This is a genomic window from Bacillus sp. AM 13(2015), assembly GCF_001518755.1.
GTDB classification, from domain to species: Bacteria; Bacillota; Bacilli; order Bacillales; family Bacillaceae; genus Bacillus; species Bacillus safensis.
Genome location: NZ_LKCP01000032.1, coordinates 1 through 57671, shown reverse-complemented (window position 1 = coordinate 57671; position 57671 = coordinate 1). Strand labels below are relative to the sequence as shown.

The 57671-nt window shown below is 41.9% G+C and carries 57 protein-coding genes, 2 pseudogenes and 1 riboswitch (1 of these 60 running past the window's edge); of the genes and pseudogenes, 19 read left to right on the top strand and 40 right to left on the bottom strand.

Features of this window, described 5'->3' with window-relative positions; genetic code table 11:
* Positions 1–176, bottom strand: the 5' end (the start) of a protein-coding gene (locus tag AOQ70_RS04025; protein WP_024425052.1) for a beta-ketoacyl-ACP synthase III. The gene continues 763 nt to the left of window position 1, outside the view; the window shows 176 of its 939 coding nt (coding positions 1–176); the start codon lies at positions 174–176; its stop codon lies beyond the left edge, outside the window.
* Between the two features lie 171 nt (positions 177–347).
* Between AOQ70_RS04025 and AOQ70_RS04020 the strand changes: the two genes are divergently transcribed.
* A complete protein-coding gene (locus AOQ70_RS04020) occupies positions 348–581 on the top strand; it encodes a hypothetical protein (protein WP_039177793.1) in 234 nt (77 codons plus the stop codon).
* A gap of 10 nt (positions 582–591) precedes the next feature.
* Here the strand turns inward: AOQ70_RS04020 and AOQ70_RS04015 are convergent, their stop codons facing one another.
* The 4 genes from AOQ70_RS04015 to AOQ70_RS04000 all read right to left on the bottom strand — a co-directional run bounded on the left by AOQ70_RS04015 (position 592) and on the right by AOQ70_RS04000 (position 3246).
* Entirely contained in the window at positions 592–789 is a 198-nt protein-coding gene (locus AOQ70_RS04015; protein ID WP_059374930.1) for a ComZ family protein, read from the bottom strand.
* A gap of 13 nt (positions 790–802) precedes the next feature.
* A complete protein-coding gene (locus AOQ70_RS04010) occupies positions 803–1765 on the bottom strand; it encodes a BMP family ABC transporter substrate-binding protein (RefSeq protein WP_058838840.1) in 963 nt (320 codons plus the stop codon).
* A 91-nt stretch (positions 1766–1856) separates the two neighbouring features.
* Positions 1857–2432 carry a hypothetical protein gene (locus AOQ70_RS04005; protein ID WP_059374928.1) on the bottom strand — a complete coding sequence of 192 codons (576 nt, stop codon included), beginning with the start codon at positions 2430–2432 and terminating at the stop codon, positions 1857–1859.
* Between the two features lie 73 nt (positions 2433–2505).
* Positions 2506–3246 (bottom strand): hypothetical protein, encoded by a 741-nt coding sequence (locus AOQ70_RS04000; protein ID WP_059374927.1) that lies wholly within the window; start codon positions 3244–3246, stop codon positions 2506–2508.
* Between the two features lie 212 nt (positions 3247–3458).
* Between AOQ70_RS04000 and AOQ70_RS03995 the strand changes: the two genes are divergently transcribed.
* Positions 3459–3653 (top strand): YjzD family protein, encoded by a 195-nt coding sequence (locus AOQ70_RS03995; RefSeq protein WP_003211779.1) that lies wholly within the window; start codon positions 3459–3461, stop codon positions 3651–3653.
* Between the two features lie 125 nt (positions 3654–3778).
* Here AOQ70_RS03995 and AOQ70_RS03990 read toward each other — a convergent pair whose 3' ends face one another.
* From AOQ70_RS03990 to AOQ70_RS03930, 13 genes are all read right to left on the bottom strand, one after another.
* Positions 3779–5044: an MFS transporter gene (locus tag AOQ70_RS03990; RefSeq protein ID WP_024426491.1), complete on the bottom strand. Its 1266-nt coding sequence runs from the start codon at positions 5042–5044 to the stop codon at positions 3779–3781.
* A gap of 160 nt (positions 5045–5204) precedes the next feature.
* Positions 5205–5384 carry a YjzC family protein gene (locus tag AOQ70_RS03985; protein WP_008348517.1) on the bottom strand — a complete coding sequence of 60 codons (180 nt, stop codon included), beginning with the start codon at positions 5382–5384 and terminating at the stop codon, positions 5205–5207.
* Positions 5385–5486: 102 nt separating this feature from the next.
* Entirely contained in the window at positions 5487–6437 is a 951-nt protein-coding gene (gene argF, locus AOQ70_RS03980; protein WP_059374926.1) for an ornithine carbamoyltransferase, read from the bottom strand.
* Positions 6434–9514: a carbamoyl phosphate synthase large subunit gene (locus AOQ70_RS03975; RefSeq protein ID WP_059374925.1), complete on the bottom strand. Its 3081-nt coding sequence runs from the start codon at positions 9512–9514 to the stop codon at positions 6434–6436. The genes argF and AOQ70_RS03975 overlap by 4 nt, the downstream gene beginning before the upstream one ends.
* Entirely contained in the window at positions 9507–10568 is a 1062-nt protein-coding gene (locus AOQ70_RS03970) for a carbamoyl phosphate synthase small subunit (RefSeq protein WP_039177774.1), read from the bottom strand. Before AOQ70_RS03970 ends, AOQ70_RS03975 begins: the two co-directional genes overlap by 8 nt.
* 70 nt (positions 10569–10638) lie before the next feature.
* Positions 10639–11790: an acetylornithine transaminase gene (locus tag AOQ70_RS03965; RefSeq protein ID WP_059374924.1), complete on the bottom strand. Its 1152-nt coding sequence runs from the start codon at positions 11788–11790 to the stop codon at positions 10639–10641.
* Positions 11787–12563, bottom strand: a complete 777-nt coding sequence (gene argB / locus AOQ70_RS03960; protein WP_041089795.1) for an acetylglutamate kinase — start codon at positions 12561–12563, stop codon at positions 11787–11789. Before argB ends, AOQ70_RS03965 begins: the two co-directional genes overlap by 4 nt.
* Before the next feature lie 14 nt (positions 12564–12577).
* Positions 12578–13798, bottom strand: a complete 1221-nt coding sequence (argJ, locus tag AOQ70_RS03955; protein WP_039177764.1) for a bifunctional ornithine acetyltransferase/N-acetylglutamate synthase — start codon at positions 13796–13798, stop codon at positions 12578–12580.
* Positions 13799–13820: 22 nt separating this feature from the next.
* Positions 13821–14858, bottom strand: a complete 1038-nt coding sequence (argC, locus tag AOQ70_RS03950) for an N-acetyl-gamma-glutamyl-phosphate reductase (protein ID WP_059374922.1) — start codon at positions 14856–14858, stop codon at positions 13821–13823.
* Between the two features lie 137 nt (positions 14859–14995).
* The gene (locus tag AOQ70_RS03945) at positions 14996–15544 is read right to left on the bottom strand and encodes an MFS transporter (protein ID WP_039177758.1); all 549 of its coding nucleotides are present in this window, start codon (positions 15542–15544) and stop codon (positions 14996–14998) included.
* Complete coding sequence (locus tag AOQ70_RS03940; RefSeq protein WP_059374921.1) at positions 15541–16986, bottom strand: FAD-binding oxidoreductase; 1446 nt, start codon at positions 16984–16986, stop codon at positions 15541–15543. The genes AOQ70_RS03945 and AOQ70_RS03940 overlap by 4 nt, the downstream gene beginning before the upstream one ends.
* Before the next feature lie 123 nt (positions 16987–17109).
* Positions 17110–17418 (bottom strand): metal-sulfur cluster assembly factor, encoded by a 309-nt coding sequence (locus tag AOQ70_RS03935; protein ID WP_024425066.1) that lies wholly within the window; start codon positions 17416–17418, stop codon positions 17110–17112.
* Positions 17419–17464: 46 nt separating this feature from the next.
* Positions 17465–18250 carry a prolyl oligopeptidase family serine peptidase gene (locus tag AOQ70_RS03930; protein ID WP_059374920.1) on the bottom strand — a complete coding sequence of 262 codons (786 nt, stop codon included), beginning with the start codon at positions 18248–18250 and terminating at the stop codon, positions 17465–17467.
* Positions 18251–18387: 137 nt separating this feature from the next.
* Here AOQ70_RS03930 and AOQ70_RS03925 point away from each other — a divergent pair, with 137 nt between their 5' ends.
* From AOQ70_RS03925 to AOQ70_RS03915, 3 genes are all read left to right on the top strand, one after another.
* Complete coding sequence (locus AOQ70_RS03925) at positions 18388–19200, top strand: Cof-type HAD-IIB family hydrolase (RefSeq protein ID WP_059374919.1); 813 nt, start codon at positions 18388–18390, stop codon at positions 19198–19200.
* Positions 19201–19288: 88 nt separating this feature from the next.
* Entirely contained in the window at positions 19289–19438 is a 150-nt protein-coding gene (locus tag AOQ70_RS03920) for a hypothetical protein (protein ID WP_024425069.1), read from the top strand.
* Positions 19435–19626 (top strand): DUF3813 domain-containing protein, encoded by a 192-nt coding sequence (locus AOQ70_RS03915; protein ID WP_024425070.1) that lies wholly within the window; start codon positions 19435–19437, stop codon positions 19624–19626. The genes AOQ70_RS03920 and AOQ70_RS03915 overlap by 4 nt, the downstream gene beginning before the upstream one ends.
* A 49-nt stretch (positions 19627–19675) precedes the next feature.
* Here the strand turns inward: AOQ70_RS03915 and AOQ70_RS03910 are convergent, their stop codons facing one another.
* Both AOQ70_RS03910 and AOQ70_RS03905 read right to left on the bottom strand, forming a co-directional pair.
* Positions 19676–20131, bottom strand: coding sequence for a BsuPI-related putative proteinase inhibitor (locus tag AOQ70_RS03910; RefSeq protein WP_059374917.1), 456 nt, complete (start codon positions 20129–20131; stop codon positions 19676–19678).
* A 14-nt stretch (positions 20132–20145) separates the two neighbouring features.
* The gene (locus AOQ70_RS03905; RefSeq protein ID WP_039177740.1) at positions 20146–20988 is read right to left on the bottom strand and encodes a YitT family protein; all 843 of its coding nucleotides are present in this window, start codon (positions 20986–20988) and stop codon (positions 20146–20148) included.
* 139 nt (positions 20989–21127) lie between these two features.
* On the opposite strand from AOQ70_RS03905, the gene AOQ70_RS03900 reads away from it, so the two are divergent.
* Entirely contained in the window at positions 21128–21979 is an 852-nt protein-coding gene (locus AOQ70_RS03900; protein ID WP_039177737.1) for a DegV family protein, read from the top strand.
* A 47-nt stretch (positions 21980–22026) separates the two neighbouring features.
* On the opposite strand, the gene AOQ70_RS03895 is transcribed toward AOQ70_RS03900, so the two are convergent.
* The 3 genes from AOQ70_RS03895 to AOQ70_RS03885 form a co-directional block, all read right to left on the bottom strand.
* Positions 22027–23676, bottom strand: a complete 1650-nt coding sequence (locus AOQ70_RS03895) for a methyl-accepting chemotaxis protein (RefSeq protein WP_058838835.1) — start codon at positions 23674–23676, stop codon at positions 22027–22029.
* The gene (locus tag AOQ70_RS03890) at positions 23673–24650 is read right to left on the bottom strand and encodes a BMP family lipoprotein (RefSeq protein ID WP_039177730.1); all 978 of its coding nucleotides are present in this window, start codon (positions 24648–24650) and stop codon (positions 23673–23675) included. Before AOQ70_RS03890 ends, AOQ70_RS03895 begins: the two co-directional genes overlap by 4 nt.
* A gap of 343 nt (positions 24651–24993) precedes the next feature.
* Positions 24994–25842, bottom strand: coding sequence for a CvfB family protein (locus AOQ70_RS03885; protein ID WP_041089776.1), 849 nt, complete (start codon positions 25840–25842; stop codon positions 24994–24996).
* A gap of 237 nt (positions 25843–26079) precedes the next feature.
* Here AOQ70_RS03885 and AOQ70_RS03880 point away from each other — a divergent pair, with 237 nt between their 5' ends.
* From AOQ70_RS03880 to AOQ70_RS03865, 4 genes are all read left to right on the top strand, one after another.
* Positions 26080–26571, top strand: a complete 492-nt coding sequence (locus AOQ70_RS03880; protein ID WP_012009527.1) for a YajQ family cyclic di-GMP-binding protein — start codon at positions 26080–26082, stop codon at positions 26569–26571.
* Between the two features lie 81 nt (positions 26572–26652).
* Positions 26653–26771, top strand: a riboswitch (SAM riboswitch).
* Between the two features lie 78 nt (positions 26772–26849).
* Positions 26850–28691, top strand: coding sequence for a bifunctional homocysteine S-methyltransferase/methylenetetrahydrofolate reductase (locus AOQ70_RS03875; protein ID WP_059374916.1), 1842 nt, complete (start codon positions 26850–26852; stop codon positions 28689–28691).
* Positions 28675–32103: a methionine synthase gene (gene metH, locus AOQ70_RS03870; protein WP_059374915.1), complete on the top strand. Its 3429-nt coding sequence runs from the start codon at positions 28675–28677 to the stop codon at positions 32101–32103. Before AOQ70_RS03875 ends, metH begins: the two co-directional genes overlap by 17 nt.
* 134 nt (positions 32104–32237) lie before the next feature.
* Positions 32238–33095, top strand: coding sequence for a GNAT family N-acetyltransferase (locus AOQ70_RS03865; protein ID WP_059374913.1), 858 nt, complete (start codon positions 32238–32240; stop codon positions 33093–33095).
* 43 nt (positions 33096–33138) lie between these two features.
* Here AOQ70_RS03865 and AOQ70_RS03860 read toward each other — a convergent pair whose 3' ends face one another.
* From AOQ70_RS03860 to AOQ70_RS03835, 6 genes are read right to left on the bottom strand one after another with little or no spacing between them, the layout of a single operon-like run.
* On the bottom strand, positions 33139–34953 hold the full coding sequence (locus tag AOQ70_RS03860) for an IucA/IucC family protein (RefSeq protein WP_059374911.1): 1815 nt from the start codon (positions 34951–34953) through the stop codon (positions 33139–33141).
* Between the two features lie 13 nt (positions 34954–34966).
* Complete coding sequence (locus AOQ70_RS03855) at positions 34967–36316, bottom strand: lysine N(6)-hydroxylase/L-ornithine N(5)-oxygenase family protein (protein WP_059374909.1); 1350 nt, start codon at positions 36314–36316, stop codon at positions 34967–34969.
* Positions 36291–36845, bottom strand: a complete 555-nt coding sequence (locus AOQ70_RS03850; RefSeq protein WP_059374906.1) for a GNAT family N-acetyltransferase — start codon at positions 36843–36845, stop codon at positions 36291–36293. Before AOQ70_RS03850 ends, AOQ70_RS03855 begins: the two co-directional genes overlap by 26 nt.
* Positions 36842–38623, bottom strand: coding sequence for an IucA/IucC family protein (locus AOQ70_RS03845; protein WP_059374904.1), 1782 nt, complete (start codon positions 38621–38623; stop codon positions 36842–36844). The genes AOQ70_RS03850 and AOQ70_RS03845 overlap by 4 nt, the downstream gene beginning before the upstream one ends.
* The gene (locus AOQ70_RS03840) at positions 38620–40107 is read right to left on the bottom strand and encodes a pyridoxal phosphate-dependent decarboxylase family protein (RefSeq protein WP_059374902.1); all 1488 of its coding nucleotides are present in this window, start codon (positions 40105–40107) and stop codon (positions 38620–38622) included. The genes AOQ70_RS03845 and AOQ70_RS03840 overlap by 4 nt, the downstream gene beginning before the upstream one ends.
* Positions 40094–41440 (bottom strand): aspartate aminotransferase family protein, encoded by a 1347-nt coding sequence (locus AOQ70_RS03835; RefSeq protein WP_059374899.1) that lies wholly within the window; start codon positions 41438–41440, stop codon positions 40094–40096. Before AOQ70_RS03835 ends, AOQ70_RS03840 begins: the two co-directional genes overlap by 14 nt.
* A gap of 386 nt (positions 41441–41826) precedes the next feature.
* On the opposite strand from AOQ70_RS03835, the gene AOQ70_RS03830 reads away from it, so the two are divergent.
* The gene (locus tag AOQ70_RS03830; RefSeq protein ID WP_041089754.1) at positions 41827–42363 is read left to right on the top strand and encodes a serine O-acetyltransferase; all 537 of its coding nucleotides are present in this window, start codon (positions 41827–41829) and stop codon (positions 42361–42363) included.
* On the opposite strand, the gene AOQ70_RS03825 is transcribed toward AOQ70_RS03830, so the two are convergent.
* From AOQ70_RS03825 to AOQ70_RS03810, 4 genes are all read right to left on the bottom strand, one after another.
* The gene (locus AOQ70_RS03825) at positions 42358–42615 is read right to left on the bottom strand and encodes a hypothetical protein (RefSeq protein ID WP_039177699.1); all 258 of its coding nucleotides are present in this window, start codon (positions 42613–42615) and stop codon (positions 42358–42360) included. The genes AOQ70_RS03830 and AOQ70_RS03825 overlap by 6 nt on opposite strands.
* Positions 42616–42649: 34 nt before the next feature.
* Entirely contained in the window at positions 42650–42925 is a 276-nt protein-coding gene (locus tag AOQ70_RS03820) for a hypothetical protein (protein ID WP_059374898.1), read from the bottom strand.
* Between the two features lie 63 nt (positions 42926–42988).
* The gene (locus AOQ70_RS03815; protein WP_059374896.1) at positions 42989–43546 is read right to left on the bottom strand and encodes a GNAT family N-acetyltransferase; all 558 of its coding nucleotides are present in this window, start codon (positions 43544–43546) and stop codon (positions 42989–42991) included.
* Between the two features lie 14 nt (positions 43547–43560).
* A complete protein-coding gene (locus tag AOQ70_RS03810) occupies positions 43561–44427 on the bottom strand; it encodes an AraC family transcriptional regulator (RefSeq protein ID WP_059374893.1) in 867 nt (288 codons plus the stop codon).
* Between the two features lie 113 nt (positions 44428–44540).
* Here AOQ70_RS03810 and AOQ70_RS03805 point away from each other — a divergent pair, with 113 nt between their 5' ends.
* Positions 44541–45917, top strand: a complete 1377-nt coding sequence (locus tag AOQ70_RS03805) for an MATE family efflux transporter (protein WP_059374891.1) — start codon at positions 44541–44543, stop codon at positions 45915–45917.
* Between the two features lie 26 nt (positions 45918–45943).
* On the opposite strand, the gene AOQ70_RS03800 is transcribed toward AOQ70_RS03805, so the two are convergent.
* The 4 genes and pseudogenes from AOQ70_RS03800 to asnB all read right to left on the bottom strand — a co-directional run bounded on the left by AOQ70_RS03800 (position 45944) and on the right by asnB (position 51754).
* Complete coding sequence (locus AOQ70_RS03800; RefSeq protein WP_039177688.1) at positions 45944–46783, bottom strand: phytoene/squalene synthase family protein; 840 nt, start codon at positions 46781–46783, stop codon at positions 45944–45946.
* Positions 46776–48251 carry a phytoene desaturase family protein gene (locus AOQ70_RS03795; RefSeq protein WP_059374889.1) on the bottom strand — a complete coding sequence of 492 codons (1476 nt, stop codon included), beginning with the start codon at positions 48249–48251 and terminating at the stop codon, positions 46776–46778. Before AOQ70_RS03795 ends, AOQ70_RS03800 begins: the two co-directional genes overlap by 8 nt.
* Positions 48248–49766 (bottom strand): annotated as a pseudogene (locus tag AOQ70_RS03790) (phytoene desaturase family protein). Before AOQ70_RS03790 ends, AOQ70_RS03795 begins: the two are co-directional and overlap by 4 nt.
* Before the next feature lie 147 nt (positions 49767–49913).
* Positions 49914–51754: pseudogene (asnB, locus tag AOQ70_RS03785) on the bottom strand (asparagine synthase (glutamine-hydrolyzing)).
* A 154-nt stretch (positions 51755–51908) separates the two neighbouring features.
* Here asnB and AOQ70_RS03780 point away from each other — a divergent pair.
* Complete coding sequence (locus AOQ70_RS03780) at positions 51909–52436, top strand: DUF2777 family protein (protein ID WP_058838819.1); 528 nt, start codon at positions 51909–51911, stop codon at positions 52434–52436.
* Between the two features lie 38 nt (positions 52437–52474).
* Here AOQ70_RS03780 and AOQ70_RS03775 read toward each other — a convergent pair whose 3' ends face one another.
* The 3 genes from AOQ70_RS03775 to cotG all read right to left on the bottom strand — a co-directional run bounded on the left by AOQ70_RS03775 (position 52475) and on the right by cotG (position 54629).
* A complete protein-coding gene (locus tag AOQ70_RS03775; RefSeq protein WP_034282135.1) occupies positions 52475–52843 on the bottom strand; it encodes a YisL family protein in 369 nt (122 codons plus the stop codon).
* Between the two features lie 92 nt (positions 52844–52935).
* The gene (locus AOQ70_RS03770) at positions 52936–53841 is read right to left on the bottom strand and encodes a fumarylacetoacetate hydrolase family protein (RefSeq protein WP_039177674.1); all 906 of its coding nucleotides are present in this window, start codon (positions 53839–53841) and stop codon (positions 52936–52938) included.
* A gap of 125 nt (positions 53842–53966) precedes the next feature.
* Positions 53967–54629 carry a spore coat protein CotG gene (gene cotG, locus AOQ70_RS20165; protein ID WP_082700810.1) on the bottom strand — a complete coding sequence of 221 codons (663 nt, stop codon included), beginning with the start codon at positions 54627–54629 and terminating at the stop codon, positions 53967–53969.
* Positions 54630–54835: 206 nt separating this feature from the next.
* On the opposite strand from cotG, the gene AOQ70_RS03765 reads away from it, so the two are divergent.
* From AOQ70_RS03765 to AOQ70_RS03740, 6 genes are all read left to right on the top strand, one after another.
* Complete coding sequence (locus AOQ70_RS03765) at positions 54836–55930, top strand: CotH kinase family protein (protein WP_059374888.1); 1095 nt, start codon at positions 54836–54838, stop codon at positions 55928–55930.
* A 122-nt stretch (positions 55931–56052) separates the two neighbouring features.
* Positions 56053–56214, top strand: a complete 162-nt coding sequence (locus AOQ70_RS03760; RefSeq protein WP_039177669.1) for an aspartyl-phosphate phosphatase Spo0E family protein — start codon at positions 56053–56055, stop codon at positions 56212–56214.
* Positions 56215–56341: 127 nt separating this feature from the next.
* Positions 56342–56563: a spore germination protein gene (locus tag AOQ70_RS03755; protein ID WP_024425506.1), complete on the top strand. Its 222-nt coding sequence runs from the start codon at positions 56342–56344 to the stop codon at positions 56561–56563.
* Between the two features lie 14 nt (positions 56564–56577).
* The gene (locus tag AOQ70_RS03750; RefSeq protein WP_003210877.1) at positions 56578–56811 is read left to right on the top strand and encodes a spore germination protein GerPB; all 234 of its coding nucleotides are present in this window, start codon (positions 56578–56580) and stop codon (positions 56809–56811) included.
* Between the two features lie 30 nt (positions 56812–56841).
* On the top strand, positions 56842–57456 hold the full coding sequence (locus tag AOQ70_RS03745; RefSeq protein WP_039177664.1) for a spore germination protein GerPC: 615 nt from the start codon (positions 56842–56844) through the stop codon (positions 57454–57456).
* Entirely contained in the window at positions 57453–57629 is a 177-nt protein-coding gene (locus tag AOQ70_RS03740; RefSeq protein ID WP_003210893.1) for a germination protein GerPD, read from the top strand. The genes AOQ70_RS03745 and AOQ70_RS03740 overlap by 4 nt, the downstream gene beginning before the upstream one ends.
* Positions 57630–57671 lie beyond the last annotated feature (42 nt).

Sequence of the window (57671 nt, the reverse complement as noted above, 5' to 3'; positions counted from 1 at the left end):
GCAGCAGCAAGCGCCATATGAGATGTATTGACATCATCAGATGCAATTCTTCTTTCTTCTATACCTGTTCTAGTACGAATCCACTCGTCAGAAGTTTCAACCATTTTTTCTAAATCATGATTTGTTAATACTTTTTCAGGTATATAGCGGCCAAGGCCAATAATTCCAGCATTCATTGAATAAGACTCCTTTTACTCATACGAGCATGTGATATTGTGATCTTATATTAGTATCTGGTACTAATTTTACCTTATTTTTTTCTTCTTGGCAATACAAACGTCTAACCTTTCCTCTCACTTTTTTCATAGATTAATGATATATACCAATAGTAGAAAGGAACATGTGATATGGCGCAAAAAGATATTTTCTCAGCAATGATGTTTGGACAGCCGATTGAAAAGGAAAAAAGTAAGTCAGAGGCAAAGGAGGAACGTGCGGAGACATCTTCAAGTGATGACTCAATTGACTACATGCATGTCATGAATCAAATTGGGAACATTATGAACTCCATCGATGAGCTGAAGCCCGTGTTTAAAGATGTTGGTCCTATGATTAGTGCCTTCAAGAAAAAATTATCATAAAAAAAAGCCACTATTCTGTGGCTTTTTCTGATTCTGCATCTGCTTTTCCAAGCTCATATGCTTCCTGCATGACAGATGTAAATAATGTTAGCAGCGGCTGAAGCGCTTCAGGCTCAAGCTGAATCCCTGCTTTATCTAACTCTTCCTTTGCCTGCGGAAAATACTTCATGGCAATTTGTAAAAATTGCATCGATTTTTCGTGCTGCATGATCGTCGTCTCCTCACTTTTCATTTGGCAGTTTGCCAGTTTTTTTGTAAGACGCAATATCACTTTCAATGTCTTTCACAAAAGCGTCGTCAATGGTGGTGCTAAATTTCCCCATCTCGATCACTCCTTCTTTAAAATCAAAGGAGTACTCACCTTGTTCATTTAGCTTGCCTTCATTAAATTTCTTTGCAATGATGCTGTACGCTTTATCAACATGCTGGACAGTGCTCGTTAAAACCGTATGACTTCCAAGGTTGGATTGATCGGTCACGTACCCGATCGCTGATAAATTATCGGCTTTGATTTGTTCAATGACAGGGATATTATAACCATCACCTGCGGGATACACAACATCTACGCCCTGCTTTTTTAATTTTTGATAGAGCTCCACAGCTTTGTCAGCATCATCCCAGTTTTCGACAAACTCTGCTAAAACTTGTACATGTTCATCTTGATATTTTGCCCCTTTGATAAAGCCGTCTACCTCACTTTGCCAATCATATGTAGCAAGAATACCAATCTTTTTTGTTTTAGACATATGTGCAGCTGTCATGCCTCCGAAAAAGCCCATCGCTTCACCTTTAAACGTCACGTTTGTGACATTGTCCGCCTGAGGCTTGTTTCCATTGACCGTAATAAATTGTATGTTTGGATAATCTTCACTGATCAAGTTGAAAATTTCACTGTATTCATTGCCATGGCCAATAATCAAATTGACTCCTTTTTTATGGAATTCTTCAATGGCATCAACGATTTTCTCCTTGTCGACCATTCCTTCCTTATAATAAACATCTACACCAAATGTTGATTGGATACTTAATAAGCCTTTATAACCTTTCGTTCCCCAAACTTGATCATTGATCGTATCGGGGACGAGTAAACCCACCTTCTCAATTTTTCCTTTTAAAGGCGCCTGCGAGCAGGCAGATAATAGAAGAAGGAACGAAAAGATCATGACAAGCCGCTGGTACTTCATGCCATGTTCAACTCCCTTTTGCAACATGCAGTGATGAACCTGTATGTTAAATATAGGTTTATTTTATACTGAAAAAAGATAAGATGGAAGATCATTCTTGCTTTTTGTCGAAAAATGTTGAGTTTTGTCTTTTCCATTCAGCTATCATATCTTCTGCTTTTTTGTCATCTGTTTCGCTTTCTACCTTCAATTCATACGTCATGTCCTGTCTTTGACCTGTGTCTGATGCCCATTGTAACAAGTTCTTCGCTACATCTTCTACAAAAAATGAATCTGCACGCTTTGTTTGATCTTCATTGAGTGTCCATGGTCCGAACATGTGAGGAAGAATAACTGCCGGTACATTCTGTTTTGCTGATTCGTTTTCAGGTTTATCAAAAAGAATCCGGTACATGCCATGCTTTGCTTTGATGTCTTCCTGCCTGTTATGCGGTTCCTCTGATTGAATAAAAATGAGGTCATACGTGTCTTTGCTATCCTGAAGGTCAATGACACGAACGAGATCATTTCTGCCCAGCCACATCATCCGCTCTTCTAACAATCCTTTTTGTTCTTCTTTAAGATCATGAGGACGCGTGATATCCACTTGAATGCCCTCTTTCATCATATATTCACAAAGTGTCAGGCCAAAAAACTCATCTGCCCCTATGATCAGTCCTGTTTCCATGTTCATGTCCCCTTTTTTAAGATCGAATAAAAAGAAGAGCCCTTTCTATGAAGGGCTGTTATCATCCTATTCATCACAATTCTCTTTCATGCGATTTATAAAACTTGTGAATGGATTGAAAGATTCTTCTCGGATGATCAAACATATGCAGTGTGAGATCGATCTGACAATGTTCTGGATTTTTCATATGCTGATCAATAAAAGGTTTTGCGTGAAGTTCATATGCATAAGGTGCACCGTTTAGTCTTTGCCATATATGAATCGGCACATGAGCAGAATGAACAGGGCAAGAAGGCAGTGGATACGTTTCAGCTTCCTTTTCAGAACAGCCATAGCTCTCTGCTAACTCTTTGATCAGCTGCTTGTAAAAGAATTTGTGTTCCTTTTCTCTTTCTCGTTGTGCATCCAGATTCAGACATGGATTCATCATCGCAATGGACCTTAACACTTCAGGCATCTCCTCAGCAAGGCTCATGGCAACAAGTGCGCCCATTCCCTCTGCGAGCACATGAATTTCCCGGTTTAATATTTCTTGTTTTAATGTGTGATGCACGAGCTGCTTGGCACTAAAAACAGCATCTTCGCATCCCCAGTGATTCCCATGAAGTTGACTATTAAACAATGTATATCCTTCATCCTTTAAGGCAGTTAAAAGCTGGTTTCTTCCATAATGCTGAATCCAGAATGATGTATTTTCCTGCACAAAGTGATTTCGGTCACCGAGGATTAGAATGCCAAAGCCATTTGGTTTTTGAGGAAGGTGAATGATGTTCCACTGGGAACCAAGCTGGAAAAAACGTTCGCTTACACCCATATGGCCAGCCTCCTTTCAGTGATTCTGCTTTCTATGATATGAACAACAACTCTTGTAGGAATAAGGAAATCCCCTAAAGACAGAAGAATTCTTTTTATTTTTATAGCAGAAGGTCTAAAAATGGTCACATAAAGGCGGAAAACAGTCTTTTCCCTTCACTTGCATCTATGGTATGATAATCAATAGATTGTTACATAAAGGACGGTGGGATTATGCATTATATTATCACCCTCATTTGGACTTTTCTGCTGACACATATGGCTGGTTACATCGTTGCCTCTATGAATGGAGCTGCTTATGATTTTACGCTCACTTCCATTCTTGCAGTTGTGTTTACGGTTATTTTATTCATCTTTGCTGAAGTAAGTCCAATGAAAGAAACGGAAAGTTCAACAAAACACTCTTAATATGCAAGAAAACGATTTGTGAAAAAGAGCTAAAATGATGTTTAGCTCTTTTTCTTTTTTTCTACGTGATTGAAAAGCGGCATGCTAAAACCCCCTGTCTATAACATACAGGGGGTTTTTATTGTTCACACCTCGACGGTTTCGGACTTTTGTTTGTCCGCTGTCAAATGGCTTTTCGCAAGCCCTGTAAACAGGAAGATCGCGATACCTGATAAAATTTCAAGGATTCCTCCGCCAGCAATGACAGGTCCCGCTCCAAATCTTTCTGCCAGAACGCCTGATACGACAGCTGCAAGCGGGAGAAAGACATTTGATGACGCATTGATCACAGCATATACTTGCGGCTGATCCTCTTGGTCAACAGACGTTTGAATAATGACCATTTCCGGTACATTGATCGCACTGACAGCAGCTCCAAAAATAAAGGAAGCAAGCAGAACGACCGGCAGCCATGTACTCATCCCTGTAATAAAGAACGCAGCCCCTTCAATCATGCCAGCGACAATAAAGAACAAACCAAATCTCTTAATTTTGACCTTCGCTAGAGCAAAGCCCATCATAAACGCGCCCACTGCAGCAACGCCTCTTAAAATGGAATACACCATGGAGTCGCTTTGCAGCGCTTCTGCTACGTATACCGCTGAGAGCGCCTGCCACGGAGCTGCTGCGACATTCATTAAGATACAATACAGTGTGAGTGCAAATAAAATGTGATGGTTTTTGACAACGAGAAACCCTCTTTTTAAGTTATACAAATATGTATTCTTCGCTTGTTTAATGCCTGCTGCTTTTTCTTCATCCGTTTTCTTCAGTTTAACCCCGATAATAAACAGACCAGAAATAACAAATAAAGCAGTGGTGATCAGCAGGGTATCAGCAGGTCCAATTAATTTAACCAAAAGACCAGCCACCATGACTGCTGCAAGTGCAACAATCTCAAAAGAAGATTGCAGGATCGCATTTGCTTTTTGAATGAGATGCTTTGGAACAATCTGCGGTAAGATGGCCACCGAAGCTGGATTATATGCTGCACCTGTTGCCGATTGAATAACCATTAATGAGATCAATAACCATAGAGGCAATAGATGCGAAAAGTGCAGAAGTGGAATAATGAGTACAATTGTTGCTCGAACAACATCTGAAGCGAACATCCATTTAGACAAATGATGCTTTTTCATAAGAGGTCCTAATATTGGGGCTAACAAAGATGAAGGGAGAACAGTTACTGCTAGAAGAAGTCCTGTACCGAGCGCTCCATCCCCTCTTAAAATCAATAGCCAAAGGACGGATGTAAAAGCAAAACTTTCCCCTGTGTTTTTAATGAGTCTTGATATGAATAATGAGGTGAAGCGTTTATTCCAAACACTTTCACTGAGATTCATCTTTTCCATCACACAAATCCTTTCAACAATATTTTCCAATTACACATTTTAGTTTAATTTCCACACTATTTATTTGAAAATTGGAACTTAATTGCTTTTTATTATAAAGAAAAAAGAGGCATGACACATGCCTCTAAAGACTTATTCCTTATGACTCTTAGTCAATTGCTTACGGCTTTCTTTGGTAAGTCCAAACACGATTATGGTTCGAGTTATCAGGAAAGACATCGCCTGCTTTAAGCTTAATCTTTAAAGGATCTTTCACCATACTGCCAGTTTCACCGATCTCGATATACACACCATTATTTGGTGCTTTATTCCCTGATTTAAATTGATGCTGCTGACCCATTTTCATCCTCCTTTCTCGATTGATGTTATTATGTCCCGTCCCTTGCCTCTCCAATCCACTATGCAAAAAGTCCCTGCTCATACGAGTCAGGGACACTTTGATTTATTTGGATGGTTGATACATAAGTTCTTTCATTAACGCTTTTTGCACATGCAGGCGGTTTTCTGCCTGCTGAAATACTTTTGAGTGCGGCCCGTCAATAATATCTGCCGTCACTTCTTCACCTCGATGTGCCGGGAGACAATGAAGGAAAATATAGTCCTTTGCCGCATGACTTATCAGTTCGTCATTGATTTGATATTCTTTAAATTCAGCAAGACGTTTCTCTGTTTCTGCTTCCTGGCCCATGCTTGTAAACACATCTGAATAAATAACATCTGCATCTTTTACAGCTACGACAGGATCTGTCGTCACGGTCACTTCTGCACCTGATTGTTTCGCAAACTCACGGGCAGTGTCTGTTACTTCTTGAAGTGGTTCATAGCCTTTTGGTGATGCAACCGCAATGTCACATCCTAGCTGCGCACAGCCGACCATCAAGGAGTGCGCCACGTTATTTCCGTCACCGATATAGGCGACTTTGATTCCTTTTAACGTGCCTTTTGTTTCTTTAATCGTTAATAAATCAGCAAGTGCCTGACATGGATGTGAGTAGTCCGTTAATCCATTAATGACTGGAATAGACGCGTATTGTGCAAGCTCTTCAACCTTCTCATGCTCAAAGGTTCGAATCATAATACCGTTGACATAGCCAGACAGCACCTGCGCTGTATCACTGATGGTTTCCCCTCTGCCAATTTGCAAATCATTTGAGCTGAGGAAGAGCGCATGTCCTCCTAGCTGCGTCATCCCCGCTTCAAACGAGACACGGGTTCTAGTCGAAGATTTTTCAAAAATCATTGCTAACGTTTTCCCTTTGAATAAATCTTGATATGGATTTTGTTTCATTTCTTCCGCTTTTTCAATTAAATAAGCAATCTCATGGATTGAGAAATCTTTTAACGATAAAAAGTCTTTTCCGTATAATGCCGGTTGCACGTCGATTTGACTCATGCCGTCACTTCCTTTTTATATAATTCATGGAGTGATACTGGTGATACATCTCCATTTTTCCCTTGCAGGAATGCTTGAACTGTTTCATATTCAGTTAGAACTTGAACGCCGTGTGTGAGTGCTTTTACACGCTGCTCTTTTGCCTCTTCATCTTCTCCTAAATGAATATGAAGGGATTTATCTTCATTCTGCAGCCAGGATTCAAAGCTGCCAGTCCAGACGTCAAAGCCTGCATGTTTCGCTTCATCGATCAATTGCTCACTGCCTTGTATAAAGAGGCTTCCTTTTTTCTTCCAGATCGGTGCAAACACTTTTTTCAAGGCACTTTCGGCGTTCTTGCCTACACACATTCCTTCTCCTGTCGCTTTCATTTCAGGTGTCAGCTTGAGGTCGATATCTTGAATGGCATGGGATGAGAACACTGGGAATTTGACCGCTGTCCCCCCTTTGTTTTTCGTTACAGGGTTTAGCTCTTCAAGCGCCGCACCAGCTAATAATTGAGTGGCCATTGGGATCATATCAATGCCCATTACCTTACTGACGACTGGAACGGTCCGGCTTGCCCGCGGATTCACCTCTAATACAAGCGCCTGATCACCTTTGATGACAAATTGGATATTCATAATGCCCTTGAACGCTAATTTCTTCGCTATTTGTTCAGACGCGGTATGCACCTGCTGTTTGATATCTTCACTGATCGAGATGCTTGGTAAAATGGCAAAGCTGTCACCTGAGTGCACGCCCGCTTTCTCAATATGTTCTACGATCGTTGGAATGAAGGCTGTTTTTCCGTCAGAAATAAGATCCACTTCAACTTCTTTTCCAGTGACATACTCATCAATTAAGATTGGGTATGGTAAATGATCTGGCTGATCCAGCAGTGACGCCAAATGTGCTTCTGACTGAACAACGATCATTCCCATTCCGCCAATGACATACGATGGGCGAATTAATACAGGGTAACCGATGCTTTTCGCATGTACGAGTGCTTCTTCTTTTGAATGAGCCGTATCTCCTTTTGCGTGAGGAAGGTTCAGTTCATCAAGAAGCTGATAGAATAAATCACGGTCTTCAAGTGCATCCAGCGTAGCAAAGGACGTACCTAACAACGTGACACCGGCTTTTTCTAAGCCTTCTGCGACGTTGATCGCAGTCTGTCCGCCAAATTGGACAATGACAAAATCAATTTGTTCTGCTTCCACAACGTTTAGGATGTGCTCTAATGTAATCGGCTCAAAATATAAACGATCTGCAATCTCATAATCAGTACTGACTGTTTCTGGATTGTTGTTCATCATGATGGTTTCAAATCCAAGCTTTTGCAAGGTAAGAACGCCATGAACGGCACTATAATCAAATTCGACCCCCTGCCCGATTCGAATCGGACCTGAGCCAATGATAAGAGCACGCTGCTTTGTTTTTTCTTGATGCTCACCATCACTTTTTCCAAAGTAGGTGGAATAGAAGTAATTCGTTTTTGCATCAAATTCCGCCGCACATGTGTCGACAATTTTAAATGAAGCAGCAATCCCGTACTCTTGACGGAGCTGCCTGATTGACTCTTCCGTTTGACCCGTAAGAAGAGCAATCGTTTCATCAAGGAAGCCTTTTTCTTTTACCTTTTTCAAGGTATCTTTTGATAGCGTCCCCTTATGATCTTTCAATTCTTGCTCGAGCGTAATCATATTCTGGAACACATGTAAGAAGAATCGATCGATTTTCGTCGTTTGATGAATCGTTTCAACCGTTTCTAGTCTTGAAAGAAGCTCCATAACAGCGAAAAACCGGCGATCGTCTGGTGTTTTGATGAGTTCAAATAATTGTTCTGTCGTTTGGTCTTTCAGTTCTGGCAGGTGGAAGCCCTTCGTTTTAATTTCAAGTGATGCAACTGCTTTTTGGATGGCTGATTCTAAATTTCGGTCAATCGCCATGACTTCGCCAGTGGCCTTCATTTTTGTGCCTAATTGACGGTCTGCCTGTTTAAATTTATCAAATGGCCAGCGCGGGAATTTCACGACAACATAATCGAGTGCCGGCTCAAAACTAGCATAGGTTGTGCCTGTAAGCGGGTTTTTCAATTCGTCTAGCGTATACCCCACCGCAAGCTTAGCTGCCATTTTCGCAATCGGGTAGCCTGTTGCTTTTGATGCAAGAGCGGATGAACGGCTGACCCGAGGATTCACCTCAATGACAAAGTATTCTTTACTGAGTGGATCAAGGGCAAATTGGATGTTGCAGCCGCCGACTACATCCAGCGCTGAAATGATTTTCAGGCTCGCTGAACGGAGCATTTGATAATCCTGATCCGTTAATGTCTGGGAAGGTGCAACGACAATTGAGTCTCCTGTATGCACACCAACTGGATCAATATTTTCCATGTTGCATACCGTGATACACGTATTTTGACGGTCTCTCATGACCTCATATTCGACTTCTTTAAAGCCAGCTATGCTTTTTTCAACTAAACACTGGTGAATCGGACTCGCTAAAAGAGCTCCTTCAATGAGCGGCTTAAATGCCTCTTCTGTTAGAGCGATTCCGCCGCCTTTACCGCCAAGTGTGTATGCTGGTCTTAGGATGACTGGGAAGCCGACTTCTTTTGCAAATTGAAGGGCATCTTCCGCATTATCCACAATTTCACTATCTGGCACAGGTTCGTTCAAATGCTTCATGAGAGCACGGAATTTCTCTCGATCTTCACCGTTTTCAATTGTTTCAACTGACGTTCCGAGCAGAGTTACCCCATGCTTTTTCAGCACACCGGCTTTTTCTAGCTCGACAGCAAGGTTTAAAGCCGTCTGTCCGCCAAGGTTGGCTAAAAGACCATCTGGTTTTTCCTTTTCAATGATTCTTGTCAATGAATCAACTGAAAGCGGTTCAAAATAGATTTCATCAGCAAATGACTCGTCTGTCATAATGGTTGCTGGGTTATTATTCACTAAGATGACTTTGTAGCCTTCTTCTTTTAAGGCCATACATCCTTGTGTTCCTGAGTAATCAAATTCTGCTGCCTGACCAATGATGATTGGACCAGACCCGATGACTAGAATGGTTTGTATGCTTTGATCTTTAGGCATGTGCGACTTCTCTCCTTGCTTGTTTCACTTTCTCAATAAAATCATCGAATACCCATTCACTTTCAGCAGGCCCTGGGTGTGCTTCTGGATGAAATTGAACTGACATAATCAGCTTTTCTTTATGAATGAACCCTTCTACAGATCCATCATTGACATGAAGGAATTTCACATCCACTTCTTTGTCATTCATGCTTTTTTCATTCACCACATAGCTGTGGTTCTGACTTGTCATAAAGACACGTTTGGATTCTGTATCCTGTACAGGATGATTCGCTCCCCTGTGGCCAAATGGCAGCTTATACGTATCTCCGCCAAGTGCAAGAGCGATTAATTGGTGACCTAAGCAGATTCCAAGTGTCGGAAATGTCATCATGATGTCATGAATCGTTTTTAAATACGGTGTCATGGTTTTCGGATCCCCAGGTCCGTTTGACAGCAGGATGGCATCAGGTTTGATCTCAAACACCTTTTCCATTTGTTTATATGGAATGACAGTTACTTTACAGCCGCGCGCTGCAAGCGAATCTGCAATTGATTTTTTAAAGCCAAAATCAATGAGCGCCACATGTTCCTCACCGCTGCCTTGTGTGTAGATCTCGCTATCTGTCACCTGTGCGACGACATTGTCTTGTTTCATTGCAGGCGGCGTTTCGTTTTCGTCTACACTAAGCACAGCGTTCATCGTTCCATTTGCCCGGATGTTTTGCACGACTGCGCGCGTATCTGTATGTGTCAGAAGCGGGATATTCCACTTTTGTAAATAATCTTTTAAGCTGACCGCTGCAAGATGATGTGAAAAATGCTCTGCTGCCTCGTAAACAACCACCGCTTTTACTTGAGGTTTTTTGCTCTCAAAGTCTTCATGATTAATGCCGTAATTTCCGATCAGCGGATATGTGAAAACAATGATCTGACCTTTATAGGAAGGATCTGTGAGCACCTCTTGATAACCTGTCATACCTGTAAAAAAGACCACTTCACCTGTGATGCCAGCTTCTCCTGTCAGATCTCCTTCAAAAGAGGCTCCATCTTCTAAATTTAAATAACCCTTCATGCTTATGTCACCCCAAAATTGAATAATTAATGATATAAATGTATTTTTATACGTTTCTTTGTAAAAAAATTTACACCGAAACTGTTTTATTGGCTAATACTTGAACAATTGCTTCGATCGCTTGATCCAGCTCTGCTTTCTTCACATTCAGCGGAGGTAATAAACGAATGACATTGGGACCAGCTGGAAGCACCAGCAACCCTTGTTCTCTAAGAGCTGAGATATAGTCACCGACTGGCTGATCACATTCAATACCTGCCATCAATCCTTTTCCCCGCACTTCTTTTACAATATTCAGCTGTTTGACATTTTGCAGCTTTTCTAACAAGTAATTACCCTTTTCTTTCACTTCTGAAAGAAACTCTTCTTGGAAAATTACATCGAGTGTCGCATTCACAGCGGCCATGGCAAGCATATTTCCACCAAATGTTGTACCATGTGAACCTGGGGAGAATGCATCTCCTAGAGCTTTTTTCCCTATAACTGCACCAACTGGAAAGCCGTTTCCTAACCCTTTTGCTGCAGAGATAATATCAGGATCAAGACACGTCTCTTCGTACGCAAATGCTGTTCCTGTACGACCAATGCCCGTTTGAATTTCATCTACAATCAGCAGTGCTTCATGCTTTTCACAAAATGCTTGAACTGCTTCTAGAAATTCTGGTGTCGCTGGATTCACTCCACCTTCACCTTGCACAACCTCCAGCATCACCGCTGCCACATCATCGACTGCACAGGCTGACATAGCGTCTGGATCATTAAACGGTACATAGTGAAAGCCTTCTAGCATAGGACCAAAGCCAGTTTTGATTTTATCTTGACCTGTGGCAGCCATACCAGCATACGTGCGCCCATGGAAAGAGTGCAAAAATGTGATGATATTTGTTTTCCCTGTCGCTTTACGTGCTAATTTAATGGCACCTTCATTTGCCTCAGCTCCGCTATTGCAGAAAAATACGAGATCCCCTGAACTGTTTGCTGCCAGCTTTTCTGCTGCTTTTTCTTGCAGTCCATTTTCAAATAGATTCGACACATGCCAGACGTGATCAAGCTGTTCCTTAATGGCTTGATTGACCTTTGGGTGATTGTGGCCTAAATTTGTTACTGCAATGCCTTGGATAAAGTCTAAATATTTTTTTCCATTTGTATCGACTGCCCAAGAACCTGCTGCCTCTTTAATCTCAACATTCCACCGTCCATAGTTTTGAAAAAGATGACTCACAGGACCGCCTCCTTTTGTTTTACGATTCTTGTGCCTTTAAAGGTTTCTCCTGTAAAGATACTGCCTTTGCCATTTACGATCATCACTTCATCCACATCACCTGATAAAGCACTCAAAGCTGATTGTACTTTTGGAATCATTCCCCCGGAAATAATGCCTTCATCAATGAGTGAAAGGGCTTCTTGTTCGGTGACGACATCTAATAGTTCACCATTTTTTAAAATGCCTTCAACATCTGTGACAAACATGAGCTTATCAGCTTTCATGGCTCCGGCGACAGCTGATGCTGCTAAATCAGCATTCACATTTAAGGTTTGGCATTCTTCCGTCATAGACAGCGGCGCAATTACAGGAATGAATTGTTTCTCCATGAGTGCTTCTGCCATTTCTGGATGAACTTCTTTGATTTCGCCAACGTACCCGTAAACATCTTGATCAAGGAAATCGGCGACAAGCATCTGCCCATCTTTACCGGATACGCCGACAGATGATATATCATGCTTTGCGAGCTCTGACACAAAGTATTTATTGACTGTTCCCGAGAGAACCATTTCGGCTACCTCTAACACAGGCTTCGTTGTTTTACGCTGACCGTCAACAAATTCTGTTTTCACTTCTAATTTTTGCAGCATGTCGGTGATTTCAGGTCCTCCGCCATGCACGATAGCCAGCTTAAATCCAGCAGCTTGAAGTGAGCGGACATTCTCATAAAAGGTATCTGAAAGTTCTCGAATGACACTGCCTCCACACTTGAACACGATCGTTTTATCCATGTCTATCTCCTTCTTTATGTGCGATAGCTCGCGTTAATTTTCACATAATCATAGGTGAGATCACAGCCCCAAGCTGCTGCTTCACCATTTCCCTCACTCATTTGAATGAAAATCGTAATCTCATCCTGCTCTAGATATGCTTTTGCTTCCTCTTCTGAGAATGGCTGCGGTTCATTGTGTTTGAATAAACATTGTCCGCCTAAATAAACTTCTACCTCTTCCGGAGTGACGGAAGCTGCGCTATGACCAATAGCTCCAACGATTCGACCCCAGTTAGCATCCGTACCATATACGGCGGTTTTGACAAGACTTGAACCAACGATTTTTTTCGCAATGATGCCGGCTTCCAAGTTATTTTTAGCACCAGCGACTTTCGCTTCAATTAATTTGGTTGCACCTTCTCCGTCTCTCGCAATCTCTTTGGCTAAATCCTCACAAGCTAGTTTTAATCCTTCTTTAAACAATGGCCATTCTGGATGCTCTTCATTGAGTACATCGTTTTCTGCCATGCCATTTGCCATCACGAGCACCATATCGTTTGTCGACGTTTCTCCATCGACGGTAATTTGATTAAAGGTCACATCCGTAATGTCACGAAGCGCTTGCTGTAAGGCTTCCTGTTCAACATTTGCATCTGTTGTGACAAAGCCAAGCATTGTCGCCATGTTCGGGTGAATCATGCCAGAGCCTTTTGCTGCGCCTGAAATGATGATCTCTTTTCCGTCTATCGTAAGGGTGTATGTTGTATTTTTAATGACAGTATCTGTCGTTAAGATCGCTTCTTCAAAATGGCCTTTTTCGGCTTTTGCTTCTTTTAACTCGGCGATGCCCTTTTTGATTTTATCCATCTCCAGACATTCCCCAATGACACCAGTAGAAGAAACAGCAATGTAATCAGGTGCTACACCTAACATATCTGCACAGGCTGCCTGCATGTCGTATGCATCTTTTAATCCCTGCTCACCAGTACATGCATTGGCGATGGCACTATTGACAATGACACCTTTTAATTGTCCTGTCTTTTTTAAGCTTTGTTGTGTGACTTTGAGAGGCGCAGCTTGAAAGTGACTTTGTGTGTAGACCGCTGCACTTGCTGCTGGTACTTCGCTGACGATGAGGCCAAGGTCTTTTTTTGAATAGCGCAAGCCAATGTGAATCCCCTTCGCTTCAAAGCCTTTTGGTGATGATACGTCACCGTCTATTTTGACAATGCTTTTTTCATTCAATTCGATCATGTTTGTTGTCTCCCCTGTTCTCTTATGGATAAAGAGGTGTCATTGTGAGGCCCGCCTCTTCATGTAAGCCTTTGATGATGTTGAAGTTTTGTACCGCTTGGCCGGCCGCGCCTTTCATGAGATTGTCTATGACCGACACGATTGTAAGTCTTCCTGTTCGCTCATCTAAATGAAAGCCAATGTCACAGAAGTTACTGCCGTATACTTCTTTCGTTTGTGGATAAACGCCGTGATCTCTCACTCTGACAAAATAGGAATCTTCATAAAAGCCTTTCATTCGCTTCATCAATTCTTCTTTTGTGACATCGGTTTTTAATTGTGTATACATCGTCGCCATAATCCCTCTTGTCATCGGGACAAGATGCGTAGAAAATGTGACGTTCGCCGTCTCTTGATTCCATTCTCTTAATATTTGCTCTATTTCTGGCGTATGCTGATGCTCATTCACCTTATAAATTTTAAAGTTATCGTTTAGTTCTGAAAAATGCGTTCCAAGTGAGGCAGATCGTCCGGCACCGGACACCCCTGTTTTTGCATCTATTATAATCATAGATTCATCGATGACATTCTGTTTGATGAGCGGTGCTAAACCGAGAAGAACTGCGGTAGGAAAGCAGCCCGGATTGGCAATCACTTCAGCCTGTTGAATTTTGTCACGATTCAGTTCGGATAAACCGTACACCGCTTGTTGAACAGATGCTTCATCCGCTGCCCTTCGTTTATACCAAGCTTCATAGGTGTCTCCATCTTGAATGCGCAAATCACCTGATAAATCAATGATCGGCACTCCTTGATTCATAAGCTTTGGCGTCAGTTCACTTGATACGCCTGCTGGTGTCGCTAAAAACACAGCATCTGTCTCTTGCACAATAGCAGCCGGATCAATGGCTTTTAATGTTTGGTCAGTAATCGTTGTTAGATGTGGATAAGATTGACTGTATGATTGCCCATCACCACTTGATGAATACAATATACATTCCTCCACATGCGGGTGATGCTTGAAGATACGAACCAATTCCGCACCACCGTACCCTGTAGCACCTATAATACCTATTTTCAACGTCAATACACCCTCTTGATCTTTGTGAAATTATTTAACATTATAACATGTATAAAAATTAATTCAATTGTATATTTAATATTTGTTTTCATTTTTTTTCAACAAAAAAACCGCATATCTTCATGAGACATGCGGATTTATCTTTCGTTTTTGATATAGATGACCATGAGCGCACTGCATAAATATAATATAGAGCTTGCATAAAAAATGAAGTAAACGGTAAAGAAATCAGCGAACAGGCCTCCAAGCATAATGGCGATGGATGAAAAAAGGGCTGTCCAAAAATGATAGTGACCGACTTCTTTCATTCTTTTGTTCTCTGTTGTCAGATCAGTGACGAGCAGTTTCTCTCCGTGCTTTTGAAAGCCGCCTAGCGCACCAAGTGCCAGCTGAATCATATACACTTGCTCCACTTCTGTTATATGCGGAAAAAGCAGCAAAAGAAACGCCATACCGAACGAATGAATGATTAAAAAGAGCCGCCTGTCGGTGGTTTCGGGCAGTTTCCCTAAGAGTAAATGAATAAATGCTCCGCTTAAACCAAACAGGCCGTAGGCAAGACCAAACTGTGAATAGCTTGACCCTACATTTTTAATAAAAAGAATGTAAAAAGGGAAAATCAAACTGCTGGCGAAAAACAGCAGACTTTGTGAATAGACGAACCATTTCATTGCTTTTGCATTCATTGTGTATTGTACCTCTCATAAAAGTAGTTGGTGAACGTGCCATCTGGATCTGCTTGTTTTTTCTTTTGGAAGAATACATCGGTTTTAGGATACGCCCGCTTCATTTGCGCTTTCGTTTGATAAGGCATATACGGTAAGTAATAGCTTCCATCGTGCTGCAGCGTGATATCTGTCATTTTTCGAATGATTCGCTCGGCTTCCGCCTTCTCTTCTTTTTCGAACCCGTAATTCACTAAAAGCACAAGTGCAAACATATCTTGTTTCGCATATGAAAGATCCGCTTTTTCATTTTTTTGAACATAGCGTATTGTGATATTCATTAGATTCAAATCTTCTTGTTGTAAAAAGGATCTCATGTCATCAATGTACGCACGAAAACGGTCAACTGGGACGAAATATTCCTGCAGCACATCTGTGTCGGATTCATTTTCATATTCTAAAAAGGCAGAGTCAGAACGCATCACATTGTTTCTTGTGATCAGCTGATCATTTTGACTTAAGAAATACTTTTTTTGCAAATTCCAGAGCAGATCTTTTCCCATATCAAATCTTCTTGAAAGGCCGAGCATAAATTTCAAAGGCATGACGAGTTGGTCTTCTTTCAGCTCTTGATATGATTCAATCCCTTGTTGTGAAGTGAGTGAATAATTCGTCACATACATCTCTTTCAAAAAGTTTGTTTTCGCTGTTGAGATTCTGGCAAGATGCATGCGTACTTCTTTATTGTGTTTGACATGCTTTTGAAAATAATCCGTATACTCATCGTAACCCAGAGAGGTTGTCTCCATTTTATATAGTTCATCTTTTGTTAAAGAAAGCTCCACATCTAAAATGACGCCGAATAAACCGTATCCCCCAATGACGGCAGTAAATAAATCATCGCCTGGCTTTACTGTGACGATCTCACCATCTGCTTTTAACAGCCTGAAGGAACGAACTGTGTCAATGAGTGACCCGTAACGAATGTCACGTCCATGTGCATTTGCACTTAAAGATCCGCCAATTGTAAAGATATTCTGCGATTGCATTACCTTCACAGCAAGACCATATGGATTCACATATTTTTGTATATCATCCCATGTAGCGCCGCTTTGAACCCGAATCGTTTTCTTTTTAGGATCAAACGCTAAAATCTGGCGGAATTCCGTCATATCGAGCACGATGCCGTTTTCATAATATGTGTGGCCGCCCATACTATGCTGTTTACCGGCAATAGAAATCGGCAGGTGTTTTGCTTTTGCTTCTTTCAATACTTCTTTTAACGTGTCTATTTCTTTCCCTTGAACAACTTTTTTGATTTTGACAGGCATGAGATGACTAACATCAGTAAAAGCCTCAAGATCCTGTTTTTTGTGTGTTTGGCCTTCTCGTATAGTGATTGATACAAAAAATGCAGTAGCATATACGATCAAAAGAACGACCCATAGCCATTTTCGTTTCATGATAGGTACTCCGTTCTATAAAATTACATCCATTATATCAAGCCATTCTCTTCCTCCACCTTAATTTTTCATAAAAAAACCTGGCATGAGTTTATCTCATACCAGGCATTTTTCATTTTGTGCTTATTGAATACCGAGCGCGATTTTTGCGTATCTTGACATTTTGTCTCGTGTCCAAGGCGGATTCCATACGATGTGAACTTCTGTTTCTTTTACTTCTGGAAGATCACTTAATGCTTTTTTGACTTCATCCACGATAATTGGTGCAAGAGGACAACCCATTGATGTTAAGGTCATGGTGATATCCGCTTTTCCATTCTCATCAAGATCGACATCATAGACAAGTCCAAGGTTGACGATGTCGACATTCAGCTCAGGGTCAATCACCTGTTCTAGGGCGCCTAAAATATTTTCTTTCAATGCTTCATCCATGATATCCACTCCTTTTTCCATTAGTATAACGTACTTTTTCTTATGACTAAACGTTTGTGCTTTTCAGATGAGTCACAAACCAGTCAATCGTTTCAAACATCGCTTGTCTTGAGACCTTATGGCCAGCTTGTCCATCAGTGATAAAGCGAATCAGGTGCGGATCCTGCTTATATTGTGTGGAAGCTAACTCATCGTATAGGGATTTTGCGTGCCTGTACGGGACTACAGGATCATTTTCTGCATGCCAGAATAACAGCGGTCTTTTGTTTAATCGATCCGTTTGCAGCGTTAAATCATATGGGCGCAGGGCGTCTAATTGCAGATGAACCTCTTCGTCTGTAATGTCTTTCATCAACCCTTTGTGACGCATGTCCATGATCTGTGCTTTTAGAAACGTCGTATAGTTCGGACTCCCCATCAGACTGACAGCGGCTTTGATCCAATCATGCTTGGCAAGTGCACCAAAGGTGGTGATGCCGCCCATGGAAGTACCTGCAACGCCTATCAAATCGGCTTCAATCAATTGTTTTTCTTGAAAGTATGTTTTGAGTATATCGATTTCACGAATTTCGTTCAGGACAATTTCCCAGAACTTTGATGCCAGTTCCTCTAAGCTGAGGTTTTCTGATCTTACACCATGATAAGCACAGTCAGGCAAAACGACTCTCATGCCTTTTTCCGCCAGATGGAAGGCGAAGTGTAAATTATGCTCTCGTGCACTTGTAAATCCGTGAATAAAAAATACAAGCGGCAGCGGTTTGTCTTTATTTTCAGCTTTTACGATATGTAAAAATGGAATATCGCGCGTAATTTGCTCATCAATGGTGATCACAGCCTATGAATCCTCCTTTATCATTCCCGTCTTTGTTTATTTTAACATGTAGACAACAAAGATGTGATAAAGATACACTATAGAAAGAGGCGCTAACATGAATTGCCTCCTATCACTTACAGATCAAAGGAGATTTTATGGAGACTAAACCTTATCTAATCGCACTTGACCTGGATGGCACATTATTAAAAGATGATAAAACCATTTCTGCGCACACACTTGACGTCATTCAAAAAGTGAGAGACAGCGGGCATCACGTCTGTATATCAACAGGCCGGCCATTTCGATCCAGCTCTCCTTATTATCAGCAATTACAGCTTGATTCACCAATTGTGAATTTTAACGGAGCGTTTGTCCATCATCCTCTTGATGAGAAATGGGGCAGATTTCATACGTCACTTGATCTTCAAGTGGTCAAACAGCTTGTAGACATTAGTGAAGAGTATAAAGTGCACAATGTGTTAGCTGAAGTGTTAGACGATTTGTATTTCCATTATCATGATGAAAAACTCATTGATGTCTTTAATATGAATGCAAACAAAGTCACTGTTGGGGACCTAAGGGACAACCTTGGAGAGAATGTGACGAGCGTGTTAATTCATGCAAAAGAAGAGGACGTCGGAGCTATTCGAAGCTATTTATCAGATGTTCATGCAGAAGTGATTGATCACAGACGCTGGGCTGCCCCGTGGCACGTGATTGAAATCATTAAAACAGGCATGAACAAAGCTGTTGGATTGCAAAAGATCAGTGATTATTACGATGTTCCTAAGGAGCGGATTGTGGCATTCGGAGATGAAGACAACGATTTAGAAATGCTTGAATTTGCTGGATGCGGTGTGGCAATGGGCAACGGAATTGATGCCGTGAAACGTGTTTCAAATGAAGTCACTGATACGAATGAACAAGACGGGATTGCAAAGTTTCTAACGAATTACTTCTCGCTTTAATTTTTCCATTCATACATAGCAGATGGAAACGGGCATACTACCGTTAGACAGGTTGTCCTGTCAGCTTGTGTAAAGGGGCGGATTCCGAATGGGTAAAAGAAGCAAATCGAAACGCTTTATACAACAAGGTAAAGATTCAGTCAGTCTTCATGATGCACGTTTTCCTTACCGTTCGACACTTGAAGAAGCGTCAGACAGAGGAAATATGAAGACTGATGCTTCTGGAGGTTCATTGTGAGAAACGAACTTTTTGATCAAGCCAAATCATTTACTGAAGAAGCTCTTACTTCTTCATTTTCATCTGGGTTAGAGCGTCAACAGGCAGTCAAACGAGCGAAAAATGCCGTATCCTCTGCATTTGCCAATTCGACAGATGCAGAAAGAAACCAGCTGCATACCTTCCAAGACTTGCTTGATGATCTCTGACATAAAAAAGCTGTCCCATTTAATGGACAGCTTTTTCTAATTCCCATGCTTATTTGACTTGGAATGTTTTCTTCTCCGTGATTTGTTTCAGCCCTTCTGCTTTTCCTTTAAACGTTACAACCGCTTCGTATGTTCCGGGCTTTACACCGTTTGACCACGTGTCTTGAAAATCATAGGCCTCGCCTTTTTTCAGCACAAAAGTTTGGATGGCCTGTGTGAACATACGGTCTTTCGAATAGCGATATTGTTCGTTCCCGTTTTCGTCATACACACTGAGCTCGAATTTTTGGCTTGTGTTAAAGGTAAATTCAATATCTCGATCTGATTCATTTTTCAGTGACATGTTAAATTGAACTGAAGAACCTTTCTGGACGGGGTCTACTGTGAGTAAAACCGTTTTTTCTCCCATTTGACCGGAAACCTCCTTGTCTGGTTCATCCTTTTTTTGTTGTCCACAAGCGGCTAAAAACAATAGAATGAGAAGAAGTACCAACCCTTTTTTCATCTGCTACCCACCTTTTAATCTCGTCTGAAAAATCCAAGAATATTGGTTGTCTGTACAATATTTGTAAAGGCTTTTGGATCGACTTCTTTAATAATTTGTTCAAGTTCATACAACTCATACCTTGTAATGACGATCACCATCATTTCCTTTTGCTCGTTGGTGAATGCGCCTTTTGCAGGTACAGTCGTAATACCTCTGACCATTTTTCCGTAAATGGCTTCTTTGATTTCATCTGCTTTTTTCGTCACAATCATCGCGGTCAGCTTCTCATGTCTTGTATGGATGGCATCAATGACCCTTGTGGTCACATATAATGTGACAAGCGTATATAATGCTTTCTCCCAACCTTGTAATAATCCTGCTGTAAAAATGATGATTCCATTTAAAATGAAGAAATACGTGCCAACGGGTTTGTCTTTCCATTTTGCTAATACCATAGCAACGATGTCGAGTCCGCCTGTCGATGCCCCGTATTTGAGCGTGATCCCAATCCCTACTGCGGATATGACACCGCCAAACACAGCATTTAATAAAATATCATGGGAAACACTCGTTTCTGGTAAAACGCCAAGGAAAATGGTTGTCAGTGCAACACTGATGATGCTGTACAAAGTAAAGGAACGGCCAACTTTCATCCAGCCTAAAATGCCGACTGGAATGTTTAAAATAAATAATAGAATCCCTGTTGATACATAAAATGGCGCATATTGATCGATTAAGCTGGATAGCAGCTGGGCTACCCCTGTAAAACCGCTCGCATATACGTCAGCTGGGATTAAGAATAAATTCAGTCCAATCGCATTGAGTAATGCACCAATAACGACGACAATGAGTTTTTTTGCTTCTCCAATGAACATGTTGTCATTCCTCCACTTACCATTCTCTCTATGGTTTTCCCTAAAATTTAGAATTTGAACACGAAAAGATGATTTCTATGATATAGTTAGGCTAAAAAGATGTAAAATATGGCTTATTTTTTAGAAAGAAGGGATTTATATGACTGTTCATATCATAGCAGACAGTGCTGCTGATCTGCCTCTTTCTTATTATGATGAACATAACATAACACTCATTCCGCTCCGCGTGTTGCTTGGCGAGCAGGAATTTGAGGATTTGATCACCATTGAACCAAAACAAGTATTTGATGCGATGAGACAAGGAGCCAGTCCAAAAACGTCACAGGCTTCACCAAACCGGATCAAGGAAGCCTTTGTTTCTGCCGCTCAAACCCATACATCTGCCATCTATGTCGCTTTTTCATCAGAGCTTTCAGGTACATATCAGACAGCTATGATGATGGCAAACGAAGTGAAGGAAGAATACCCTGATTTTGATTTACGAATCATTGATTCTAAATGCGCTTCACTCGGCTATGGGCTTGCTGTCAAACACGCTCAATCACTTGCCATTGACGGAAATACAATACAAGAAATTGAAACGTCTGTAAAGCATTTTTGTGAATCTTTACAACATATTTTTACTGTAGACGATTTAACGTATTTAGCAAGAGGCGGAAGAATCAGTAAAGCATCCGCATTTGTGGGCGGTTTGTTAAGCATTAAACCCATTTTACATGTCGAAGATGGAAAACTCATCCCGCTAGAAAAAATCCGCGGACGTAAAAAGCTGCTGAAACGCATTATTGAACTAATGAAAGAACGCGGAACGGATTGGCCTAATCAAACGGTTGGCATTAGTCATGGTGATGATCCTGCACTTGCCGAAGACATGAAACAACTGATTGAAGACGAATTTCATCCTAAAGAAATTGATATTCATATCATCGGCGCCGCTGTGGGGTCCCATTCAGGACCTAGCACGCTTGCGATCTTTTTTACAGGCAAATGATCATAAAAAGCACCCTTCCCTGACACAACACGGGAAGGGTGCTTTTCTTATGAAAGTTTAAATCGCTGGACGGTTTCATTTAACCTTGCCGTCATACTCATCAATTCTTCGACTTGTTTGTTCATTTGATGGAACGATTGCAGCTGTTCATTGGCTGAGGCAGAAATTTCTTCGCTGCCAGCTGCTGTTTCTTCTACTACTGCACTAATATTTTCAATCGAGTGCAGTACTTGTCCGCCAAGTTCTGTTGATTGGATAATTTGGTCATTTAAGACCGCCATTTCTTGTTTAATATGCTGCGCTTTTGTTTCTATATCTTCAAAGGAGTGTGAGGTTTTGTCCATCGCATCCTGCTGCTGAAGTGAAAGCTTGACCCCTTCTTGAACCGTTTGACTAATGGATTGAATCCCTCTTTCAATATGACTGACCATGTCAAAAATTTGTCTTGTTGCATTAGACGATTCATCGGCAAGCTTGCGAATTTCATCTGCTACAACGGCAAAGCCTTTTCCAGCTTCGCCTGCCCTTGCCGCTTCAATGGCTGCGTTTAAGGAAAGTAAGTTTGTTTGGTCCGCAATGTCAGAAACCGTTTTGGCCATGGCCGAGATTCCGCTGGCGTATTGCGTGAATTCTCCTGCTGATTCTTCGATTTGTCTCGTGGCATGTGTATTTTTTTCAATCGCTGATTTTGTTTCTGTTAACGTGTGCTTTCCGCTTTCTACGGCTTCGATGGCATCCTCTGTACTGCGGATGACCGTTTGTGATCGTTCGGAATTTTTACGTCCATGCTGATCCATTTTTTCAATCAAGCTGACGCCATGCTGGAGATCTTCTGAAATCGCTTGTGACCCATTGGCCATTTCGTCTGTTGAGACAGATACTTGATTGGCAGATTCCATCATCTTTTTATTTTCATCATTCAGGTGGATCGAGAATGTCTCTACTCGGCTTGAGACATGGCTAATTTCTTTAATCAAACTAATCAACTGATCTGTCATTTGATTAAAGGATTCATTCAAGCCGCCGATTTCATCCTTACGCTGAATATCTGTCCGCTCCACAGCAAGATTCCCTTCTGCGATCTGCTTTGCTCTGTAGGATAGTGATTTGATAGGTGTCACGATGGATCGCGTTAACCCCATATTCAAAAAGACGGCAATGACAATCAGTGTGAGGGCTGAGACGAGTGCACTTGTAATAATCCATTGTACATTGTCTGCTGCATCCTCTAGATTTTGTTTATACGCTTCTTCTGCTCTTTTATTCATCGTATGCACATCGTTTAAAACGCCATCAATTCTTGCTGCCACACGTCTTGCATCCGAGGCGTTTTTTTCGCCAATGGCATTGTTGGCTTCTTTGGTCCATGTGTCATATTTTGAATTTAACCTTGTTAATGCCTCTTTGTTCAAATTTCCTGCATGCTTGTTTAACGTTTGCAGCTGTTTTTTTGCTGTAGAAATATCGTTTTGAACGATCTCTAGCTGTTCATCTGAAAGTGTCATCGAATAATTGGTCATCGCTTGCTCGACACTTTCAAAGCTTGCCTTCGTTTTTTGTACGTTTAATAAGGTTTGGACATCTGCTTCATTTGATGATTGGATCTTTGTCATGCTGACAATGATAAACGCGATGACGCCAACTGCTAAAAGAAGTGAGATAAGTGAGTTGAGTAAAATTTTGACGCGTAAGCTCATGATGCGCCCCCCTCTTCTTTTAGAAGCGTCTGCTTCAGACCATTTAATTTTTTGGTCAGTGTCTCAGCATTTTTTAAGATCCGGATTTTTGCCATATCGATTCCATCATTGCTTAAGTCATAGACAACATGTCCGCTTTTAATTTGATTGTTCTTGACGACCTGTTCGCTGAATTGATAGACCACTTCATCTACTTTTTTCACCATAGATGAAATCACAGCTTTTTCTGCAGTATAGTACTGATCGCTGTCAACACCAATGGCATATTTGCCTTGCGATTGCGCTTCTTTTAATACACCAACACCTGAATAACCGGCTGCGGCATATAAAACGTCTGCTTTCTTTTTGATCATATCTTTGGCTATTTTACCGCCCTTGCCAGCATCACTAAATGTACCAGCATAGGTAGATAAAATTTTGATTTTTGGATTGACTGATTTGGCGCCTTTTTGAAACCCTTTTTCAAAACGATGAATGACGTCTGCATCAACACCGCCAACAAATCCAATGACATCGCTTTTCGTTGTCATCGCAGCAAGTGCACCTGCTAAATAGCTGCCTTCCTCTTCTTTAAACGTCACAGAGGTCACATTTTTCAGCTCAGATACGGCATCGATCAGAAGAAACTGCTTCTTCGGATATTTCTTTGCGACTTTTTCTAGGTCTTCTTGCATACTAAAACCTACACCGATAATGAGATCATTACCATCTTTTACGAGTTCTGTCAGCCCTTTTTCATATGTATCAGTTTCTGCAATTTCTCTATAATCAAATTCAATGCCAAGCTCATCACGTGCTTTTTCTAATCCTTTAAATGATGAATCGTTAAATGATTGATCGCCAAGACCATCATCTGTGAGCATAACGCCAATATGCTTCGCAGTTGATTTTGGCGACCCCTCCTGTTGATTACCGCATGCGGCGAGCACCATAAGCATGGCTGCCATCAGAAGCAATGAAATCTTCACTTTCATCCAAAAACACACTCCTTTTATCATCCTTACTCCTTTTTTATCGGATTTGAGGGGCGTTGTTTCAATGCTATAGTGAAGGTTTTCATGACTTTTTTCATAGAAAAAATCCATTATTTAAGACAAAAATAAAAAAGTGAGCAAATGCTCACTTTTAGATCATTGACAAAGGGCTAAAATGAACTTTATTTTAGAACTTTGTCTTCTTTTCAGCGTGACCTGAAAACCTTTGCAGCCCTAGGAAGGACGAGTACCGGAGCGGAGCGAATTTGACATTCGTGAGCACCGGCACGCAGGACTGACACCTAATGCGAGGGTTTGTCTGCACGCTGAAGTGAGCAAATGCTCACTTTTTCTCGTATGTCCAGCCTTCTTTTTGGTAAACGAGATCATTTTTCATCAGATGACCTAGTGCTCGTTTAAAGGCTGCTTTGCTCATTTGAAATCTTTCGCGGATATCCTCTGGATCACTTTTGTCTCCGTAAGGCATGGCGCCGTTTCTTGTTCTCATATAGGTTAAAATTTCTTCTGCATCGACAGATAATGCATCCTGTTTTCTAGGAAGCAGAGAAACGTTCACGGTTCCATCCTCTTTCACTGCAATAACGCGTCCTGTAACGGTCGATCCTAGTCTTGGCTCTTCCTTTCGTTCCGTGCGGTGAATAAACCCTCGCACGCCTGTATCTGTCAGCATAAAAGAACCTGTCGCAATTAAACGATAGATTGTTCCAGTAATTTCTTTGTTCATTAAGGTTTCTGGTGCCTCAGTAAACAATTCACTGATCACGTCTTCTGTGGCTGGTTTTGCGAACATTCTGCCGTAGCTTGTGACTTTCAGCATACAGTAGAGTTTGTCTCCTTTTTTCGGCCATGCTTCCTCAAATGGCGGAAGGTGTTCTGTTGCCACAAGTGCATCCTTTGACAGTCCAACATCGACAAATGCGCCCATGTCTTCTACCACGTCTACAACTTCTACCCAGCCATATGTATGTGCGTTAATTGTAGGAATTTTCATTGTGGCAGCGAGTCTTTCTTCATGATCTACATATAAATAGACCTCTACTTCATCTCGGTCATCAAGATCCTCTGTCATTTCACTGCGGTGTAAGAGGACCGAATCTTCACCATCTGTCAAAAAGTAGCCGTATTCCATTTCGTTCTCTATTTGCAAGGTCAGTTGCTCACCTGGTCTCATGTTCTCTTCCTTCCTATCTGCCCATAAAAGAGCGTTCGTTCAACTTTTGATTCACTTTATTCTACTATACTTCTTCCCGCATGAACATCTCTAGTTCTGTTAGCTAAAGTGGACAAACTGGACACGATTTATACCGCAGCCGGCTGAACTCTTTGCCTCATCTCTTCGATAAAGTTTCTTCTTCGGCTATTGACATGATAAAATAGACGCAATATCAATACTTGGAGGTCATGTGTGATGGCAAAAGAAAGCTCATTTGACATTGTATCAAAGGTCGAACTGCCTGAGGTGCAAAACGCTGTTCAAGCAGCGCTGAAAGAAATTAAAAACCGTTATGATTTTAAAGGAAGTAAAAGTGACATTTCTCTCGAGAAAGAAGAACTTGTTCTCATTTCTGATGATGACTTCAAGCTTGAGCAGCTAAAAGATGTACTTGTGACAAAGCTGATCAAACGAAATGTGCCAACTAAAAACATCGATTACGGAAAAACCGAGCATGCTCTTGGCGGTACAGTACGCCAGCGTGCGAAGCTGATCAGCGGGATTGATCAAGACAACGCCAAAAAGATTAACGCACTCATCAAGCAGTCTGGCATCAAAGTGAAATCACAATTTCAGGATGACCAAGTGCGTGTGACAGGGAAAAATAAAGATGATTTACAAGAGGTTATTTCTCTTATGCGCAAGGCTGATTTGCCGATTGATGTCCAATTTATAAATTTTCGATAAATTTCAAATTTTCCATTGATTAATTCTGTATTTTTCGTTACAGTTGATGGAAGTTCAATTCATTGACATGTTCATATTGCTTTCTTATCAAGAGAGGCAGAGGGACTGGCCCTGTGAAGCCTCAGCAACCGGTGTAGTAGAAATATATTTTCTATGACCAAGGTGCTAAATCCAGCAAGCAACTGCTTGGAAGATAAGGAGAAGAATTACGATACAGCCAAAAAGTCTTCTTCTTATCAGAAGGCTTTTTTTGTTACATAGAAATAAGGAGGAATACAATGGGCCTATTACAAGACTTACAAAATCGCGTACTGATAGCTGATGGAGCGATGGGAACACTTTTATACTCTTACGGCATTGACCGCTGTTTTGAAGAATTAAATTTATCGAAAGAGGATGAAGTGAAACGCGTACACGAAGCATATGTGCAGGCAGGCGCTGACATCATCCAAACGAACACATACGGTGCGAATTATATTAAACTATCCCGCTACGGCTTAGAGGAAGAAACGAAACGCATCAATACAAAAGCGGTACAAATTGCAAAAGCAGCCGCTGGCTCTGCTTATGTTCTCGGAACAATTGGCGGCATTCGAACGTTTAACAAAAATGCCTACTCTATAGAAGAAATCAAACGAAGCTTTAGAGAGCAGCTGTACATCCTATTAAATGAAGAGCCTGACGGATTATTGCTTGAAACGTATTATGACATAGAAGAAGCGAAGGCTGTTCTCCAAATTGCTCGCAAAGAAACGACTCTCCCGATTGTCATGAATGTCTCTATGCATGAACAAGGCGTTTTGCAGGATGGTACCCCGCTGAAGGATGGTTTATCTGAGTTATCATCTCTTGGTGCAGATGTCGTCGGCATCAACTGCAGGCTGGGCCCTTATCACATGATTCAGGCACTCGAAGGCGTTCCACTTTTAGAAAATTCGCATTTATCTGTCTATCCTAACAGCAGTCTCCCCTCTCTTGAAGAAGGCAGACTCGTCTATGATACAGATAACGATTATTTCCGAAAAAGTGCACTTGAATTTAGAAATCAGGGCGCACGCATTATCGGAGGCTGCTGTGGAACAACACCTCAGCATATTAGTGCCATGGCTGAAGCGGTCAAAGATTTAGCACCGATCACTGAAAAAGAAGTGAAGGTGTTAAAAGAAGAAATCATTTCCATCCAAGATCAGCGCACTGAGCCAGGTCTTGATGAGCTGGCTGTGAAAAAACGATCGATTATCGTAGAGCTCGATCCACCGAAGAAGCTGAACTTCGAAAGATTTCTCGTCGCTGCAAATGAATTAAAGAATGCTGGCATTGATGCGTTGACTTTAGCCGATAATTCTCTAGCGACTCCGCGCATTAGCAATGTCGCTTGCGGCGCATTATTAAAGCAGCAGCTTGATATGCGTTCTCTTGTTCATATCACATGCCGCGACCGTAATTTGATTGGGCTACAATCCCATTTAATGGGGCTCGACACCCTTGGATTAACCGATATTTTAGCGATCACAGGCGATCCATCTAAAATTGGAGACTTCCCAGGTGCAACATCTGTCTATGATTTAACCTCCTTTGATTTGATTCGTCTCATCAAACAATTTAATGAAGGCCTTTCTTTCTCAGGAAAGCCTCTTGGCAAAAAGACCAATTTTTCAGTGGCTGGCGCGTTTAACCCAAATGTGCGTCATATAGATAAAGCGGTCAAACGTCTTGAGAAAAAAATCGAATACGGCGCTGATTATTTTATTTCACAGCCTGTTTATTCTGAAGAACAGCTAGTGAAAATTCATGAGGAAAGCCGCCACTTGGATAAACCAATTTACATCGGCATTATGCCGTTAACAAGCAGCCGAAATGCAGAGTTTATTCATCACGAAATTCCCGGCATCAAATTATCTGATTCTATTCGTGACATTATGGCTAAGGCTGGCGAGGATAAAGAAAAGCAGCGAGCAGAAGGTTTAGCGATTGCCCGCTCTTTATTAGATACAGCCTGCGAATTGTTTAATGGCATTTATTTAATTACTCCTTTCCTTCGATCAGATTTAACAGCAGAACTGACCACCTACATCCATCAGAAAGAAAAGGAGTCTAACATCCATGTCAACTATCACTGAACAGCTCAAAAAACGCATCCTCGTCCTTGATGGTGCAATGGGCACAATGATTCAAAACGCCAACCTGACAGCAGAGGACTTTGGCGGAGAAGAGTATGAGGGCTGTAACGAGTATTTGAATGTGACGGCCCCTCACATCATCCGTGCGATCCATAGGGAGTACCTCGAAGCAAGTGCCGATCTCATTGAAACAAATACGTTCGGCGCGACAAAGCTCGTCCTTGATGAATATGGGCTTGGCCACCTTGCCTATGAACTCAATGTTCGAGCTGCACAGCTGGCAAAGGCTGAAGCAGACCGTTTCTCCACACCGGATAAGCCACGTTTTGTTGTAGGCGCAATGGGCCCAACAACGAAAACATTATCTGTAACAGGCGGCACAACCTTCAGTGAGCTCGTCAGAAACTATGAAGAACAGGCCCGCGCTCTAATTGACGGAAAGTGTGATGCCCTTCTTTTAGAAACAAGCCAAGACATGCTGAATGTAAAAGCTGGTTTCAAAGGAATTCAGGAAGCCTTTCAGCAGACGGGCATTCAATTACCACTCATGGTATCAGGTACGATTGAACCAATGGGCACCACCCTTGCAGGTCAGGATATCGAAGCCTTTTATATCTCTCTTGAGCATATGAAACCCATCAGTGTGGGCCTGAACTGTGCGACTGGTCCAGAATTTATGACAGACCACATCCGCACGCTCTCCTCCATCGCAAAGTCAGCGGTGAGCTGCTATCCGAATGCTGGTCTCCCAGATGAAGAAGGCCAATATCATGAATCCCCTGCTTCTCTTGCTAAAAAAATCGCCGCCTTTGCTAAGGAAGGCTGGTTAAATATTGTCGGCGGCTGTTGCGGAACGACACCTGCACATATTCAAGCATTGTCAGATGAAGTACGCACGATTCAGCCGCGTCATATCACTCGCGAATCACCGCAGCATACCGTATCAGGAATTGAGCCCCTTATTTATGAGGATTCAATGCGTCCTCTTTTTGTAGGTGAACGGACCAATGTCATTGGTTCTCGCAAATTCAAACGGCTCATTGCGGAACAAAAGTTTGAAGAAGCAGCAGAAATTGCTCGTGCTCAGGTGAAAAATGGCGCTCACGTCGTTGATGTGTGTCTGGCTGATCCAGACCGTGATGAGGCAGCAGACATGGAAGGCTTTTTACAAGAAGCCATGAAAAAGGTGAAAGCTCCTTTTGTCATTGATTCAACGGATAAACACGTGATTGAAAAGGCACTCACCTATTCTCAAGGGAAAGCCATCATCAATTCTATTAATCTTGAGGATGGCGTGGAACGTTTTGAAGAGGTTCTACCTCTTGTGAAGCTATATGGCGGTGCACTTGTTGTTGGCACAATTGATGAAATAGGAATGGCTGTGACAGCAGAACGAAAGCTTGAAATTGCTATACGTTCGCATGATTTGTTAACGAAGAAATATAGAATTCCTGCAAGTGACATTATTTTTGATCCGCTTGTCTTTCCCGTAGGCACTGGAGACGAGCAATATATTGGCGCCGCTGAAGAAACGATCAAAGGCATTAAAATGATCAAGGAAACCCTGCCTGAATGCCTCACCATTTTAGGCATCAGCAACGTATCTTTCGGACTTCCGCCTGTTGGCAGAGAAATCTTAAACGCCGTCTATTTGTATCACTGCGTGCAAGCAGGGCTTGACTATGCCATCGTGAATACGGAAAAGCTTGAGCGCTTCGCATCCATTCCAAAGGAAGAAATCAAACTAGCTGAAACCTTACTTTATGAAACAAATGACCAAACACTGGCTGAATTCACCCAATTTTACCGCGGCAAAAAGAAAACGGAGAAAAAACCAAAGGTCTCCTTATCACTTGATGAAAGGCTGGCGCTCTACGTCGTCGAAGGAACGAAAGAAGGTCTCATCGATGATCTATCCCTTGCTTTGGAGCAATATGAATCGCCGCTTCATATTATCAATGGTCCGTTAATGCAGGGAATGGCTGAGGTTGGTCGTCTTTTTAATCAAAACGAACTGATTGTCGCCGAGGTGCTTCAATCAGCAGAGGTCATGAAAGCATCTGTTTCGTTCCTTGAGCAATATATGGAAAAGCAGCATGCCAGCGGGAAAGGAAAGATTCTTCTTGCGACCGTAAAAGGAGATGTCCATGATATCGGGAAAAACCTTGTCGACATCATTTTGAGCAATAACGGCTTTCAAGTAGTCGACCTCGGCATCAAGGTGACACCTCAAACATTGATTGAAGCTGTGCAAAAGGAAAAACCAGATATGATCGGATTATCAGGCTTACTTGTAAAGTCCGCACAGCAAATGGTATTAACCGCTCAGGATTTACAAAAGGCCAATATTTCTGTTCCTATTTTGGTCGGCGGTGCTGCCCTTTCTCGCAAATTTACGAAAATGAAAATTTCGCCTCATTATGATGGACCTGTTCTTTATGCAAAAGATGCCATGGACGGTCTGTCATTAGCTAATGAGTTAAAAGCGAATCCACTGCAATTTCAAACAAAGCCCGAAGACGAGCCAGTGGCACCTTTCAAGGAGAAAGAAGGAAAGCAGCCGAAAGCTGTCATTGAATTACTAGAAAAACGCGCAGCCCTTCCTCAGGCACCGGTATTTACGCCAGAAGATACCGCACGCCATTATGTGAGGGACATCGATTTGCATCATATTATGCCTTATGTGAATGAACAAATGCTCATTGGTCATCATCTCGGCTTAAAGGGAAAGGTCAAAACCTTATTAGCTGAACAGCACCCAAAAGCATGGGAATTAAAACAGCTTGTCACAGATCTTCTAAACGAAGGCAGAGAGAAAAACTGGTTTGCGCCAGCATTTGTGTATCAATTCTTCCCTGCCGGTTCAGACGGAAATGATTTGCATATTTATGATCCCGAAAAGCCTGACCGCATCATTGAAACGTTCCAATTTCCAAGGCAGGAGAAGCTCCCGTACCGCTCCATTTCTGATTATGTACGGAAAAGTGATGAAAACGAGAAAGATTATATTGCCTTATTCGCCGTCACAGCCGGCGCACGTATACGTGAAGTCGCGCAGCAATTTAAGCAGGAAGGAGATTATTTAAAAATGCATGCTGTCCAAGCTCTGGCACTTGAGCTTGCAGAAGGATTAGCTGAAAGAACCCACCAAGTGATTCGTGACAAATGGGGCTTCCCTGACCCAGTCGATTTTACAATGGAAAAACGATTCCAAGCAAAATATCAAGGGCAGCGCTATTCCTTTGGTTATCCAGCGTGTCCAAATCTTGAGGACCAAGAAAAGCTGTTCAAGCTGCTTCAGCCTGAAAAAATCGGCATCCACCTGACAGAAGGATTCATGATGGAACCTGAAGCATCTGTTTCAGCGATCGTCGTCTCCCACCCTGAAGCTCGATATTTTAATGTTCATTAAGATTAGAACCTCCGTGATTGGGGGTTCTTTTTTGATACACGCTGAGAGGAAAAGGATCTCCCTTTTCCTTTTTCTTATGCTTTCTTATGGTACGATACATATAGATGAAATCAGCTAAGAAGGAGTTGCGTGTATTGGAAAACGTTGTACAACGAACTTTAACACTTGATGACATACCCGATCTTATCGCATTGTCAAAAGAGGTCGACTGGCCTGATTACAATGCGGATGAGCTTACATCTCTTTTAACAAACGGATATTTTACTGGTTTTTCAACAACGGATGGACAAGTCATCTCATGTGCGGGACTTTTCCAATATGAAAAAGCAGCATCAATTGGTGCTGTGATTGTATCTGAGACGCATCGCGGCTTAGGCCTTGCACGGAAAATGATTGACACCCTGCTTCGCCGGAGCAATCAAAGTGTTCCTGTCGTTTTAACTGCTACTGTACAAGGACAGCCCGTTTACGAAAAAATCGGATTTCAAACGGCCGGCTATATTCATACATACAAAGCACAGACCACGAATCCATCGGCTTTTCGTGTGTCAGGTGGGATTCACCTTTCTCCTGCTGATGAAGCGGACCTTCCGTCGATTGAAGCACTTGACGAAAAAGGTGCAGGTACCAATCGATCAAGCTTTATAAGAAAGCGAATGGATCGAGCATCGTTCCGGCTGATCGCACAGAATGAACATCATGAAACAACTGGCTTTGCATTTGGCATCGAAACCCCTGCTAATCTCATGATTGGGCCGCTTGCAGCAAACGATAAACAAACCGCTCTCTCGCTCATCCAATCACTCATCTCGTCTTATTCAGGGGCAATTCGTTTAGATATGCAGGAAGAAACAGCTGAGCACCTGCATGAAACACTTGTTGAAGCAGGATTTACGAAAACAAACGTAGCCCATTTTATGATGATTCGTGGGAAAGAAAAACTAAATGATCCCGCCCTATTCTATTTCCTCGCCTCTCAAGCATTTTCTTAAAAAACAAAAAAGCTGTAGACACTAGATGTCTACAGCTTTTTTATTACTTCTCTCCAACTGACGAAAGAACATGAGCGAGTGCATTTGTGACCTTCCCATGCTCTGATGCATGCGGGCGGTCATCTCCATCTCCATAGCCATAATCAATCATTCGATTACGATTTAAGCAAAGCTTTGTCAGCTTCGGCTGGAATAGATCAAATAATTCAAAACGGTCTTTTAGCTGCGGGAATTGATTTTGATACTGCTGAATTTCTTCAGCAAGCAAACGCCAAAGAGTCGTTTCATCTAACAGATCGTGATTGTCTAATACGTTGGATACATAGCGCAGATTGCAAATAAATAATCCTGTAAAGATAAATTGTACTAGACCTTCTGGCGGCTCACTGCGCAGCACTTCTTTTAAATCTTCTTCTAGTGAAGCTAATTCAGGCAGCAGCTGGTCACTTATATTCACATCATCAACGAAATCTTTGATCGCTAAACGATGCGGCTGATGATTTTTTAACACAAGAATCGTATTTTGACCATGCGGTGAAAAGACTGTGCCGTATTGATACATAAAGTGCAAAAGCGGCGGCATCACGACATGGAAAAACTTCGCCATCCATTCTTTTGCGGAGAGACCTGATTTTTCAATCAGCTGCTTGATATACGGCTCACCTTCATGATCCTCATAAGTGAGTGCCGCAAGTGTAACAGGGCTCTCCCCTTCTTCTAAGTACGTATAAATGCTTTCTCTAAAAATGACACCGAGCATCTCAAGATATTGATACGGCGCACCAGGCAGTTTGCTGTAGTATGGATGATCGACATTGATACTTGCATTCTCACCTGGTAAAATGACGCGGCACACATCAGATAAAAATGAGTCTTGATCGGCAATCCCTTTAATATGTGCTGTAATGCGCGGGGCAATGACCGTACGTTCTGATGGGAGTCCACGGTACACAAGTGTATTTAAAATACTCATTGGCAGTTTAATATGATGCTTGCCTTTATTTGAGATATTTGTAAAGGTTCTGATCGACTGCTGCGGGATATATTGATCCAGCCCCTCTCCTAAATACACAATCCGGCGCAAGGCCAAATCTTCCGGAAAATGCTGAATAATCATATGCGTCCACTGCCACTGATGGACAGGCATCATATAATAGTCAGCTGCATTCAGTCCTTCATCCTTTAACACACGTTGAAATTGACGAATCGTGACTTCATCTAATTCTTTGGCGATCACCTGCTCATAGTTTTCATGATCGACTGCATGGAATGTCGCAAGTTCCCTGTGAACAGCAATCCAAGACAGCTGCACACATTCTTGACGTTCTGGTGCATAGGCTAAGTAATCATCGTAGCTGAATCCTATACGCCCTTTGTTATACACAATCCAAGGATGGCCTGTCATTTCTCCTTCAATCCATGCATAATCCGTATCTGTCAGCTCATCCGCACGAAGTGCTTTTTTCGACAGCAAATGGACATCGGCTAACAAAGTATGGTGAAGCTCTTTGATAAGATGGCCTGTTGTGTCAGAGGACATTGGAATGATCGGCTGAATGTCTAGTAAAAACACAATGGCACTGACATCCTTTGACCACTTTCCATCCTGACAGTACTCAATTGATTCAGCGATTGTATCAAAACTATCAAACAACCGAGGTTTTGCCAGATAACGATATTTCTTATGTTCATGAATGATTAATTCATACTGGGCAATGCCATCCTTACGATCCAGCTCGACAGGATGAAGCATGTCCTCATACATGTATTCGGACAGCATTTTTGCCACCATTCTCTGGTTTGCCTTTTTCCAAGCAGCAGGATTCACCGCTTTTTTCAATTCGTCTTGTACACTCATCGCTTCATCCTCCTTAACCTTTGATTTCTTCAAATGTGTGTGCGTTCTTGTGTGTACCAAATGTCTGGAAGACGTGCTTTTGATAAAGTGGATACACGGTTTGACGAGCAAGTTCATTGATGATCACACTGTTTCGATAAGCCCCCAGCCCCAAATCTGGAGCGCCGACCCCATGTGTATGAAGCTCTGCATTTTGTACAAAAATATCATTTTCACCCATCGTATTTGTTTTCAAACGATATTCACGTTCCACTTGGAAACGTCCTTGATCATCCCATTGAATGTGGTGAGAAATAGGGTTGATAAATGGCGGCAGAACGGATTGATAGCCAGTCGCCAATACAACAATATCCGTCTCATGCGTAAATGATTCTTCCTTGACCCATTGCGTGCAGGAAAGTGATAATCCGCCCGCTGTTTCCTCAATCAAGTTGACCTCCGTCATGGCTTGAAGCACTGTGTTCAACTGCGTTCCGCAGGCAGAACGTTCATAAAGCAAATGATAAATATCACGAATCATTGCCGAACTGATGCCTTTATACAGCAAGTCTTGCTGTTTTAATAACGCATCCTTTTTTGTTTGCGGAAGCTCATAAAAGAAATCAATATAGTCAGGGGAGAAATACTCCAGCCCTAGGTTTGAATATTCCATTGGGAAAAATCCTTTTGACCGTGTGAACCAGTGAATATCCTTCGCTTCATCATCTGATAAAATGTCATAAAACACTTCTGCTGCACTTTGACCAGAGCCGATAACTGTGACAGATTTCCCTTTGAAACAGCCTTCTTTCTTTCGTTTTAAATAGTCAGCTGAGTGAAAAACCTTCTCTCCTAAAGCTGGCTGGAGCGATGCTGGCACTGCGGGCTGCGTGCCAATTCCTAAGACAAGATGTTTGCTTTCAAACACCTCTACAGTTTGATCCTTCACATGACGGACATGCACTTCATACCGCTTTTCCCCTGCCTTTTCAACCAGTGAGACAGATTCGACGTTCATGCCAAATCGGCAAGAGTCTAACTGGTCAGCGACCCAGCGACAGTAATGACTGTATTCCTTGCGCGGGATATGGAAGTCCTCTAAAAAGTAAAATGAATACAAACGGTTTTGTTCCTGCAAATAGTTGAGAAAGCTATATTTGCTTTTCACATCTGCCATGCTGACAAGGTCCGCTAAAAATGGGACTTGCAGTGTTGTCCCTTCAATGAGCATACCTGGGTGCCAGTGAAAGGCTTCACTTCTTTCAAAAAACAAAGCGTCGATTTCATTTACCTCTTCAGATAATGCGGCAAGTCCAAGGTTAAACGGGCCAATGCCGATCCCAATTACATCCACTATATTATTTTGCTTGTTGAACCGCGTCATGGTTATACTTCCTTTCGAATCGTTCTCGATCACAAAACATCAAAAGACCTGTTTTATCCGGTAAAGTGACTGGTTTTACACGTTCAAAGCCGCATTTTTCAAATACATGAATCATTTTTTCATTGCGAATATCCGGCTCAGCGACGATTTTTTCTGTTCGTTTGTTCTGCTCAAATTGAAATGCTGTCATTGCCTGAAGGAGCGGCGCAGCAAATCCTTTTCCCACATAATTCGGCTCCCCTATTAACAGGTGAATGCCTTGATCATGCGGAGAAGGCTCATAGTAGGATTCAATGATATCTCCTTTCACGTTGTAAGCCTCAAAATAACTCATTGGCGTCCCATCAATCGTGCCTAAATAAAGGGTTTGATGCGGATCATGTATTGCCTGATAAAAATGCTTTTCAAAAGCAGGAAACGGAATATTCAAATGCCAAAATGGGTGAACATACTCTTCTTGCATCCATTTATGGACAAGCTGGACGTCTCTTTCATATTCAGCACGAATAAACCTAATACGATGCCTCATCCAATCAGCGCCTCCTTATGTAAAAAGAGCGGATTCAAGACAGCTGTGTAACGAGACTGTGTTTCCAGAGAACCTGTCAGCTCATCCATATCTTCAAATCGTGTCAGCAAATTCGCTTTTGAAGGAAGTTCTTTTGAACGGAGAAGGCTATTTGTCAGATCAGAAGCTCCGTACATCTCCTCATGAGCAAGCAATGTATCTATCACGAGTGCCAGCAAGTCTTCTTCCTTTGCTAGTCCTTCTGTGCCAAAGCCATTAATGAGACCAAATAAATGATTAAAGAAGAAATAATAACGGAGTCTCTCAACGGCTACATCATCCGCACAAATGGTTTCACTTCTTACGCTCAAGTTTTGAACTAGATTTGCGAGCTTATCTTTTTTTGATTCACTATAATAGTAGCCTTGATTGTCACGATAATAGAAGGTATCTGGATAACCATTCTTCATTTGCACAACAGCATTTTGCTGATGGGCCTCGAGTGCAAGACCATACGTTTCAAATAGCCAGAGCATCGGCTTTAACGAAATGGTTAAGTATTGTTTAAACCAATCTTGGCTGACCGCTTCTGTTGACCGGCCTTCTGCATCTGCAAGTTTATGAATAATTCCTGCTAACCTTGATTTTCCTCCGTACGCATGATCCTGACACAGCCCAGCAATTAAGCTTGCGCCTTTTTCACGATGCAAGAATGGATTTTGACGAATGACCACTTCAAAGCCAGATTCCGCTTCATCTCCTCGAATAGAGAGATATGCAGGATCTTCAATGACCCGGAATCCAGAGAATTTTTCATATAAAGAAACGCCTAATTCTGTTTTTAAGATGCGGGACATCTCTACTCCTCGATCCAGTTCCTTCTGTTTATTGATGCGTAACGAGTTTGTAATTTTCACAGGAACAGAGAATTTGAGCATGTAAGCAGAATCCTTTTGATAGACCGTTCTAAAGGATGAGGTCGCTGTGTATTCAGACCCGAGCGGTCCTAAATAAGTCAGTTTCCCCTCCTCTATATAACGCTTCACGAATGCCTTCTCCATGACCACTTTGACTTGCAGCGGATGAATCGGAATGAGCACATATTCTCCGTTTTCTGTTAACCTATTCAGCCTCTCTGCTTCTTCTGGAACCTGACGCGAAAGCTCTTCTAACATGAGGCTTGCCGCAGGTTGTGAAATAGATGAATCCTGAAGCACAATCGAATGGTGCGCTTTAAAGTAATGAAGCTGGAAAGCTCCTTTCAGCTCAGGAGAATAAACGGCTTCCTCCTCTTCTGTCATCCCTTGTCTGCTTTTTGGTGTTGGATGTGTTAAATGTCCAAGGAGAAGTGACTGTTCAGCCTCGATGTACTCAAAATCAGCTTGAGATAAAGCAGCTTGATCACTTTCTCTCTCCCGTAAGAATCGTTCAATATTTCTGCAGCTTAAAATGATGCGAAGCATGAATTCATCCTCTGCATCTGTGCGGCCATATGCAATGAGAAGCTCCTTTGAACATAAAGCAACAAGTGTCGTGTAATCGACGATCGTCCCCTCTTGCTGGCTGCCACTCGGACGAAAGCGAATCGGAAAATCAAAGAGATGGCGGCCTACAGATGAAAAGTATCGGATCGGAATCACAAGCTCAAGGTCTTGCTTTGCTAGTTTTGCCACGAATACAAGCGAACCATCTGCTTTCGTCTCTTTTTTTGCAGATCGATCGATTCCTGTTTCACGTAAAAAACAGTTTAAAAAGCTTTGCATTGTTGCATTTTCAGCCATTTGTTTATATTGACTCAACGTAGTACCCTCCCGGATTGAATATGAGCGATCCCGATATCAACGATGTCAGAAAGGATTTCCTCAATATGTGTGATTGTCGTTCTCGGATTTAACAAAGTGAATTTCAAGCATGTTTGACCATCCACCACTGTTTTTGCAATGACAGCAGTTCCTGATTTGAATAGCGTTCGATGGATGATTTTATTGATGTCATCCGCACCCTTAAATCGAAACACTACTGCATTGACTTCTGGCTCAGGATTGATCACTTCAAGGTGATCATTGCTCTCGATAAGCGCAGCCACATCCTTCGCAAAATCAATGGTATGGTCAATCATGTCACCAAACCCTTCCTCCCCAATCAGACGAAGAGAAAGAAGCAATTTCAATGCATCAAACCGGCGCGTCGTTTGGACAGATTTATTGACGAGATGTAGTATTCCATCCAGTTCATCTTCTTTTGGATTAAGATAATCTGCATGATAATTGATCAAGCCGAAATGCCTTTTATCCTTCAGCAAAAATGCTCCGCAGGAGATCGGCTGATAAAATTGTTTATGAAAGTCGATCGTGATGGAATCAGCCAGCTCAACACCATCTAATTTATCTCGGTAGTTTTCACTTAATACAAGCGCTCCACCATAGGCAGCATCTGCGTGTATCCACAGACCGTATGGTTTGACGATGTCATACACATCTCGAACCGGGTCAATACTGCCAAAATCAGTTGTCCCGCAAGTCGCCACTAGCGCAAAAGGCAGGAGATCCTGTTCCTTTAACTCAACAAGTTTCTTCTTCAAATCGTTGAGGTCCATGCGGTGATGCTCATCTGTCTCTATCAGAACAACCGCCTGCTCCCCTAAGCCTAGCTGGGATGCAGATTTTTTCACAGTGAAGTGAGCATTCTTAGAGCAAAGAATTCTCATGCGGTGAGCCTCACTCGGCAAGCCTTTCTGCTGAACATTCCATTGCCATGTGTTTTCACAAAAAGCATCTCTTGCAAGAAGCAGCCCCATGTAGTTAGATTGGGTTCCACCGCTCGTAAATGTCCCATCTGCTAGATTTCCATAAGAAAACTTCGCACATAGCCACTTTAGAATTTCCTCCTCAACCAAAGATGCAATACCGCTTTGATCGAAGGAATCCATTGATTGGTTAAATGAACTTACTATCACCTCTGCGGCAAGTGCAGGTATAAGCGGCGGGCAATGCAAATGTGCCAAGCATTTTGGATGCGATACATCAACCAGATGTGGCAAAAGGTGCTGCTTTATATCTTGAAAGACAGATTCAATTGATTCGCCAGACGGTTGAAACTGAAATAATGATTCGACACTAGCCGCTAATTTCCCAGGCAATATTCCACTGTATGGTCCTTGGTCTTTTTGCCATTGGTCCAGTAAGCTGTCGATAGATGTATGAAGAGCCGCTTGGAAGGACTCTCTTCCAAGCTGGCTTTGATTGATAAATAATGAATCCACAGAAGCTTTAGTTGATTGCATCGTATACGGCCTCTTTGAAAATAGCGATAACTTGTTCAAGCTGTTCTTCAGTCATGATCAATGGCGGTAAGAATCGAATGACGCTGCCGAAACGGCCTCCTGTCTCTACAATTAAGCCTTTATCGAAGCAATTCTTTTGAATGAGACTGGCTAGCTCAGGATTTGCTGGATAACTTCCATCCACATCCTGCTTCTCATTTGGATTAACTATTTCAGCACCAATCATTAATCCTCTTCCTCGAACATCACCGATAGCAGGTACATTTTTTTGAATGTCTTTTAGATAAGCCTGCATGCGATTCCCTAACTGGTCAACATGATCAAGCAGATTCGTTTCTTTTATAAATTTAAGCGTAGCGGTTCCTGCAGCCATTGCCATTTGATTTCCTCTAAATGTGCCAATGTGTGCCCCTGGATTCCATTGATCCAAATCTTTATCATAAATCACAACTGAAAGCGGCAGGCTTCCACCAATGGCTTTAGATAATACAATGACGTCTGGCACAATTCCTGCATGTTCAAAAGCAAACATCTTACCTGTTCGGCCAATGCCTGATTGAACCTCATCGATAATGAGCGGAATGCCTTTTTCATTTGTGATTCTTCTCATTTCTTGCATCCATTCAATAGATGCTGGAATTGAGCCTCCCTCACCTTGTACTGCTTCAAAGATCATACCTGCTGGCGGAAGAATACCACTTTCAGGATCATTTAATACACGCTCAATATAAGAGCTGGAAATGCGGTGTGAATCTTTCCCGCCAATTCCGAATGGACAGCGATATTCATATGGATAAGGCATGAAATGCACATCTGGGATTAACCCTTGCACTCTTTCCTTTGGAGACAAATTCCCGCTTAATGACATCGTGCCATGTGTCGCACCGTGATAAGCACCGTGGAAAGAAAGAATGGAACGATTTCCTGTCGCAGTCTTGACTAATTTAATCGCAGCTTCTATGGCATCACCGCCAGTTGGTCCACAAAATTGAATTTTTGCTCTCTTTGCAAACTCTTCTGGCAGGTGAGAAAAAATTTCATTCACAAACTCTTCTTTAATTTCTGAGGTTATGTCCAACGTATGCAATGGCCTTTTTTCATGAAGCATACGTTCAATCGCTTCTATCACAACCGGATGATTGTGGCCAAGTGCAAGTGTTCCTGCGCCTGCTAGACAGTCATAAAACTCTCTGCCATCCGCATCTGTCACGATCATGCCCTCGGCTTTTTGCATGGCTAATGGGAACCGTCTCGGATAAGACCTTGCATTAGATTCTCTTTGACTTTGCTGCTCTAAAAATTGCTGATTTTTAGAAACGGTTTTGATGGACATAATAAAACACTCCTCCAATTGATAAAGATTATCATTTTCATTTACTAGCCTAGAGGATGTGAGATAGGAAAGTCAATTGTATTCAAAAAGATGATTCGAAAAGCATATGAATACAATATTCTCTTTTTAATGAGTATTTTCGAGTGATTTTTACAAACCTTACTGCCATAAGGAGACGGAACGCATGAGACGGATTGACATTGAAAAAAATTACAAATCATTTTTCCTGGTTCATTTGTTCTATTCAATTCAAAGCGCTCATTTTATGCAGAAATTTGGATGAAATGAAGGTAGAAAATTGAAGAAATCACACTGTTTATTCTTGATATAAATGGTTTGGATGGTATAATTTCTCTGAAACATAAGGGATGGAGAGGGGAATTTTGATGATTTTAACAAAGCACGATCTTCACCATTACTTAACGCAGGATAAGAAAGCATTAGCTATCACGCGCAGAAGGCCAAAATGGTTTGGGGACGATATATGGAAATATCAAAGGTATTTACGAAAATATGAATACTATTCTAATAGCGGCGCTACACTGCGCAAATGGTTTTACCGCTATTTACATAAAAAGAAAGGGATGCAGCTTGGCTTTGATATCCCAATTGGCGTCTTTGGCCCCGGCCTTAGAATCAATCATACTGGCCTCTTAATTGTAAATAAGCACGCAAAAATTGGGGCATTTTGTGATATTCATCAAGGGGTGAATATTGGTCAAAACCATTCCGAAAAGGATGTACCAACCATTGGAGATCACGTATGGATTGGGCCCGGTGCTAAGCTGTTTGGAGACATTTATATTGCAAATCATATCTCAATTGGAGCAAATGCCGTGGTGAATCATTCCTTTCATGAAGAGCAGATCGTCATTGCTGGTGTTCCGGCTCAAAAGGTAAAAGAAAAAGGCCCTTCTTCATGAAGGCGCCTGATAAAAAAGAATAACACCGATCAAAACAGAGATGAGCAGCATGAGATAAAACAAGATGGTTAAAATCAAGATCGTCCAGCCCAGCCCCTTCCTCTCTGTCTTGATCAAATAAATACCGAGTACGATGGTACTAAAAAGCACGCCTAAAATGGCCCACAGCCATTTGTCTTTGTGATGCTTTGGCGCATCAAACCATAAATAGATAGCAACAGCAAGTGAAACGAATAGACCCGTTATTCTCAAGATTAAACTCCCCCTTATTATGTATACGCGCTCTCTATGATGCGTTTGAGTATCCGATGATCAGCAACAGGAAGTAAAAGACATAGACTAGCATAACAATAGAATAGATGATGATGGACACGATCAGAACTGTCCAGCCCAATCCTTTTCTTCCTGTTTTGATGAGGTATATCCCAAATGCAAAGAGCCCGAATAAAAGACCTAAAATAGACCATAACCATTTATTTTTCCCATGTTTTGGTGCATCTATCAATAGATAGATTGCGACTAGAATAGAAACAAACCATCCAGTGATCCAGCCCACATTCATCTGCCACCCTTCTTCTTCAGTTCATTCCATTATATGATGCTTTTTTCCTAAAAAAATAATGATTCAGAGGATATTGCGCGGGAGGCTTCGCCATTCTTCTCTCAGCATTCCGTAGCGCATCGAATCATAATACTCTCCTTGATAATAACGGACCTTTCTCAGTCTCCCCTCAAGGACAAATCCGCATTTCTCTGCGCACCGCATCATCCGTTCATTCCCTGACCAAGTGGTTAGACCAATTCGAGGGATATCAATATGCGTAAATAATACATCAATCCATAGATTTAATGCCTTTGTCCCAACGCCCCCGCTCCAAAAGCGTGAGTCATAAATGACAATGCCGCATTCAAGCCACCGTGTACGTTCATTCTCCCAATAATATGATACGGTACCTTTGATATCACCGTCTATTTCAATGCCATATAGCTTTTGGGGAATGGATTCATCCTGTAAGTAACGCTTCTTAAATGCAGAAAGCGGGATTTCGTGTTCATAAAAATAAGGGGCATTCCATTTTCGATAGGACTGGTCTGGTGCTTTAAATTTTAAATGCCACACCGTCTCTAAGTCCGTTTCGGTTAATGGACGTATGTTCACAAGCTCTTCCTTTTCTCTTTTCATCTGTTCACGTTCCTTTACTTTGTCGTTCTTTTTGCTAGATGACGGTACTCAATCGGCGTCATGCCTTCATTTTGCCGAAACAGCTTAGAAAAATAAGTAGGGTCGTCAATGCCTACATGCTCTGCAATGGCTGCGATTTTTTCATTCGTTGAAGCGAGCATGCTTTTAGCTTTTTCGATCTTGAGACGATGGCTGTACTGGTTTGGCGTCAATCCATACACCGTCTGCATACACCTTGTCATGTAGTCAGGATGATAGTGCAGCTTCTCTGCAAGCTGCTCCATATGCAATTTCTCCATAAAGTGATGCTCAAGATAGTGAACCACTTCTGATGCGACAGTCTCCTTTGCACTTGGAATATGAAATGCTTCCTTTTGCAGGTGAATGAGCAGTTCCTCAAATAGAAGCTGTTTTTTCAGCGGAAGTTCAGATGCATCATGATTTAGTGCGCTCATCGCTGAAAGGTGTTTTTCTAACACACTTCGTCCCTTCACTTTTCCTAAACGAGGCAGGCTAAATTCATATGTTGCCGGCTTTTCGAAGGTGGCTTGGTTTTGTTTCATATCAATCCAGTGTTCTCTCGGCCGGTTCGTCAGCTCAAATCGATCAATTGAGAAATGCAGCCACTCATAGTAGGTATCCTCTTCACATGGCAGATGTCCGCCATGTGACAGGCCCGGTGAGAGAATCATATATTCACCTTCTTTTACGTGAAAAGCCTCCTCGTCCTCTGTCATCCATAGTTCACCTTTTGTGACATAGAGAAGATCAAATACAGCGAAGGTTCTTGAGATATGTCTTTCTCCTTGATGAAATATCCCTCTACCTGAAGCTATATAAATAGGAAACGGCGGTACAGTAAATGTAATAAATCGATTCATATTCATCCCCTTATGAAGTCGTATTTCTCCAATAAGTTTCGGTTTCATCTCTTCTTATTATAGTCGATGCAAGGTACACTATAAATCGGATTTATACGAAAGGGGGCTTTGTGATGAAATCTCAAACCCTGTCATATGAAAAGGTTCAAGCCAAAGATGAGAAAACGCACCCTTCATTATTTGCATTAACTTGGCCTATTTTTATCGAAATCTCTTTATATATGCTCATGGGGAGCGCTGATACACTTATGCTCAGCCAATACTCTGATAACAGTGTGGCCGCAGTAGGTGTAAGCAACCAGCTCCTGAATTTATTAATTGTCATGTTCAGCTTCATTACAACAGGAACGACCATTGTGATTGCGCAGCTTCTAGGAGCTGACCGCAAGCAGGAAGCGACTCAAGTCGCCTATGTCTCACTAGGGACCAACTTCTTGATCAGCTTTGTCATTAGTCTCCTCATGTTTATGTTAGCTGTTCCAATTCTGCACATGATGGGCTTATCAAGTGAACTCATGCCGGATGCGGCGGTCTTTTTACAAATTGTCGGGCTGCTTTCTTTTATTCAAGCGCTTATTATGACGTATAGTGCTATTTTAAAAAGCTACGGATATACAAGAGACACGATGTATGTCACCATCGGAATGAATTTGCTAAACGTTGCCGGCAATTATTTGGTCATTTTTGGTCCGTTTGGCTTTCCGGTATTAGGTGTCATGGGTGTTGCCTTTTCAACCTCGCTGGCTCGATTGATCGGATTGATGGCGATGATTCTCATTGTCCGCCGCCGAATTGGGTTGCGCTTTTCGCTGAAGAGCATGTTTCACATCCAGCGGACGCATTTAAAAAGGTTGCTAAAAATTGGCATTCCTTCTGCTGGAGAGCAGCTTTCTTATAACGGCTCTCAAATGATCATTACACTGTTTATTACATTTATGGGGACGCAGGCTTTAGCAGCAAAGGTCTACACTCAAAATTTGATGATGTTCATTATGTTATTTGGTGCAGCGATTAGCCAAGGCACACAGATTTTAATTGGACGCCATATTGGAGCGAAAGAATTCGATGCGGCCTACCGCAGATGTATGAAAAGCTTATACTGGGCCATTGCGATCTCTCTTCTTTCTTCCACTGCTTTATCTTTATCATCGACGCATTTGCTTACGTTTTTCACTAGCAATCATGAAATCATTCAAATCGCCGCCACACTTCTCCTATTGACGATCATTTTAGAGCCGGGACGCTCTTTTAATATGGTCATTATTAATTCATTGCGGGCTGCTGGTGACGCGAAGTTTCCAGTGTATATGGCGATGATTTCAATGTGGGGAATTGGGCTTCCGATCGCTTACTTGTTAGGCATTCAGCTTGAAATGGGGCTCATCGGGGTTTGGATTTCTTTTATCGTGGATGAATGGGTCAGAGGCATCTTTATGTATAGGCGCTGGCGTTCCAGAGTATGGACGGCATATCGTTTTTCTTCCACATAAAAAGGACTGCGGGGTGCAGTCCTTTTTTACGTAATATCTTCTAAAATAAGTGCTTTTTCCTGTTTTGAAATAAATGCTCGCTCTGTAAAGACGCGGTATTCGTTTTCTCTTGTTTTATCTAAGATGGCTTTATAAAAGTGGGCTGCTGCTTTCACCGGTATACGTGAATATAGCGGGAATTCATGAAGATGGTCAAAAAACTCCTCGTAGTATGCCTCTGCCTCAAAAGCAATGTACTCCCAGACGTGCTGAAAAGCTTGATTGACAATCCCTTCCTTCAATTCTTGCTCTGTGTACCCGAATTGATCCATCACTTGCTTTGGCAAATAAATGCGGTCTCTTTCAGCCTGATCTTCGCCGATATCTCGAAGAATGTTGGTTAGCTGCATAGCGATCCCTAACGAAATGGCTGCTTCTTTTAGCTGCTCTTTTTTACGCGGTGCAATAATGGGAAGGAGCATGAGTCCAACGGTACTAGCAACATGGTAGGAATAGATGAGCAGTTCATCTAACGTTTCGTATCGCTGCTGCTCTAAATCCATCTCCTGTCCTTGGAGCAGGTCACGAAACGGGGCTTCATCCATCCGAAACTCTTGAAATGTATGCTCTAGCGCCACCCATATCGGATCATTCCGGTCTACCTCACCTTGTAAAAATCGATCAAACGTCTCCCGAAAGGATGCAAGGTCCTCTTGTGGCGAAGGCGACTCATCCACAATGTCATCTGCTCTCCGGCAAAAGGAATACACGGCCCAGACGGCCTGTCTTTTCTTTTTAGGCAGCATGGAAAAGGCCCGGTAAAACGTTTTGGAATGGGTTTGAATGGTTTCCTCACACACTTTTAATGCTGTTTGTACATCAACCACTTATCTTCACTTCCTTTCTATCATTCAAATCTTTTAGTAGTACAGAAGCCATGAGCTTCGCACTTTGCATCACGATCGGCACCCCGCCGCCCGGATGGATGGAAGCACCTGCCGCATAAAGATTGTCTGTCTCACTGACCTTCACTTGCGGGCGGAAGACACCTGATTGGAACAAATTAGGCGCAAGTCCAAAGCTGCCGCCTTCAAACAATCCTTCTCGCAAGGAATCATTTGGTGTCCTGACCTTTTTCCAGACAATCGACTCTCGTAATCCCGGAAAACCTCTTTTCTCAAGGACACCCACCATGTTCTCGACAAAATCTGTCTCCTCTTCCCAGTTGATATGATCTCCTGAAGGAACGGGAACGAGCATGTATAGAACACTGCAGCCATCTGGGGCAAGAGATGGATCAATGATCGATGGATTAAATGTATAAAATGACGGGTCTTGAGGAATCGTTTTCGTTTGAAAAACCTCTTTCATATGCTGATCAAAGTGTTCTCCCATAAAAAATTGATGAACAGGTGCTTCCTGATACATCTTGTTTAAACCAAGATACACCATCATACAGCCAGAGGACGGCACGTATTTTCGGCGATCTTGTTCGTCTAAACCAAACTGTTTTAACGCAGCTGGATAATCTCCATTGATCACAAATGCATCAGCGGCTACATGTTCATCATTCACTTTTGCTTTGACTGCCCGTTTTCCCTCAAATACCAATTGCGTGACTTCTTCATTTTTTCTTACATGCACACCCATTTTGATAAGCTGCCCTTCCAATATATCTACTAAACTTGCATAACCGCCTTTTAAATAGTAAATACCATGTGCGTGCTCACTATATGAAACAAGCGAATAAATGGCCGATGCTTCATACGGGTTTCCCCCAACATAGAGGGTTTGAAGTGCGTATGCATCTCGCAGGCGTTCGTCTGAGAAATATTTTTTCAGAGCGCTTTGTACCGTTCGATACGCCTTTAATTTCATTAAAATCTTCATATTGGCTTTTGTAAAAAATGTACGTTTTTCGTGAAATGATTTTTCTAGAAAAGCTTTCTGCCCTTCTTGAAACCGGTCCGTCATTTCTTCCATAAACCTCTGGAATCCTTGATCTTCTTTTGGAAATACACGTCTGATTTCATCTAGCTGACGACGTGCATCAGAGTATTTCGTATAGGAGGTTCCATCTTGATATTGAATTGTGTACAGCGGATCAAGCTGCAACAGATCAAGAGATGATTCGTCAATTCCTACCTCATGTAAAATGCCTTTTAACATGTCAGGAAGTAGGACAATGGTCGGACCTTCATCTACTTTATATCCTTTCTCACGTACAAAAGCAAGTCTCCCGCCAAGCCGTTCATTTTTTTCGACAAGGGTGACATCATGTCCCGCTTTTTTCAAATAAAGCGCTGAGATCATTCCGCCAATACCGCCACCTGCAATCAATATATGTTGTTTCATGAGGCGCTCCCCTTTTCTTGATGCCGCATTGTTTTATGTGAATGTTTCTCTTTTGAAAGAATGGCATTTGTCGTGATACGCGCTGATTCTAAAATGGTTGGCAGTCCGCTTCCTGGATGTGTTCCTCCTCCAACGAGCCAGCAGTGCTTTAATTCATCAAATTCATTGTGCGGCCTTAGAACCATCATCTGCGTGAGCTGGTGGCCAAGGTTAAATGTAGCTCCTTCATATACGTAAAGGTCTTCCTCCCATTGCTTCGGTGTGATCATCCGCTCAACTTCTATATGCTGCCTGACATTCTGAAAGCCGGTTTTCCGCTCCAATGTATCCAGCACAAGCTCTCTAAATTCATCTTGATGCGCTTCCCAATCAATACCGCTTTGGTTATTGGCAACTGGAGCAAGCACATAAAGAGCTGATTTTCCTTTTGGAGCAAGTGAGTCATCGGTTACACTTGCATTTTGAATATAAATAGACGGATCATCTGGCAGCTCATATGTTTTCGTAATGCCTTTGACGAATCTAGCATAATCATCGGAAAAAACAATGGTATGATGCGGCTCATCGTACATGGTATCCAATCCTAAATAGAGCATAAAGGTAGAGCATGAGAATTTTTTCTTTTTTTAGTTTTTTCTCACTGTATTTCTTTAAAAGACCTGGCTCGACAAGCCTTGTCATCACATGTGCAAAGTCTCCATTGACGACAACCTCATCTGCTTGTATTTCTTCCCCAGATTCTAAACGAATGCCTTTTACTTTCCTTCCCTCCGTGAGCAGCTTTTCGACGCCAGCTGACAGATGAATCTCTGCACCAGCTTCAACCGCCGCCTTTGCCATCGCTTCTGACAGCTGATTGACACCGCCCTTAGGATGGAATACACCTGTATCATGCTCCATATATGAAAGGATTGAGAACGCACCAGGACATTCCCACGGCGACATTCCTAAGTACTTTGATTGAAATGTAAAGGCATATTTCACTGATTCATTCGAGAAATAGTCTGACAGTACATCATACAAACTTTTATTTAGCGAAAGCTGTGGAAGTGCTTTGATCACCTTCGGGCGAAGGTAATGATGAAAGCGGTCCATTTTACTTTGTAAAATTGGTGTGAGCCGATCCATTTTGCGCTTTGTATCCTTCATAAATCTTAGATATCCTTCGCCCTCACCAGGTGCAAAGGCTTCTAATCGTTTGTACATTTCATCGCGATCTCGAATCATATCCAGCTGATTGTCTTGAAAAATTAATCTATACATCTCTTTTAATTCAATTACATCGATATAGTCATAAAGATTTTTACCAGCAAAGGTGAACAGCTCCTCTGCAATATGAATCATGCTTAGAAAGGTAGGACCTGTATCAAACGTGAAATCACCAAGCTGAAACTTAGCATTACGTCCGCCGACAAAGGACTGTTTTTCGTATACATGAACTTCATGTCCTTTGCTTTGAAGCATCATAGCTGCCGCAAGTCCCCCTGGTCCCGCTCCGATCACAATGATTTTCATTATCCTTTTTCCTCCAAATTAATTCACTTTAAGTTAATTATACAAATTAGAAAGACTAGATCAACTTTTGATGTGCTCAAAAAGTCTCATGTTATGTATCAAAAAAGCCGGCTTCCTTTCAACAAGTACAAGAAAGCCGACCCTTTATTACGCTTCTATATCAATTCGATACGTTTCAAACCAATGATGAATCTGTGCTAGATGGGCAATCAACTGCGGGCCCTTCATGAGCTGGCCATACCAAGGCACATGAAAGGAAGCTCCTTCCGTTTCAATCAGCTGCTTTAATTGATGTGGATCTAAAAATTCGTGAAGGACAGAATCTTTTTGCGCGAGACAATTTGTTAGCATCTCTTTCACAGCCTGAGTATAGGCTGGATGATGTGTTTTCGGGTAAGGACTCTTCTTTCGATAAAGCACTTCATTCGGTAAAATTCCCTCTAATGCTTTTCGTAAAACCCCTTTTTCACGATTTCCATGCATTTTCATTTCCCAAGGAATATTCCACACATATTCGACAAGGCGATGATCTGCAAATGGCACACGTACCTCAAGACTAGCACCCATACTCATTCGATCTTTTCGATCAAGCAGTGTTGTCATAAACCAGATCATATTTAAGTAAAAAAGTTCTCTCCGGGCTTTATCGACTCCAGTTTCTCCATCTAAAAGAGGCGTTTCTGCCACCGTTTCTTCATATTTGCTTTGCGCATATTCCTTAAGTGACAGCTTTTTTTGCCACGAGTCTTGCAGGAGCTGCGTTCTTGCTTCTGTCGATCTCATCCAAGGGAAACTATTTGTTTCATTTGCCATGTGAAACCAAGGATAGCCGCCAAAAATCTCATCAGCACACTCACCTGATAAACCAACAACGAAATCCTTTTTAATTTCTCGGCAGAATATAAGTAAAGAAGAATCGATATCTGCCATCCCTGGTAAATCTCGAACCTCAACCGCTTCCTTCAAATACGCAGCCAGCTCTTTTTGCCCGATGATACAGTTGTGATGATTCGTTTGAAACGCTTTGGTCATTTGATCAATCCACGGGCCATCAGCATTCGGCTGGAATTGACTGGCTTCAAAGAATTGATCATTTTCTTCGTAGTCAATGGAATACGTATGAAGCGGTGCTTTCCCTATTTTCTCAAAGTGCTTAGCGGCAATGGCAGTAATGGCACTAGAATCGACGCCGCCAGATAAAAATGTACATACAGGCACATCAGAGACAAGCTGTCTTGTCACAGCATCTGTAAAGAGATGCTTAATGTGCTGTGCGGTGTCATCAAGTGAGTCAGTATGCTCCTTGCTTTTGACATTCCAGTATCTCCACACGCGCAGGCCGTCTTTTGAAAAGGTCAAGGCATGTGCAGGTCTCAGCTCTTTTACCCCTTTAAACACTCCTTGGCCTGGTGTTCTTGACGGCCCTAAGCCAAAGATCTCCGATAGCCTTCATGATCGACTTTTGCTTTGATATCAGGGTGAGCAAGAAGTGCTTTAATCTCTGAACCAAATAAGAAGGAATGATGACGTTCTGTATAGAAAAATGGCTTGACACCGAGCCGATCTCTCCCTGCAAATAACAATTCACGCTCACTATCCCAGATCACAAATGCAAAAATGCCATTAAAATGGGAGACACACTCTTCCTTCCATTCTGTATAGGCATGAAGAAGAACTTCTGTATCAGAATGCCCAAGAAAGCGGTGCCCCCTTTTTAACAATTCTTTTCTTATATCCTCCGTGTTATAGAGCTCTCCATTGTATACAATCGTATAAGCATGGTTTTGATGTGTATATGTCATCGGCTGCTTTCCGCCTTCTACATCTACCACCGCTAACCTTTTATGCCCGAAAAGAACATGCTCACTTTTCCACGTATTTGTATCATCTGGCCCTCTTTTAGATAATGTATCTGTCATTTGATTGATTACATGATCCTGTTGGATGAGCTGCTTTTTAAAGTCTGCCCAGCCTGTAATTCCACACATCATCATCAGCTCCCATCCGTTTTTCCTCAAGTGTTCTCATTCAGCCTTTCTTAGTTTATGCATCGTCTCCTTGATAGTTGATTTGTCCTTTTTTCCCGGCGTATAGGACAGGCTTGATTTGGTAAGAAAAGAAAGAGGAAAGGAGCTTTTGCAAATGGAGAATCGAATGAAGCAGCTTGAACGCTGCAGCAGAAGATGGTGTAACGGGTATTTGCTCATTGAAAACGGACATTGTCTGATTGAAGATGAAGAAGGAGAGATCATGCTGCCAGAAAGTCTTCAAAGCACAATGATCTGTTTGAAGGAAAATGACCGATGGACAAAAGGAGAATTGCTTGGTTCCATGGTTCTTCATGAAAACGGGCAGCTAATAGAAGTACAAGGAGGAGAAAAAATTCAATATACGGCGTCCCTTGCCAAAGGCTTGCTCGATCTTCTCATGTTCGTACCGGAGAACGTCTTTGATCACATCCTTGAGCAGGTAGAGCAGCTTGGTTTTTCCGTCTATGATTGTGTCTTCTCTTCCTTTCATTCATTGCAGCGCGTCTCTTTCTTTCAGTTTTCGGCAGATACGCAATCACTTGCACTTCAATGTCACCATGACCCTGCCTCCAGTCACATTCGTTTTGAATGGACCACTTCAGATGGACAACGGATCGTTTCACAATTTGATGCCACATAAAAAGGACACTGCTTCGTATAAGCAATGTCCTTTTTATATTAAAAGATATGGAAACCGATCGGCAGACGTAAACCGAGAAGAATGGTCACAATCGCAAATACGATAAAACCAATCAACACACCAGTCACCGATTTTCCTTTTTTCTTGCGCACTAGGACCATTTCCATGAAACCGATCACTAGGATACCGAGAATCATTTTTCCGATATACTCGCCCCCGAAACCTGGAATTTTCATTCCTGTGCGAACATACAGCTCTACGCCTGTTGCGATAATGATCAAGTAGAATAAGCGAACGATCATGTGCACAATTTTAGCGCCTTTGTCGTTTTTACCTGCTAGAGCAAAGGCTACGAAGAATAAAATAATCCCCAGCACCCATGCTGTGATATGTAAATGTGTTCCCATTTGTGATTTCCCCCTTTATCAGAACAAGTACCTTCTCATCGTACCACGAAATAAGTCGAACACAAAGCGACAATCCTGTGTCATCACGTGCTTTATTTGACGTGATTTGTCAGCGTCCCAATCGGTTCAATCGTGATGTCAATTCGATCTCCAGAAGCTAAAAACTTAGGCGGTTCAAAGCCCTTCCCTACCCCAGAAGGTGTACCAGTTGCAATGATGTCACCTGCTTCTAGCGTCATCCCTTTTGAAAGAGTGGAGACGATGTTCTCAATTGTGAAGATCATTAATTCCGTACTGGCAGACTGACGAACCTCTCCGTTTACCTTTGTTTCCACATGGAGCGCACCATGATCCTCGATCATTGATTTATGAACGATATAAGGTCCTATCGGGCAGGTTGTATCTAAGCTTTTGCCAATGAAAAATTGTTTGTGTTTTTTCTGCAAATCTCTTGCCGTCACATCATTTAGAATGGTGTAACCGAATATATAATCTCGGACCTCTTCAGGAGCAATGTTTTTCCCTGATTTGCCCATCACGATAGCAAGCTCTCCTTCATAATCCAATTCACTTGTCACATCTTCATGAAGAAGAATCTCATCTTCGTGTCCAATGACAGAAGTAGGTGCCTTTGTAAAAATCATCACGTCTTTAGGAATATCCGCCGCACTTCCCATTTCCATAACATGATCTTGATAATTCTTTCCGACACACATGATGTTTTTAGACGGCTTTGGAATCGGGGCATGGAGTTTCACGTCCGAAAGCGGATATACATAAGAGCCGCGGTCTTCTTCTTTTTTCTCAGCCCAATCAAGAAGCTGCCCCACATGTTCTACAAACTTGTCCCCCATTTTGATGCACTCAGATAAAGAGTTTGGCAGAGTCTCAAGCTCAAATAATTTGGCTTCTGCCTTTTTGACGTCCATCACCCATTCATCATCAATGACTACCCCAATAAACATGCTGCTATGTATCTCACCTGTAAAAAACTTCATGTCTTCCCCTCACAATCTTCATTTCGCTAAGTTATGATGTCTCATTTTATTTCTCTATGAAATAAAAAAACCCTTTTTTATCATACTCTCTTTTAAAAAGGGTTTCAAAAATGATGATTGAATGCCTAGCGGAAACGGCGGTATTCCCACATATTTCCTTGGTCCCATTTACGCTCAACATTTCCTGTTCTTTGAGAACGATGCTTTTTCTTTCCACATCTATGGCAAGATCGGCTGCGTTTATGGTGATGAGAACGTTTAGATCGATGGCTACGGCGTGACTTGCGGCTCTTCTTATGATGTGATCTGTGCTTGCTGCGATGTGATTTACGGCAGCTTTTCTTATGATGTGATCTGTGTTTGCTGCGATGTGATTTGCGGCAGCTCTTCTTATGATGCGATCTGTGTTTGCTGCGGTGTGACTTGCGGCAGCTCTTCTTATGATGCGATCTGTGTTTGCTGCGACATGACTTTTTCGGTTCGCTCTTTTTGCTTCTGTAAGATTTCTTGCTTTTATATGACTTTTTACTCTTCATGCTTTTCTTCGAACGATAGCTTTTCTTAGAGCGATAACTTTTCTTTGAACGATAGCTTCTGTAGCTTTTTTTACTGCGGCGTGATTTACGGCGTCCACCACCAAAGAACCAATGACCGCGATTTGAATGACGAGAACGAGCTGACTTATGCGAACGTCTCGATTCTGGTTCACGATCTAAGTGATGATCACGTCCCTCACTTCGAAGTGAAGCCACTGCATGTTCAATGTGTGAATGATCAAATGTACTCACGAACAATTCCCCTCCCAGTCTATGCTGCGACAAAACAAACAGACAAAGCTGTTTATCTTCTCTGCTTTATGTTACGAGACTCGGTAGACAAGTGTTCGTGACGAATGCCTCTTTCCTTTAAAACTCCATGAATACCTACCAGCCGGTACAGGACATTCCTTCACTTTCATATTGTAAAGAAGAGCATATAGGAGGCTGATGAACGTATGAACACGGAACCTTTAAAACAACTTGATATGTGGATTCATCCAAAGGACCTGATTGAACTAAAAAAAGACATTTGGAACGATGAACCTGTTGAAGCTATTCTGAAAACAGGCCAAATCAAATCACATATTTATGCTTCATACCGCGGTTCACACATTAGAAAGCTTAAGAAAAAGTCCTATCAAATTGAATATCGAAAGCCAAAACAAAGACAAGGCGAATCCATCTTTCATTTAAATGCAGAGTACAATGACCCTTCGTTTATCCGAAACAGACTATCTTTTTATTTCTTTGAGCAGATGGGGGTGCTTAGTCCAGCCGCTTCTCATGTGTTTCTCACCATAAACGGAAGAAAAGAAGGCATTTATTTGAAAATAGAATCCGTCGATGAGTTCTTTCTTCAAAAACGGCAGCTTTCAGGAGGCGGCATTTATTATGCGGTTGATGACGACGCGAACTTCTCCCTTTTGAGTTCTTTTGATAAGAAGCCAAAAAAGCACCTTCTTCTCGGATACGAGAAAAAAACGGGGACGTCTCAACATGATCAGCAGCTGAGTGAATTTATTTACTTTCTCAACACAGCAAGAGATGACACTTTTGCAGAAAAAATTGAACAATACCTAGATGTGACACAATATTTCCGCTGGCTCATCGGTGTGGTATGCACACAAAACTTTGATGGTTTTGTTCATAACTACGCTCTTTATGTGAATGAACAAGGGCGGTTTCAAGTACTTCCTTGGGATTATGATGCAACATGGGGTCGTGACATTCATGGAGAAGAAATGGCGTTTGATTATATCCCAGTAAACGGCTTTAATACATTAACTGCTAGATTACTAGATATCCCTTCGTTTAAAGAAGCCTATTACACACTTTTCCAGCATGTACTCGATACACATTTTGTAGAAGACCGGCTATGCCCAATCATCGAGAAATGGCATGAATTGATTGTGGACCGAATTGGAGATGATCCATATACGAAAGATCGAAAAGACATCCTACCATCTGAACGAGACTTAATCCGGCAGTATATCAACAAAAGACGACGTTATTTACAGGCTGAGATCAGAAAAGAAAAATTTGGCACGTAAGAACACTTTCGAATTTTGTCACTTTATTACTCATATTGACGAAACAGCTTTTTTTATAGAAAAATAGGGTATACTAACCATATCCTTCTATTTGATAAAAAATGTGAGAGTTGGCGTCCGTTATGATCAATTATGAAATTGAACAAAAAAGATTACATTTAATTGAGACTGCAAAAAAATTCGGGATGAATGCGGAAGAAACCATCAGATGCAGTCAAGAGCTTGACATGCTCTTAAATAAAGGCATCAAATCCACCTCTAAAGATTGCTCAAAAAAAGGGTAAGCCATACATCTAATTCCTCTCATGAAAAGCTTTCAAAAAGACAATCACACATTAAAAGCCCCATCATAAGCTATGGTGAAACGCCCAAAAACAAAGTGCCCTAATTTTATAAAGGATGTGCACCGCTATGCCGGCTATTGTGGGAGCCTTTAAAGTAAATGCCGTCGGAACGAGCGGAGTCGTTCATGTTGGAGACTGTATCACCATTTCTCCAAATAGTCAGGTTAAAACGTTTGCTGGCGCAGGCAGTTTTAATACAGGTGATCAATTGCAAATTAGCAACTACAAAAGTGTGACAAATACGTACGACAGTGATGTCATAGATCAACCGCTTGTTGGTAACTTGTAAGGAGTGAGGATCCGTTGAACTTCTATATTAATCAAGCGATACAAATTAATTATTTACGTGTGGAGTCTGTGAGTAACTCCTCTGTTCTGCAAATCGGGAGTGCTGGATCCATCAAAGCCCTTTCCAACCTGTATAACACGGGAAGCTACGTAGAAGCAGCGCCTGCCGCAGCAGGTACACAAGGAATTGAAGAATCTCAAGGCGCAAGCACAGCACCTTTTGTACCGCTTCAGTCACCAACAACTTAAGTCATCTGCAATCCCCGGAGGTGTAGGTAAATGTATGATTATCAGAGCAACGCTTCACAAGTATATGGCATCATTCAAAAACAATCGCAACAAATCATGATGCTTGAAAAAAGGCTTAACGAGCTTCAGCAGGAAATACAAATGATCAAAGATAAACCGACAACGAATATAGAACGGATTGATTATCAATTTGATCAACTGAAAATCGAACGGCTAGAAGGGACGCTGAATATCGGCCTCAACCCATCTGATCCAAACAGTGTTCAAAACTTTGAAGTGGGCCAAACAACAACCCCGGGAATTGGAATGATGCAGCAAGAAATGGCTGATCAATTTTTCAATCAAACACGGCAGCTTGTCGATGCATTTTTAAATGAAGAAGCTCCAGAACTTCTTGAAGAACTAGAACAGCGATATGAAGGATCCCTCGATGAAAGCAACAAACACCATATCATTGAGGACATTCGCAAGCAAATTGACAGCAGGATCAAATACTATGCGGGACAGTTACCACACCGGGAAGATATGACACCGTTGCAGCGTTCAGAGCAAATTGCTGAATATGTGAAGCATGATGTAAAGCGGGCGATTGAGCACTTTTTAGCCCATATTCCAAGTGAAACGAAAGGAGAGGAAAACGGATGAATTTCACAGTTGTCAACCGCAACATTGAGACCGGAAGCATTAAAGTAGTCGGGGTATCGTCTTCTTCCTTATTTATCATCGGGGACACAGATCATGTACAATTATCCTCAATTTTCGATACACCGCCAGAATCTCTGATTATTGGCCCGTTTGTTCCTCTAGCACCTCGATAATGATCAAGCGCACATCTCAAGTGAAGTTCTCAAAGGTGAATT

Bases quoted from the DNA above. Each gene is read 5' to 3' on its own strand.
- AOQ70_RS04020 (WP_039177793.1), top strand. From the start codon at position 348: ATGGCGCAAAAAGATATTTTCTCAGCAATGATGTTTGGACAGCCGATT.
- AOQ70_RS04015 (WP_059374930.1), bottom strand. From the start codon at position 789: ATGCAGCACGAAAAATCGATGCAATTTTTACAAATTGCCATGAAGTAT.
- AOQ70_RS04010 (WP_058838840.1), bottom strand. From the start codon at position 1,765: ATGAAGTACCAGCGGCTTGTCATGATCTTTTCGTTCCTTCTTCTATTA.
- AOQ70_RS04005 (WP_059374928.1), bottom strand. From the start codon at position 2,432: ATGGAAACAGGACTGATCATAGGGGCAGATGAGTTTTTTGGCCTGACA.
- AOQ70_RS04000 (WP_059374927.1), bottom strand. From the start codon at position 3,246: ATGGGTGTAAGCGAACGTTTTTTCCAGCTTGGTTCCCAGTGGAACATC.
- AOQ70_RS03995 (WP_003211779.1), top strand. From the start codon at position 3,459: ATGCATTATATTATCACCCTCATTTGGACTTTTCTGCTGACACATATG.
- AOQ70_RS03990 (WP_024426491.1), bottom strand. From the start codon at position 5,044: ATGGAAAAGATGAATCTCAGTGAAAGTGTTTGGAATAAACGCTTCACC.
- AOQ70_RS03985 (WP_008348517.1), bottom strand. From the start codon at position 5,384: ATGGGTCAGCAGCATCAATTTAAATCAGGGAATAAAGCACCAAATAAT.
- argF (WP_059374926.1), bottom strand. From the start codon at position 6,437: ATGAGTCAAATCGACGTGCAACCGGCATTATACGGAAAAGACTTTTTA.
- AOQ70_RS03975 (WP_059374925.1), bottom strand. From the start codon at position 9,514: ATGCCTAAAGATCAAAGCATACAAACCATTCTAGTCATCGGGTCTGGT.
- AOQ70_RS03970 (WP_039177774.1), bottom strand. From the start codon at position 10,568: ATGAAGGGTTATTTAAATTTAGAAGATGGAGCCTCTTTTGAAGGAGAT.
- argB (WP_041089795.1), bottom strand. From the start codon at position 12,563: ATGGATAAAACGATCGTGTTCAAGTGTGGAGGCAGTGTCATTCGAGAA.
- argJ (WP_039177764.1), bottom strand. From the start codon at position 13,798: ATGATCGAATTGAATGAAAAAAGCATTGTCAAAATAGACGGTGACGTA.
- AOQ70_RS03945 (WP_039177758.1), bottom strand. From the start codon at position 15,544: ATGAATGCAAAAGCAATGAAATGGTTCGTCTATTCACAAAGTCTGCTG.
- AOQ70_RS03940 (WP_059374921.1), bottom strand. From the start codon at position 16,986: ATGAAACGAAAATGGCTATGGGTCGTTCTTTTGATCGTATATGCTACT.
- AOQ70_RS03935 (WP_024425066.1), bottom strand. From the start codon at position 17,418: ATGGATGAAGCATTGAAAGAAAATATTTTAGGCGCCCTAGAACAGGTG.
- AOQ70_RS03925 (WP_059374919.1), top strand. From the start codon at position 18,388: ATGGAGACTAAACCTTATCTAATCGCACTTGACCTGGATGGCACATTA.
- AOQ70_RS03920 (WP_024425069.1), top strand. From the start codon at position 19,289: ATGGGTAAAAGAAGCAAATCGAAACGCTTTATACAACAAGGTAAAGAT.
- AOQ70_RS03910 (WP_059374917.1), bottom strand. From the start codon at position 20,131: ATGAAAAAAGGGTTGGTACTTCTTCTCATTCTATTGTTTTTAGCCGCT.
- AOQ70_RS03905 (WP_039177740.1), bottom strand. From the start codon at position 20,988: ATGTTCATTGGAGAAGCAAAAAAACTCATTGTCGTCGTTATTGGTGCA.
- AOQ70_RS03900 (WP_039177737.1), top strand. From the start codon at position 21,128: ATGACTGTTCATATCATAGCAGACAGTGCTGCTGATCTGCCTCTTTCT.
- AOQ70_RS03895 (WP_058838835.1), bottom strand. From the start codon at position 23,676: ATGAGCTTACGCGTCAAAATTTTACTCAACTCACTTATCTCACTTCTT.
- AOQ70_RS03890 (WP_039177730.1), bottom strand. From the start codon at position 24,650: ATGAAAGTGAAGATTTCATTGCTTCTGATGGCAGCCATGCTTATGGTG.
- AOQ70_RS03885 (WP_041089776.1), bottom strand. From the start codon at position 25,842: ATGAGACCAGGTGAGCAACTGACCTTGCAAATAGAGAACGAAATGGAA.
- AOQ70_RS03880 (WP_012009527.1), top strand. From the start codon at position 26,080: ATGGCAAAAGAAAGCTCATTTGACATTGTATCAAAGGTCGAACTGCCT.
- AOQ70_RS03875 (WP_059374916.1), top strand. From the start codon at position 26,850: ATGGGCCTATTACAAGACTTACAAAATCGCGTACTGATAGCTGATGGA.
- metH (WP_059374915.1), top strand. From the start codon at position 28,675: ATGTCAACTATCACTGAACAGCTCAAAAAACGCATCCTCGTCCTTGAT.
- AOQ70_RS03860 (WP_059374911.1), bottom strand. From the start codon at position 34,953: ATGAGTGTACAAGACGAATTGAAAAAAGCGGTGAATCCTGCTGCTTGG.
- AOQ70_RS03855 (WP_059374909.1), bottom strand. From the start codon at position 36,316: ATGACGCGGTTCAACAAGCAAAATAATATAGTGGATGTAATTGGGATC.
- AOQ70_RS03850 (WP_059374906.1), bottom strand. From the start codon at position 36,845: ATGAGGCATCGTATTAGGTTTATTCGTGCTGAATATGAAAGAGACGTC.
- AOQ70_RS03840 (WP_059374902.1), bottom strand. From the start codon at position 40,107: ATGCAATCAACTAAAGCTTCTGTGGATTCATTATTTATCAATCAAAGC.
- AOQ70_RS03835 (WP_059374899.1), bottom strand. From the start codon at position 41,440: ATGTCCATCAAAACCGTTTCTAAAAATCAGCAATTTTTAGAGCAGCAA.
- AOQ70_RS03830 (WP_041089754.1), top strand. From the start codon at position 41,827: ATGATTTTAACAAAGCACGATCTTCACCATTACTTAACGCAGGATAAG.
- AOQ70_RS03820 (WP_059374898.1), bottom strand. From the start codon at position 42,925: ATGAATGTGGGCTGGATCACTGGATGGTTTGTTTCTATTCTAGTCGCA.
- AOQ70_RS03815 (WP_059374896.1), bottom strand. From the start codon at position 43,546: ATGAAAAGAGAAAAGGAAGAGCTTGTGAACATACGTCCATTAACCGAA.
- AOQ70_RS03810 (WP_059374893.1), bottom strand. From the start codon at position 44,427: ATGAATCGATTTATTACATTTACTGTACCGCCGTTTCCTATTTATATA.
- AOQ70_RS03805 (WP_059374891.1), top strand. From the start codon at position 44,541: ATGAAATCTCAAACCCTGTCATATGAAAAGGTTCAAGCCAAAGATGAG.
- AOQ70_RS03795 (WP_059374889.1), bottom strand. From the start codon at position 48,251: ATGAAACAACATATATTGATTGCAGGTGGCGGTATTGGCGGAATGATC.
- AOQ70_RS03780 (WP_058838819.1), top strand. From the start codon at position 51,909: ATGGAGAATCGAATGAAGCAGCTTGAACGCTGCAGCAGAAGATGGTGT.
- AOQ70_RS03775 (WP_034282135.1), bottom strand. From the start codon at position 52,843: ATGGGAACACATTTACATATCACAGCATGGGTGCTGGGGATTATTTTA.
- AOQ70_RS03770 (WP_039177674.1), bottom strand. From the start codon at position 53,841: ATGAAGTTTTTTACAGGTGAGATACATAGCAGCATGTTTATTGGGGTA.
- AOQ70_RS03765 (WP_059374888.1), top strand. From the start codon at position 54,836: ATGAACACGGAACCTTTAAAACAACTTGATATGTGGATTCATCCAAAG.
- AOQ70_RS03760 (WP_039177669.1), top strand. From the start codon at position 56,053: ATGATCAATTATGAAATTGAACAAAAAAGATTACATTTAATTGAGACT.
- AOQ70_RS03755 (WP_024425506.1), top strand. From the start codon at position 56,342: ATGCCGGCTATTGTGGGAGCCTTTAAAGTAAATGCCGTCGGAACGAGC.
- AOQ70_RS03745 (WP_039177664.1), top strand. From the start codon at position 56,842: ATGTATGATTATCAGAGCAACGCTTCACAAGTATATGGCATCATTCAA.
- AOQ70_RS03740 (WP_003210893.1), top strand. From the start codon at position 57,453: ATGAATTTCACAGTTGTCAACCGCAACATTGAGACCGGAAGCATTAAA.